This window comes from Maribacter aurantiacus (assembly GCF_005780245.1).
GTDB lineage: Bacteria > Bacteroidota > Bacteroidia > Flavobacteriales > Flavobacteriaceae > Maribacter > Maribacter flavus.
This window is the reverse complement of record NZ_VBUK01000002.1, coordinates 1-57,671: the sequence shown is the minus strand read 5'-3', so window position 1 is coordinate 57,671 and position 57,671 is coordinate 1. Positions and strand designations below refer to the sequence as shown.

49 protein-coding genes (1 of these 49 running past the window's edge) are annotated in these 57,671 nt (G+C 43.2%); 21 read left to right on the top strand and 28 right to left on the bottom strand.

Annotation, left to right across the window (positions count from 1 at the left end):
* Together FEK29_RS05420 and FEK29_RS05415 are read left to right on the top strand one after the other, a co-directional pair.
* A protein-coding gene (locus tag FEK29_RS05420) for a DUF2309 domain-containing protein (protein WP_138257410.1) crosses the window boundary here: on the top strand, nucleotides 1-1,284 show its 3' portion. 1,092 nt of this gene lie to the left of the window's left edge; 1,284 of the gene's 2,376 nt are visible here — the last part of the coding sequence; the start codon falls outside the window, past its left edge; it ends in the stop codon at nucleotides 1,282-1,284.
* Between the two features lie 185 nt (nucleotides 1,285-1,469).
* Nucleotides 1,470-1,763: a DUF2188 domain-containing protein gene (locus FEK29_RS05415; RefSeq protein ID WP_138257409.1), complete on the top strand. Its 294-nt coding sequence runs from the start codon at nucleotides 1,470-1,472 to the stop codon at nucleotides 1,761-1,763.
* Nucleotides 1,764-2,121: 358 nt separating this feature from the next.
* Here the strand turns inward: FEK29_RS05415 and FEK29_RS05410 are convergent, their stop codons facing one another.
* Genes FEK29_RS05410 through FEK29_RS05395 form a run of 4 tightly spaced genes read right to left on the bottom strand, consistent with a single transcriptional unit; the run spans nucleotide 2,122 to nucleotide 12,053 of the window.
* Complete coding sequence (locus FEK29_RS05410; protein ID WP_138257408.1) at nucleotides 2,122-2,832, bottom strand: fibronectin type III domain-containing protein; 711 nt, start codon at nucleotides 2,830-2,832, stop codon at nucleotides 2,122-2,124.
* Nucleotides 2,829-7,886 carry an ELWxxDGT repeat protein gene (locus tag FEK29_RS05405; protein WP_138257407.1) on the bottom strand — a complete coding sequence of 1,686 codons (5,058 nt, stop codon included), beginning with the start codon at nucleotides 7,884-7,886 and terminating at the stop codon, nucleotides 2,829-2,831. Before FEK29_RS05405 ends, FEK29_RS05410 begins: the two co-directional genes overlap by 4 nt.
* 1 nt (nucleotide 7,887) lies before the next feature.
* Nucleotides 7,888-9,765 carry a hypothetical protein gene (locus FEK29_RS05400; RefSeq protein WP_138257406.1) on the bottom strand — a complete coding sequence of 626 codons (1,878 nt, stop codon included), beginning with the start codon at nucleotides 9,763-9,765 and terminating at the stop codon, nucleotides 7,888-7,890.
* The gene (locus tag FEK29_RS05395) at nucleotides 9,762-12,053 is read right to left on the bottom strand and encodes a T9SS type A sorting domain-containing protein (RefSeq protein ID WP_161595319.1); all 2,292 of its coding nucleotides are present in this window, start codon (nucleotides 12,051-12,053) and stop codon (nucleotides 9,762-9,764) included. Before FEK29_RS05395 ends, FEK29_RS05400 begins: the two co-directional genes overlap by 4 nt.
* Nucleotides 12,054-12,368: 315 nt before the next feature.
* Between FEK29_RS05395 and FEK29_RS05390 the strand changes: the two genes are divergently transcribed.
* The 5 genes from FEK29_RS05390 (at nucleotide 12,369) to FEK29_RS05370 (ending at nucleotide 19,127) form a co-directional block, all read left to right on the top strand.
* Nucleotides 12,369-12,662, top strand: coding sequence for a DUF2188 domain-containing protein (locus FEK29_RS05390; protein WP_138257404.1), 294 nt, complete (start codon nucleotides 12,369-12,371; stop codon nucleotides 12,660-12,662).
* Nucleotides 12,663-12,955: 293 nt separating this feature from the next.
* Nucleotides 12,956-14,368, top strand: coding sequence for an efflux transporter outer membrane subunit (locus FEK29_RS05385; protein ID WP_240042672.1), 1,413 nt, complete (start codon nucleotides 12,956-12,958; stop codon nucleotides 14,366-14,368).
* Nucleotides 14,280-15,485 carry an efflux RND transporter periplasmic adaptor subunit gene (locus FEK29_RS05380; RefSeq protein ID WP_138257402.1) on the top strand — a complete coding sequence of 402 codons (1,206 nt, stop codon included), beginning with the start codon at nucleotides 14,280-14,282 and terminating at the stop codon, nucleotides 15,483-15,485. The genes FEK29_RS05385 and FEK29_RS05380 overlap by 89 nt, the downstream gene beginning before the upstream one ends.
* A gap of 6 nt (nucleotides 15,486-15,491) precedes the next feature.
* Entirely contained in the window at nucleotides 15,492-18,632 is a 3,141-nt protein-coding gene (locus FEK29_RS05375; RefSeq protein ID WP_138257401.1) for an efflux RND transporter permease subunit, read from the top strand.
* A 102-nt stretch (nucleotides 18,633-18,734) separates the two neighbouring features.
* Complete coding sequence (locus FEK29_RS05370; protein ID WP_138257400.1) at nucleotides 18,735-19,127, top strand: hypothetical protein; 393 nt, start codon at nucleotides 18,735-18,737, stop codon at nucleotides 19,125-19,127.
* 12 nt (nucleotides 19,128-19,139) lie between these two features.
* Here FEK29_RS05370 and FEK29_RS05365 read toward each other — a convergent pair whose 3' ends face one another.
* From FEK29_RS05365 to FEK29_RS05355, 3 genes are all read right to left on the bottom strand, one after another.
* On the bottom strand, nucleotides 19,140-20,171 hold the full coding sequence (locus FEK29_RS05365) for a LacI family DNA-binding transcriptional regulator (RefSeq protein ID WP_138257399.1): 1,032 nt from the start codon (nucleotides 20,169-20,171) through the stop codon (nucleotides 19,140-19,142).
* Nucleotides 20,172-20,242: 71 nt separating this feature from the next.
* Nucleotides 20,243-21,601, bottom strand: a complete 1,359-nt coding sequence (locus FEK29_RS05360) for a Gfo/Idh/MocA family protein (RefSeq protein ID WP_138257398.1) — start codon at nucleotides 21,599-21,601, stop codon at nucleotides 20,243-20,245.
* A gap of 12 nt (nucleotides 21,602-21,613) precedes the next feature.
* Complete coding sequence (locus FEK29_RS05355) at nucleotides 21,614-22,714, bottom strand: mevalonate kinase family protein (protein WP_138257397.1); 1,101 nt, start codon at nucleotides 22,712-22,714, stop codon at nucleotides 21,614-21,616.
* 298 nt (nucleotides 22,715-23,012) lie between these two features.
* On the opposite strand from FEK29_RS05355, the gene FEK29_RS05350 reads away from it, so the two are divergent.
* Nucleotides 23,013-23,243 carry a hypothetical protein gene (locus FEK29_RS05350; protein WP_138257396.1) on the top strand — a complete coding sequence of 77 codons (231 nt, stop codon included), beginning with the start codon at nucleotides 23,013-23,015 and terminating at the stop codon, nucleotides 23,241-23,243.
* A gap of 66 nt (nucleotides 23,244-23,309) precedes the next feature.
* Here FEK29_RS05350 and FEK29_RS05345 read toward each other — a convergent pair whose 3' ends face one another.
* The gene (locus FEK29_RS05345) at nucleotides 23,310-24,395 is read right to left on the bottom strand and encodes a sulfatase-like hydrolase/transferase (protein ID WP_138257395.1); all 1,086 of its coding nucleotides are present in this window, start codon (nucleotides 24,393-24,395) and stop codon (nucleotides 23,310-23,312) included.
* Between the two features lie 211 nt (nucleotides 24,396-24,606).
* On the opposite strand from FEK29_RS05345, the gene FEK29_RS05340 reads away from it, so the two are divergent.
* The 3 genes from FEK29_RS05340 (at nucleotide 24,607) to FEK29_RS05330 (ending at nucleotide 28,637) form a co-directional block, all read left to right on the top strand.
* The gene (locus tag FEK29_RS05340; RefSeq protein ID WP_138257394.1) at nucleotides 24,607-24,795 is read left to right on the top strand and encodes a hypothetical protein; all 189 of its coding nucleotides are present in this window, start codon (nucleotides 24,607-24,609) and stop codon (nucleotides 24,793-24,795) included.
* Nucleotides 24,796-24,881: 86 nt separating this feature from the next.
* On the top strand, nucleotides 24,882-27,179 hold the full coding sequence (locus FEK29_RS05335) for an FdhF/YdeP family oxidoreductase (protein WP_138257393.1): 2,298 nt from the start codon (nucleotides 24,882-24,884) through the stop codon (nucleotides 27,177-27,179).
* Between the two features lie 75 nt (nucleotides 27,180-27,254).
* Nucleotides 27,255-28,637 carry an exonuclease domain-containing protein gene (locus FEK29_RS05330; RefSeq protein ID WP_193554879.1) on the top strand — a complete coding sequence of 461 codons (1,383 nt, stop codon included), beginning with the start codon at nucleotides 27,255-27,257 and terminating at the stop codon, nucleotides 28,635-28,637.
* Nucleotides 28,638-28,738: 101 nt separating this feature from the next.
* On the opposite strand, the gene FEK29_RS05325 is transcribed toward FEK29_RS05330, so the two are convergent.
* From FEK29_RS05325 to FEK29_RS05295, 8 genes are all read right to left on the bottom strand, one after another.
* Complete coding sequence (locus tag FEK29_RS05325) at nucleotides 28,739-28,921, bottom strand: hypothetical protein (protein WP_138257391.1); 183 nt, start codon at nucleotides 28,919-28,921, stop codon at nucleotides 28,739-28,741.
* Between the two features lie 101 nt (nucleotides 28,922-29,022).
* A complete protein-coding gene (locus tag FEK29_RS18160; protein ID WP_262710129.1) occupies nucleotides 29,023-29,154 on the bottom strand; it encodes a hypothetical protein in 132 nt (43 codons plus the stop codon).
* A 147-nt stretch (nucleotides 29,155-29,301) separates the two neighbouring features.
* The gene (locus FEK29_RS05320; protein ID WP_138257390.1) at nucleotides 29,302-31,029 is read right to left on the bottom strand and encodes a SulP family inorganic anion transporter; all 1,728 of its coding nucleotides are present in this window, start codon (nucleotides 31,027-31,029) and stop codon (nucleotides 29,302-29,304) included.
* Nucleotides 31,030-31,273: 244 nt separating this feature from the next.
* Nucleotides 31,274-31,639, bottom strand: coding sequence for a hypothetical protein (locus FEK29_RS05315; RefSeq protein WP_138257389.1), 366 nt, complete (start codon nucleotides 31,637-31,639; stop codon nucleotides 31,274-31,276).
* Between the two features lie 57 nt (nucleotides 31,640-31,696).
* The gene (locus FEK29_RS05310) at nucleotides 31,697-31,969 is read right to left on the bottom strand and encodes a hypothetical protein (protein WP_138257388.1); all 273 of its coding nucleotides are present in this window, start codon (nucleotides 31,967-31,969) and stop codon (nucleotides 31,697-31,699) included.
* A gap of 15 nt (nucleotides 31,970-31,984) precedes the next feature.
* Nucleotides 31,985-32,764: an aldose epimerase family protein gene (locus FEK29_RS05305; RefSeq protein ID WP_138257387.1), complete on the bottom strand. Its 780-nt coding sequence runs from the start codon at nucleotides 32,762-32,764 to the stop codon at nucleotides 31,985-31,987.
* A gap of 1 nt (nucleotide 32,765) precedes the next feature.
* The gene (locus FEK29_RS05300; RefSeq protein ID WP_138257386.1) at nucleotides 32,766-34,061 is read right to left on the bottom strand and encodes a M20/M25/M40 family metallo-hydrolase; all 1,296 of its coding nucleotides are present in this window, start codon (nucleotides 34,059-34,061) and stop codon (nucleotides 32,766-32,768) included.
* A 226-nt stretch (nucleotides 34,062-34,287) separates the two neighbouring features.
* A complete protein-coding gene (locus tag FEK29_RS05295) occupies nucleotides 34,288-35,529 on the bottom strand; it encodes an ABC transporter permease (protein WP_138257385.1) in 1,242 nt (413 codons plus the stop codon).
* Between the two features lie 3 nt (nucleotides 35,530-35,532).
* Here FEK29_RS05295 and FEK29_RS05290 point away from each other — a divergent pair, with 3 nt between their 5' ends.
* Nucleotides 35,533-36,771: an exo-beta-N-acetylmuramidase NamZ family protein gene (locus tag FEK29_RS05290; protein ID WP_138257384.1), complete on the top strand. Its 1,239-nt coding sequence runs from the start codon at nucleotides 35,533-35,535 to the stop codon at nucleotides 36,769-36,771.
* A gap of 180 nt (nucleotides 36,772-36,951) precedes the next feature.
* Here the strand turns inward: FEK29_RS05290 and FEK29_RS05285 are convergent, their stop codons facing one another.
* Both FEK29_RS05285 and FEK29_RS05280 read right to left on the bottom strand, forming a co-directional pair.
* Complete coding sequence (locus FEK29_RS05285) at nucleotides 36,952-37,800, bottom strand: sterol desaturase family protein (RefSeq protein ID WP_138257383.1); 849 nt, start codon at nucleotides 37,798-37,800, stop codon at nucleotides 36,952-36,954.
* 41 nt (nucleotides 37,801-37,841) lie between these two features.
* Entirely contained in the window at nucleotides 37,842-38,336 is a 495-nt protein-coding gene (locus FEK29_RS05280; protein ID WP_138257382.1) for a YkgJ family cysteine cluster protein, read from the bottom strand.
* Between the two features lie 73 nt (nucleotides 38,337-38,409).
* On the opposite strand from FEK29_RS05280, the gene FEK29_RS05275 reads away from it, so the two are divergent.
* Nucleotides 38,410-39,123: a class I SAM-dependent methyltransferase gene (locus FEK29_RS05275; protein WP_138257381.1), complete on the top strand. Its 714-nt coding sequence runs from the start codon at nucleotides 38,410-38,412 to the stop codon at nucleotides 39,121-39,123.
* A 45-nt stretch (nucleotides 39,124-39,168) separates the two neighbouring features.
* Complete coding sequence (locus tag FEK29_RS05270) at nucleotides 39,169-40,038, top strand: hypothetical protein (protein WP_138257380.1); 870 nt, start codon at nucleotides 39,169-39,171, stop codon at nucleotides 40,036-40,038.
* A 9-nt stretch (nucleotides 40,039-40,047) separates the two neighbouring features.
* On the opposite strand, the gene FEK29_RS05265 is transcribed toward FEK29_RS05270, so the two are convergent.
* Together FEK29_RS05265 and FEK29_RS05260 are read right to left on the bottom strand one after the other, a co-directional pair.
* Nucleotides 40,048-40,662, bottom strand: a complete 615-nt coding sequence (locus FEK29_RS05265; RefSeq protein WP_138257709.1) for a 7-carboxy-7-deazaguanine synthase QueE — start codon at nucleotides 40,660-40,662, stop codon at nucleotides 40,048-40,050.
* A gap of 165 nt (nucleotides 40,663-40,827) precedes the next feature.
* On the bottom strand, nucleotides 40,828-42,588 hold the full coding sequence (locus tag FEK29_RS05260; RefSeq protein WP_138257379.1) for a PQQ-dependent sugar dehydrogenase: 1,761 nt from the start codon (nucleotides 42,586-42,588) through the stop codon (nucleotides 40,828-40,830).
* 238 nt (nucleotides 42,589-42,826) lie between these two features.
* On the opposite strand from FEK29_RS05260, the gene FEK29_RS05255 reads away from it, so the two are divergent.
* The 5 genes from FEK29_RS05255 to FEK29_RS05235 all read left to right on the top strand — a co-directional run bounded on the left by FEK29_RS05255 (nucleotide 42,827) and on the right by FEK29_RS05235 (nucleotide 46,623).
* Nucleotides 42,827-44,338 carry a helicase HerA-like domain-containing protein gene (locus FEK29_RS05255; RefSeq protein ID WP_138257378.1) on the top strand — a complete coding sequence of 504 codons (1,512 nt, stop codon included), beginning with the start codon at nucleotides 42,827-42,829 and terminating at the stop codon, nucleotides 44,336-44,338.
* Between the two features lie 100 nt (nucleotides 44,339-44,438).
* Nucleotides 44,439-44,993, top strand: a complete 555-nt coding sequence (locus FEK29_RS05250; protein ID WP_138257377.1) for a hypothetical protein — start codon at nucleotides 44,439-44,441, stop codon at nucleotides 44,991-44,993.
* Nucleotides 44,994-45,041: 48 nt separating this feature from the next.
* Nucleotides 45,042-45,881: an alpha/beta fold hydrolase gene (locus tag FEK29_RS05245; protein ID WP_138257376.1), complete on the top strand. Its 840-nt coding sequence runs from the start codon at nucleotides 45,042-45,044 to the stop codon at nucleotides 45,879-45,881.
* 61 nt (nucleotides 45,882-45,942) lie between these two features.
* Nucleotides 45,943-46,194 (top strand): DUF7218 family protein, encoded by a 252-nt coding sequence (locus FEK29_RS05240; protein ID WP_138257375.1) that lies wholly within the window; start codon nucleotides 45,943-45,945, stop codon nucleotides 46,192-46,194.
* Nucleotides 46,195-46,197: 3 nt separating this feature from the next.
* On the top strand, nucleotides 46,198-46,623 hold the full coding sequence (locus FEK29_RS05235) for a VOC family protein (RefSeq protein WP_138257374.1): 426 nt from the start codon (nucleotides 46,198-46,200) through the stop codon (nucleotides 46,621-46,623).
* Between the two features lies 1 nt (nucleotide 46,624).
* Here the strand turns inward: FEK29_RS05235 and FEK29_RS05230 are convergent, their stop codons facing one another.
* From FEK29_RS05230 to FEK29_RS05215, 4 genes are all read right to left on the bottom strand, one after another.
* Complete coding sequence (locus tag FEK29_RS05230; RefSeq protein WP_138257373.1) at nucleotides 46,625-47,596, bottom strand: aldo/keto reductase; 972 nt, start codon at nucleotides 47,594-47,596, stop codon at nucleotides 46,625-46,627.
* Between the two features lie 12 nt (nucleotides 47,597-47,608).
* The gene (locus FEK29_RS05225) at nucleotides 47,609-48,667 is read right to left on the bottom strand and encodes a glycoside hydrolase family 43 protein (RefSeq protein ID WP_240042671.1); all 1,059 of its coding nucleotides are present in this window, start codon (nucleotides 48,665-48,667) and stop codon (nucleotides 47,609-47,611) included.
* 171 nt (nucleotides 48,668-48,838) lie between these two features.
* Nucleotides 48,839-49,459 carry a DUF2306 domain-containing protein gene (locus FEK29_RS05220; RefSeq protein ID WP_138257372.1) on the bottom strand — a complete coding sequence of 207 codons (621 nt, stop codon included), beginning with the start codon at nucleotides 49,457-49,459 and terminating at the stop codon, nucleotides 48,839-48,841.
* Nucleotides 49,452-51,182, bottom strand: coding sequence for an alpha/beta hydrolase-fold protein (locus FEK29_RS05215; RefSeq protein ID WP_138257371.1), 1,731 nt, complete (start codon nucleotides 51,180-51,182; stop codon nucleotides 49,452-49,454). Before FEK29_RS05215 ends, FEK29_RS05220 begins: the two co-directional genes overlap by 8 nt.
* 474 nt (nucleotides 51,183-51,656) lie before the next feature.
* Between FEK29_RS05215 and FEK29_RS17905 the strand changes: the two genes are divergently transcribed.
* Nucleotides 51,657-51,794 carry a hypothetical protein gene (locus FEK29_RS17905; protein ID WP_161595318.1) on the top strand — a complete coding sequence of 46 codons (138 nt, stop codon included), beginning with the start codon at nucleotides 51,657-51,659 and terminating at the stop codon, nucleotides 51,792-51,794.
* Between the two features lie 96 nt (nucleotides 51,795-51,890).
* On the opposite strand, the gene FEK29_RS05210 is transcribed toward FEK29_RS17905, so the two are convergent.
* The 4 genes from FEK29_RS05210 to FEK29_RS05195 form a co-directional block, all read right to left on the bottom strand.
* Nucleotides 51,891-52,775: a bifunctional 5,10-methylenetetrahydrofolate dehydrogenase/5,10-methenyltetrahydrofolate cyclohydrolase gene (locus FEK29_RS05210; RefSeq protein ID WP_138257370.1), complete on the bottom strand. Its 885-nt coding sequence runs from the start codon at nucleotides 52,773-52,775 to the stop codon at nucleotides 51,891-51,893.
* 125 nt (nucleotides 52,776-52,900) lie between these two features.
* Nucleotides 52,901-54,232, bottom strand: coding sequence for a signal recognition particle protein (gene ffh / locus FEK29_RS05205; protein WP_138257369.1), 1,332 nt, complete (start codon nucleotides 54,230-54,232; stop codon nucleotides 52,901-52,903).
* Between the two features lie 286 nt (nucleotides 54,233-54,518).
* Entirely contained in the window at nucleotides 54,519-54,995 is a 477-nt protein-coding gene (locus tag FEK29_RS05200; RefSeq protein ID WP_240042670.1) for a hypothetical protein, read from the bottom strand.
* 63 nt (nucleotides 54,996-55,058) lie between these two features.
* Nucleotides 55,059-56,816, bottom strand: coding sequence for a hypothetical protein (locus tag FEK29_RS05195; RefSeq protein ID WP_138257368.1), 1,758 nt, complete (start codon nucleotides 56,814-56,816; stop codon nucleotides 55,059-55,061).
* A gap of 104 nt (nucleotides 56,817-56,920) precedes the next feature.
* Here FEK29_RS05195 and FEK29_RS05190 point away from each other — a divergent pair, with 104 nt between their 5' ends.
* A complete protein-coding gene (locus FEK29_RS05190; protein WP_138257367.1) occupies nucleotides 56,921-57,433 on the top strand; it encodes an RNA polymerase sigma factor in 513 nt (170 codons plus the stop codon).
* Nucleotides 57,434-57,671: the final 238 nt, after the last annotated feature.

Sequence of the window (57,671 nt, the reverse complement as noted above, 5' to 3'; positions counted from 1 at the left end):
AACAAAAACGAGATACGTTCCTTTTGGAACTATTTTCTAAAGCGGATGAAGAATATGTTGCCCTCCACCTTTGGTTTTGTGGAAGGTTCTGGATTTCTTTACGGACTTAACCTTACGGCACGCACCCTTTTTTCTAATTCCATATACCAATGGAAAAACAAAACTGGAAATACGTATGAAACGGTGTGTACCCCGGACATTAAAAATACCAACAAAAAGGATTCCCATACCATTTCCATTGACTTGACGGAAAAAGTAGCCATTGTGAAATCCGCCTTTGATTTAATGGGTTGGAAAAACTTTGCGCCCTTGGTAGTTTTCGCGGGCCATGGAAGCCATTCTGCCAATAATCCCTTTGGTTCCAGTTTGGACTGTGGTGCCTGCGCGGCAACGCCGGGAAGGCACAATGCACGGATGTTGGCAAAACTCGCCAATGAAAAAGAGGTTAGGGAAGTACTTTTGAATCATCATGGGCTGAAAGTTCCTGAATCTACCTATTTTATGGGTGCGGAACACAATACTACCACCGATGAGATCGTACTTTTTGATGCCGATGCACCTCAATCGCACCAAGAAGCCTTGGAAAGTCTCAAGATAAACCTGAAAAAAGCCCAGATTTCTGCGACGCAGGAAAGATTGGGACGAACCAAAAACAGTGTCTCCCAAGCACAATTGAATGCAAGCAATTGGGGGGAAACAAGGCCGGAATGGGGACTTGCCAAAAACGCCAGTTTCGTGATTGGACCAAGAAAATTGACGCAAAACCACAATCTGGACGGGCGGTGCTTTCTCCACTCCTACGATTGGCAAACCGATCCTGAAGGAAAGGCCCTAGAAGCTATAATGCAAGGACCCATGGTCGTCACCCAATGGATCAACAACCACTATTACTTTTCCACCGTGGATAACGAAGCCTTTGGCGCTGGTACCAAAACCACTCATAATGTTACGGGAAAATTCGGTGTGGTGCAGGGCAATGGTGGCGATCTTAAACGTGGGTTGCCCTGGGAATCCCTTTATGATGAAAAGGATACCCCGTATCACCCTCCATTAAGGCTAACCGTAGTGATCAATGCCCCACTTAAAAGAGTGAACAAAATATTGGATAATAACGAATCGTTAAAATCCTTGATTGCCAATGAATGGCTCCACCTCATCATTATGGATCCTGGAAAAAATGATGAGATACTCTGGAAACCAGATCAATTGATATGGGTCAAGAAAAAGAAAAATGGGGCAAATACATCCTTACAGGATAAAAAGTATGAAGAATTAAGTGTTTAACCAATGGACCAGAATCTTTTGTTTTTGTATTAGCATAAAAAACTAAAAATCTGACTTCCATACATTGAAAGCCACCTTATGGGTGGCTTTCTGCTATACTGCATTTTAGGAACGCTTAAAGTAACTAGGAAAAAATGGTAACAATAGGTATTAATGCTATCTTCGATATAAACAAAAAAATCAGAATGCCCTCGGAAAAATCCATTCTACGTACTATAATCGAACTTCTGGAAGTCTTTTTTAATAGCTCCCGAAGCCTAAATAGAACAAGGACCTGGCACCAACATGTGGTTCCTTACGAAGATGGTTGGGCCGTTCGCCGCGAAGGAAATAAGCGTATTACCAGCAAGCACCGAAAACAGAGTACGGCCTTGGAAAAAGCCAAAAGATTGGCACGAAAATATAATGCGGATGTCATTATCCACAGGGAAAACGGGGAGATCCGGGATAGGATACAATATAGAGATTCCAAGTCATAAACAGTCTTTATGCCCTTACAAATCCGTTACCTGATTACGCTTAGTGCTTTTTCCGTAGAATCTTTAACTCATATAACCCAATATGGGTATTTGGCGGATTTTTAAGTTTTTGTTAGTACACAAATTCCAGTAAAAAAGGTACTTTATGGAATATGGTAAAGATACCGCGACCAACTACCCGCAAATTCTTAATAAATATACCCTCAAAACTGACAAGAACAACTGGGTTCCTGTTCGTAAATATTTTAGTTCTCACAATTGTAATCATAGGCTGTTCGCCAGTGTATATTTGACACCTCTGCCTAAAAAAAATCAAACAATTAAAGGACTTCTCTTTTTAAAATGAAAAAACTAAATTCTATTTCGTAGTAAAACTCCATATTCCTCCAATACTTTTAGAGGACCCATCGGAAACATGTACTTGCCAGTAGTAGATTTGATTTGGTTCCAAACTTACCTCCAAAGTATTTGTAGTGAGACCCGATTCAAAAAGTCCGGGGCTTTGAGTCGTTCCCAAGTAGACATCATACCTTAGGAAATCGTTGTCCAAGTCAGAACTCTCCCATTGAAGATTAATGTTTTCATAAGCTACTTCCTTACCCTGTTCAGGACTTGTTATGCTAGGGTTAAATGGAATGTAGTTGCTAGTGGCTTCACCTTGAACGTAAAAGGCAGAGGAAGGGCTAAAATCACTCATATCACCATTCGAATCTATTGCCAATACGCGCCAGTAATAATCCTGCCCCCTTTCCATCACCAAGGATAGGCTGGTTCCTTGTATAACCTGATCTTCAACTATACCTGTGAATGCTCGGTTAGTTGAAATCTGTATCTGATAGTTCAGTGAACCTCCCTCTGGATTTATGGCATCTGACCAATTAAAAGTGATTTCCGAATCTAGGCACAGTTGATCTTTTTCCGGAAATATCAACTCCGGAACTGTAAGCTCCCCGTTTTCAGCCTCTTGTTTATTTTCCAGTTCTTGATCGGGGGGCAAAGGATTATCATTTCCTCCTTTGGAACACCCCAAAACTAAAAGGCAAAATGTCAAATGGATTATTCTTTTCATTTTTTAATAATCTTAAAAGAAGTCGTTTCATCATCACCAACTTGTATGAAATAGATTCCCGAAGGCAATGTAGATACATCGCAACGAATTGTATGATTCGACAACCTTGTATTAAATTGTGATACTAGTTGCCCACCTGAAGAGAAAATCCTTACAGAAATTTCCAGTTTATCAACTGGAAAATCATCGCCTAAAAAGACCGTAAAGGAATTCTCCACCGGGTTAGGACTCACCTCAACCTCACCTGAAAAATGTATCTCTTCAATATGAGAAAGTGAACAAGTACCGGATGATAACACTTCAACAGTATCTCCCCTTTCAGCTTTAAAACTTAATGTTGATTGGCTTGTTTTGGCTATTTGGTGCCCATTTAAGAAAACCGTGTATGGTGGCAAACCTCCATTAAATTTTAAATTGACTTCCTTCGAAGAAATGGACCCTGTTTTAGAAGAAACTTCAAAAGGTTCTGGTTCGGCAATCGTAAACTGATAACAATGTTCTTTTCCGCTTTCTATATCTTCAATGCATAGGTCATAAATACCTGCTCCCAAGTTGTCAAAAAGTATTTCATCGGTAAATTCGATACTTGATTCATTTCCGTTAGCTAACAATGTAGCCCTATAAGAAATTGATGGCATTCGTGAAGTTATCTGAAGACTTCCATTGGCCGTTTCACGGCAACTGGCATTCGTCTGTAATATAGTAAATGGATCTAGCGGTAAAACATCAACTTTAATGTTATTATAAGTTCGAATTCCAGAGAGCAAGTCGGTCTTTATCAGTCCAATTTCTTGCTGTCCGATAGCTCCCCAATCCACTATTAAAGTATTTCCCTCGACCTGAAAAGATTGCTGGCCGGTAACCGACCAAATGTAACTAACTTGATCTTCTTGGGACGTGGTATATTCTATTTCTTTGCTGTTTTCAAGTACCTCTAAAGGGCCATTGATATCAGGAGGGGCCATCTGTCCGTATACATTGACCGTTATTTGAGCCGCAGTACCGGTCTCACATGTTGCATACGGTGTGACCTCTAACACGTATTCTCCGGGGGTTTGCCATGTAACTCTGGCAAAGTGGCCCTCAGAAACCAGCTTATTACCACCCGATACAGACCAAGTATATTTGTTATCTGCATGCTTTACAACGCTGTATATTTCCTGATCTCCAACCCGTACGGATAAGTCACCGTTAATATAGCCAGCATTTAAAGGTTGAGGGTCTTGCATTATTCGGCTAACACCACCGTTGTTATCTGAGAAATATAGAGACCCTTCAAAATAATACAAACCAGTAATACCGTATTGGGCATTAAAATAAACTTCCCAAGTTTCACCACCGTCATTCGTTCGATAAATGTTAGATTGACTTTTAATAAACCATTCTAATTCATTTACCGGAATAATAGTACCTGTATAGGGGACATTCAGTGGGATTTCAAACCAAGTATCACCTCCATTTTCGGTTTTGTAAAATCCTTCGTTCGTCGATATAATTCCAACCTGATCACTCCCAAAGGCCATACCATAAACATATAAATTCAATTCTGGATTTATAGTAAGTTCTTCCCAACTTAATCCCCCGTCCTTAGTACGTGATATTCCAGGAATACCACCAACAAATCCCAGGTTTTCATCAAAAAAATCAAGTACATTGCGTTGCCCTGGTGTAGAATCTAATGGATTCCAAGTAAGGCCTCCATCGTTTGTTTTATAAATATTGAAAGCACCTCCATTAATAGAACCAAAAGCAAAAATAATGTCTTCGTCCATAATATCGAATTTGGATAGAGATTCATTGCTACCTAATTTATTCCAGTTAAGTCCATCATCCGTGCTTTTATAAAAAGAACCATTGGCTCCTTTTATATAAATAACATCCCCAATCTTATCCGCATAATAAAGATCTCTCCCTAGGGGAGTGTTAAATTCCTTCCATGTAATTCCGCCATCAAAAGATTTGCGTGATTGGCTTGAAGAGAACAAATAGACCTCTTGCCCATCGATAATTACTTCCCGTATCTCTCTAGTACCGTTTAATGCACTTACCTCGTTCCAAGAACTACTAGATGATGCCGTATAAATTGAACGGCCGTTTTCTGTATAACACCCGGTACCTACGGCTATATTATCTCCCAAATTATTAAAGGAAACCGATTTAATATCAACGCAGTTTCCCATTGTTGCCTTGTTCCAATTCAATCCTCCATCAGTAGTTTCATAAAGCGAACCATCAACCAAATATCCATTGTCTTCATCTATAAAATGAATTTGGCTGATTGAATTTCTATAATCCGAATTGATCAATGACCAACTCAGCCCACCATCTTCAGTTTTTAAGACCTTTCCGTTTTGAGTAGAAGCATATCCCACTTTTACATCAATAAATGAAAAGCCGGTAATATCTTCGTTATAACTCAATTCATCTACTTCCGGTTCATAACGAGTCCAGGATTGGCCGCCATCATTGGTTATATAATAACCTTCCGAGCTATCGCTTATCAATCCAAATGTATCATCGTAAAAATATAGCGAGACCATATCTCGAAAACCTGTAAAGCTAGAATTGTCCCATGTCCTTCCACCATCATTACTTATGTACAGGGTATTACCCGATCGATAATTATTTACAAACAGGAAAAGAACATTAGAACTAATCGCCCAAAGCTTTGCGTTTCGGTAGGAATTTAAATTCTCAATTTTTAGTGGTTTCCAACTAACACCAGCATCATCGGTACGCAATAAGGTATTTGAGCCGAGAACGAAGCCAACGTTTCCATCAACAAATTGTACATCATGTAAGTCCGCATTTAAGAGATTCTGACTCGTTCTTTCAATTATATGCAGTTGCTCCCACGTACTACCTTTATCCGTCGTTTTGAGGATAATACCCTGTGCGCCAACAGCGATTGCATCCGTATCGTTCAGAAAATCAATATCATATAAATCACTAGTCATCGAAACTGCTATTTGCTCACAAACTTCAAGTTGAACCTCTATGCTTTCTTCCTCTACTTCGATAACAATTGATTCTTCATATTCGCCACCATCGCTATCAGTAGCCTTTACCCGAATTGTATAGGATTTTTTATTGTTTGCCTGAAATTCACCTCCAACTAAAAGCTGGTCGTTATTTATTTCAAAAACCGGATTATCACTACTTCCAGAGCCCTGAACTATTTGATAATTAAAATTCCCCGGCTCGGATACTGACATAAATTTGCCGATTACCGTACCAGAAGTGGCATTTTCTGAAACAAGATTATTGTCAAGATTAAATTGTGCTTCCAAATTCTCCCATTTGATTTCCTTTTCGGTCGGGAAAGTTGCATTTACTGATTCAGGTGGCGCTTCCGAAGCATAACCTTCAAGCTTTACCCGAAATTCAGGTTGAGAGGTGTCGTTACTTCTTATAATTAGGTAACCTGAATACACGCCTTCCATACCTGGCAAAAAGCCAATTTCAAAAATTCCTCTTTCAGTTGAACCAATTTGCCGAGGAAAAGAAGTTTGAGACTCTTGTTGGTACCAATCAACTTCTACATCGCCATTGATATAAAAACCCTCACCGCTAACAAACACCTGAGAAAAGGCCAATGGGGCATTACCAAAATTTTGTATATTGATTTCTTTCTTGACCAGACTATCAATTTTTGTATCGAACCTTAGGGATTGCCCATTAAATATATCCCAAGGGGCCTTAACCTTTATTATAGGATTAGGACCTGTATGAAACAAGTCCATGTTATACGTATCTTTTTGTCTTTCATTTTTAACCGCTGCATAAACGAATTTTCCATCAGATTTAATAAAAAACTTATCTCCGGTAGATTTTCTATAAAGTTGGAATGGCCATATTGAACTATTTTCAATCTTTTGAAAGTCGAACTCGAAGAGTGAATTTGCACCCATATAGTACAACATATCATCTAGAATAATCATTGGAGCTTCATCCCTAATATAGGCATTTGCAATGATTTGGGTCGTTCCTTGTATAGTCCCATTTGTTTTCCAAAGTGCTCCATTAGTTTTTGGTCCAGCGTTAAAATAAACCTCACCATTATACTCAACAAATCCACTAAAATGTGGCTCAAACCAGAGGTCATCGTCACCACCTTGGGTCATTAATTCAATGGTACCCTCAGGGGTGCCATCGGTAGTCCATAAAGCATCTTGAACATTTGTATACGTCTCCCCAGAGACCAAAGAAAAAATAACCTTATCACCTACTTCCGTAAGACCATAAAGTTCTAAGCCATAATGGGATTCTGTTGAAAATTCCTTAAGCATAGTATAATTGTCTAGATCGGTCAACCGATAAAGTCGCACGTACGTTTTATTGTGGTTATCGGTTGTAAAATAAATACCATCCGCAAAGGCATGAAAAGAACTGACGTTATAACTCAATCCGTCTACGACTGTGCTTTTAGTACCCTCCTGTGTACCATTGGTCTCGTATAAAACTCCGGACCTAACGAAATATAATTTTCCGTTAGCGACTGTCAAACTTGAAACTTGTTCATAGGCATCAGCATCAAATATTTCCATGGCCAAACCGGTACCCTCTACAGTTCCATCTGTACGAAATAGCTTTTTACGCCCACTCGTATATTGGTCCGATGCCGTAAAATAAAGCTTGCCATCATAAATAGTAAAATTGGAAGGCCATGAACTCGAATTTCCCGTGTTTATGTCCATCAATAAATTGGTTCCTGCTGGGGTGCCGTCTGATTTCCAAAGTTCTAATCCAGCTTCTTGATCCCTTGCGGCAAAATAAAGGGCATTATTATAAACGGTAATTTGGCCAACATTATATTCATCAACTGAAAATGAGCTTACCAGATAGGTACCCTTTTGTGTGCCATCGGTACGCCAAAGTCCTTGCTTTCCAGAAGTTGAGGAGGCAAAAAAAAAGGAGTTCCCATTTAGGGTTACAAATTCATTTCTTATTTCATAAAAATTTTCAAGATACGTTTGGGATTGAGCTGATTGTCCAATCAAAATAACAATAATCAAACATAAATTTATATGTATTTTTTTTACCGTTTTTAACATCCTAATTTACATTGAAATAAATAACATTTGAATTGAGCTTATAATCGTACCCTTCTATTGACCTTTGAATTGCCAAGGGCTTTTCATTGGTTCCACCCCAAGATTTTAAACGATTATAAGTATTATTACTAATGGGCAAACGAAGCTCTGTACTATCTTGGTTTAATTCGAGATCATACACGTATTCATTGAATGTATGAAATTCCCCATCAGTTTTAACCATAAACTCTTTTCTTAAATTTACTCCTGTCATAACGAGCGTATCTCCTCGGACAAAATCTGTCTTGTTAATACTATTAATTCGTATTACACGGTCATCATTTATCACTTCCATCTGTTGAGGATAAGTTTTAATTCGAGAACCTTCGATTATCATTAAAGTATAGATTCCAGCCGGAAGGTCAGTCGGTATTACCGTATTAAAGGAATTAGTGGATGAAGAAGTTTCCAAACTATGTTGATGAAAGTAAGAGCTTCTAAAATTATTTAATGGAAATGTATTCCCGGAACTATTTACGAGTTCGATAGTTACTTGACCTCGGTCCTGTACATTTGTGGCGTATATGTATTGTGTTGAACCAGCGAAAACTTTGTATCCTATATCCTCCCAACCAGCGTCAGAAAATTCAAAACCTGGATTTCTGAAATAGGATATCAACCTTGACATACCTATTGGTGCTCGAACCGTAAACTCCTTAGAAGTGCCGATTTCCGAAACAACGGTAAATGTTGCTGGTGTTGTCAAATCCATGGGGGCAACTTCAGAAACTTCAACAGTTGCCCTATTTGATAATTCAATAATAGGAGTAACATTGGTGTAATCGAAATTACCCATTTCAATAGTAATTGTAGCCGTTTCTGAATTTATTATACCGTGATATATTTCGTTACCCTGTTGAACCTTAAAAGACTCCACCTCATGCTGCCCGCTTTCAATTATTACATCATATCTTGTTTCATTACCTTTTGGGTCGGTCACTATATAAAACAAATCATCATGAAAATTGAACATTTCGCCACTTGCAGGGTTGACCGAATATCCCTCTTTCATTACAATTTGAGGGGCCAGTTTTTCGTATTGAAAATTGCCGAGCTGTATTCTTATTTCTTTGCTCTCAGGTTCAAAAACGGCGCTATAAGTAGTCCCATTCTCTTGAATTTCAAAGGAAATAAATCCTGTTTCATCACCTATTCCAAAAGCACCTACTTTCGAATATGAACTGTTACCACTTGCATCTCTCGTAACAATTTGCCAGTACTTTTGACCTATTAGCTGAGTCGAAAATTCAAAAGTCGGTTCGACCAAATCAGAAGCTACCATTTCAACGGGTGGGTTCTCGGAACCGACAAATACATCATATGAGATTGATTCGTCATCGATATCTGAACTTTGCCATTCAAGAATTAGCTGTTGAACGTCTTCACTGTAATTCGCTCCTTCTTCAGGGCTAATCAAATCAGCAGGAAAAGGAGCATAATTTGATATTCCTTGGCCAGCTACATAAAATTTCCAACGTTCACTTTCAATTTTAGAATTCGACGTCGACACACTTGAAACAACATACCATTGGTAGGGCGTGTTCTTTTCAAGTTGAACCTCTGCCGAGTTATTGGAGGTGTTGGTCCTAGAAATTTGATTTGTTGAAAGGTTTTCTACTACTAACTCGTATAAATCGTTTTCTGCAATTGCCCATTGAAACCCTACAAGGATTCTATCTGCCCCTTGATCAACGCCTGTAGTACACTCAGAATTATTGAGCGGAAACTGCAGTTTAACGGCAACAGCCTCATTGCTTTCCTCTGGTAACGATGAATTATCGTTCTTGGAACAGGACAAAGCAATCAATAGCATTAAGATAATAGACCGGATCAATTTCATCTCTTAATAATTTTTTGAGAATAGTACGTATCGTTGCCCAAGAATTCCAAAAGATACACCCCTGTTTTCAAATGTGATAAATCTTTTAGTATTATGGGCTCCCATGGGCCGAACCATTTTTGATAAACTTGCTGACCGGTTTGATTATATATATTTACAGTAACAACATTCGAATTACTCAAATATGAAAGGTCAATCTCATCTGAAAATGGATTTGGCGCCACACGTAAAGCTGACCCCAAATCAACTTTATAGGTTGCGTTTCCTTGACATAAAAGATCAGTAGTAACGTTAACTTGATTTAACCCTTCTTTTAAATCTAGTTCCAAATAGGATTGGGTAGTTTGCAAGAGTTTACCATTGAAGTTGATTTTATAAACGGTACCTCCCGATAATTCTAAATTTAGAGTCCGGGCACCGAGATTGACTATCCCAACCAGTGAAATTTCTGTCCCAGCCGCTATGGTCAAGGTGTAACACAGCATATCTGAATCTAAACCGTCAGCAAGAATACAGAGATCATATTGCCCCGCTTTGAGGTTTTCAATTAGGGTTTCTCCTGTAAATGATATTTCTTGGGAACCATTCAATATAACCCGATAAGCTCTTGATGAATCCTGTGTTTGTATAAAAATACTTCCATTATTAGCATCTTCACAAGCTTCGCCAACAGTCTCGATTTGAAATAAATTGGAATCAAGGGTAACAATTTCACATCCATCCTCATTCACCAACACCCCTGCTTCCGTTTCGCTGCAATTGTCCCTGAAATCTGGAACACCATCACCGTCGGTATCAATTTGCTCCTGGGAACAACCTTCGGAATTGACCTCAGCACCTGGAATGGTATCGGGACAAGTATCCAAATCGTCGGTCACTCCGTCCAGGTCTGAATCTTTCTGAACAAGACTACAACCCTGTTCGTCTACCTCTTCACCTAGAGCCGTACTCGGGCACAGGTCCATGGCATTGGATACGCCGTCGCCATCATCGTCTATCTCCGTAGTGGAAAAATCAAGACCGGCAAAGCTATATTTCGTTAGGAAGTAATCCTGGTCATTGTTACCACTATTGTTGTAGAGATTCACATTCGGCGTCAGATTAAGTGTATCGGAAGAAAAGCTACCTGAATAATATAAATTATCTCCATCGACGACAACAGGTCCGGACCAATCCTTTACGGAAGTGTGATAAGGCTGTGGAATGCCACTAAGGTGCATTACGTGGTCAAAGTTGAAGCTGTTCAAATCCACCTTAAGCAACACCGGTTCTTCCCCGGGATTGACTGTTGTGATGCTTCCATTGTCGAATTCCTGGGTTTCCCGAAAACTGGTAGCAATTAATAAATGATCCTTATAATAGGCCATATGGCCCCTCTGGCTATATACTGAAAAGCCTTCAAAAAAGCGATAGTTCAGAAAGGAGCCATCCCTTGCATTGAATTCGACCAATGCGGCCGCGGAACCGTAGTTGGCCAAGTTTGCTATTCGTATCGTGTCGGTGAAAACCTTACCCGAAACATAACACCAGTAATAAAGCTTACCATTGGGCCCGACGTAGAGATCTGTGGGATTGAGAAGACCCGTTCCGTTACCTTGTTCATACTCCTTGACTATGGTTTTGGACCAAAGGGTCTCAAGATCGGGACTTATTTTATAAATCCGGTTCTCATTAGGGGTACAATAGGATTCACCATAATTTACGGCAAGAAACATATTTCCTTTCTGATCTAGGGTAACAGCCTTTAACCGGTCGTATGCAGCCTCACCCAAACGTACACCATGCTGTATTTGACCAATGGTATTCCATTTAGCTATAAATATGTCCTCCGCATAAAGATCTTCATATGAATTCCCACACTCCGTGTTTTCAATATTATCAAATAAATAGGTGTCGTCGATGTTTAAGGTATCGCTGAAGAGTCCGATAGCATATATACTACCTTTATGGTATTCCACCCTGACGCTCTTAGACCCAGTAATTTTTCGGGCCCATAACAATTTGCCCTCCGAATTAATCTTGATTATTGAGTTGCCATGCGGTATGTCTATATTGGAAACAGTGGAGATACTCGTATCATTGGAATTATTGGAAGGAAAAGTCAGCCGTGCATAAATATTTCCTGATTCGTCTACGGCAATTGCCCCGAGACTAGGTTTTGAAGAATACCTGTACTCATCTAAACCAAAAAAATCGAATCGCCACAACTGTTGGCCAGTTTCGTTTCTCTTTTCCAAACCGTTACTTGAAAGAAAAACTACTCCACCGGGAACTTTCTCAACGTTCAACGCCCTTTCAGTTAGATGCCCCCCGTCTGAAAACGCCCATTCCAATTCCTGTGATTGTAGGCTATAAGTTAGGAGAAATAGAAAAAAAACAACTATATGTTTGGTTGAATAATTAGGTTGGTTTTTCAAAAATTAAATTGATTTATGTTGGAAGGAATGATTGGATTACGGGCTAATATAGGAAAAAACACTTCGAAATTTCTCACAAATCGATTAATGACTTTTAAATAAGACTGAATGCTATTATTTTCAAAAAACATCCCTCACTATTTTTGAAACTTCAAATTTTAATTCATTTAAATGTGTATAAAAATAATGACCTCAGGCAAATCCATAATCCGCTCCCCTTTAGAACTCCTTGAAGTCTTTTTCAACAGCTCCCGAAGCCTAAATAGAACAAGAACCTGGCACCAACATGTGGTTCCTTACGAAGATGGCTGGGCCGTTCGCCGCGAAGGAAATAAGCGAATTACCAGCAAGCACCGAAAACAGAGTACGGCCTTGGAAAAAGCCAAAAGATTGGCACGAAAATATAATGCGGATGTCATTATCCACAGGGAAAACGGGGAGATCCGGGATAGGATACAATATAGAGATTCCAAGTCATAAACAGTCTTTATGCCCTTACAAATCCGTTACCTGATTACGCTTAGTGCTTTTTCCGTAGAATCTTTAACTCATATAACCCAATATGGGTATTTGGCGGATTTTTAAGTTTTTGTTAGTACACAAATTCCAGTAAAAAAGGTACTTTATGGGATATGGTAAAGATACCGCGACCAACTTGCCACATATTTCAAAAAAAAACACCTTTTAAAAAAATAAGCATAAAAGGGAATCCCCTTGCATATGTACTAATTTCTGTACTTATTTTCATTGGCTGTTCACCCAAATTCACCAATGTGTCACTCCCTATTGAAAATGTTCAGGAGTTTTCAACTTCAGGCTCCATGGTATTGAAAGACAAGTGGTGGACCGCTTTTGAAGATGAACAATTGAACGTCCTCATGGATAGCGCCTTGCAATCCAACATGGACTTGGCGGCCATTTGGCAACAGTTTATGGCAACCAAAGCAGTGGTGCGTAGACAGGCGTCTAATAAATGGCCACAGATAGATGCCTCCGCACAAACGGCACGAAATTTTCCGGAACCGGATTTCGTGGGTGGTGAGAATACCCAATTGGGACTTTCCACTTCATACGAAGTAGATTTATGGGGAAGGATCCGTACAGCGGTACAGGCGGAAAAACTTCGGGCAGACGCAAGTCTTTACGACTACAGAACAGCGGCAATTACGCTCTCCGCCCAAATAGCTTCCACGTGGTATCAGTTGCTCGTCGCTAAAAAACAACTGGAAATAACGGAAGAGCAGATTGCGGTCAACGAGGACATCATCAAACTGATTCGTTCCAGGTTCGTTGGCGGCCAAATCAGGGCCGTTGATATTTTGCGACAAGCGCAATTATTGGAAAGCACCAAGGAACAGCGAATTATCTTCATGACCAATGTGGAGCTTCTGGAAAACCAGCTCGCCGTACTGCTCGGAAAACAGCCACAGTCACCTTTGGACCTGGAGTCCCCATCATTGCCCCAATTACATGAATTACCGGAAACGGGACTGCCTCTGGAACTGGTTAGAAGACGGCCAGATTTACAAAGATCCTATTCCTTGTTGTTGGCGGCCGATCGCGATATGGCATCCGCAGTAAAAAGTAAATATCCTAGGCTTTCATTGAGCGCCAGAGGACAACTGCGTTCCAATAATTTTGACAATCTCTTTAAAAATTGGGCCTACTCCATCGCCGGAAATCTATTGGCGCCTTTATTTTATGGTGGCCAACTCAGTGCCGAAGTGAATCGAACAGAGGCCATCAAACGTCAAAGATTATATGAATACGGACAGGCTACCCTAACGGCCTTTCAAGAAGTGGAAAACGGAGTCACTAGGGACATCATGCAAAAAGAGCGCCTTGAGAACATCGAAAGGCAATTGGACCTAGCGGAGAAAAGCAACAAGCAACTACGGGTCGAGTTCCTGAACGGTTTTAGCCCGTACCTGGACGTACTCATTGGACTGGATGCAGAGCAACAGTTGCGAAGGGACTACTTGGCCGCACAATTGCAGCAGATTCAGATTCGAATAGACCTGTACCGCGCATTGGCCGGAGGGTTTGAAACGGACCGTGAATTGGACATTGAAATGGAAATGAAAAAACAAAACAATTATGACCAACAAAAAAATACTGTGGATTTGTTTGGGGATTTTACTGGCAGGTGTTGCTATCACCACGCTTATTTTCTCAACGGAACCTGAGGCCCAAACTGAAGGTGCCACCGTGGAAACCGCCATGTTGGTCGATATTACGGAAGTGGAACAGGGCACTTTTGAGCCTGTTATCGTGGCCACGGGTACCGTGCAGCCCGTAGAGGACGTTCAGTTGAGTCCGCTGGTGCCCGGTCAAATAATTAGAAGAGATCCTGCCTTCACACCTGGTGGCTTCGTAAAAAAGAACCAAGTATTGTTGCAGATAGATCCATCGGACTATGAAAACACACTTGAGCTTAGAAGAAGTGAGCTGATGCAATCCCAAACATCCTTGGATACCGAAATGGGTCGGCAACAAATTGCATCCCAAGATCTCCAGCTTATTGTGGACGATTCCTTGTTCGGAAGTAATCCCTTATCTGAAGAAGAACGCCAACTGGTACTTAGAAAACCGCAGCTAAATGCTGTAAAGGCGACCATTGAGGCTTCCAAGGCTTCGGTAAAACAGGCCCAACTTAATTTGGAAAGGACCACCATACGAGCACCTTTTGATGCCCATATCCTTACCCAAAATGTTTCTACGGGTTCGCAAGTTTCCCAAGGGGATAATCTAGGTAGAATCGTTGGCACCGATTATTATTGGGTGAACGCCACGGTTCCCGTTTCCAAACTACAATGGTTGAAATTTCCACAGAATAGTGCTGAAAAAGGGTCCCTAGTTCGGATAGAAAATTCAACAACCTGGCCCAGCGGTTCCTATAGAGAGGGCTATTTGGACGGACAAATTGGGGCCTTGGATGGTCAGACACGCTTGGCTCGGGTTTTGGTCCGTGTGGAAGACCCCCTGGGTCAAAAGTCCACTTCTGAAGACATGCCCATGCTTATCATAGGTTCCTTTGTAGAAGTGTATATCAATGCAACTCCCATTGAGAATGTCGTCCGTTTAGATAAAGGTCTTGTCCGTACGGGGGAGACCGTTTGGGTGATGAAAGACCGTAAATTGGAAATACGGGAGGTGGATGTTGTCCTCACGGATGATCGGTATGCCTATATATCAAACGGATTACAAACGGGTGACAAGGTGGTCACCACCGATCTAAGTACCGTAAGCAATGGCATCGGCCTTCGTACGGAAGGGCAGGAAACCGAGGAAACATCAGAATAAAATCTCATGGAAGAAAAAGAAAAAACGAAAAAGAAGCGTCCCAGAAAAGAAGGTGCCATAGCCTATATGGCCCGTAACTCCATTGCTACCAACTTATTGATGTTACTATTGTTGGGCGGTGGGATTTTCACCATGTACACCATCCAAAAAGAGGTTTTCCCGGAGTTTCAATTGGATTTTGTGGAAGTATCGGTAGCCTACCCGGGTTCTTCCCCTGCGGAAGTGGAACAGGGAATTCTACAGCCTGTGGAAGAGGCGGTCCGTGGAGTCAACGGCATCAAGGAAATCGTATCGGAGGCCCGGGAGGGGTCCGGACAGGTAACCATAGAGTTGGTGGCCGGGACCGAAAGAATGAAGGCCTTTCAGGATATCGATCAGGCCATTAACCGTATCCGCACCTTTCCTGATGATATCGAAGAACCCGAAGTAACCTTACAAAACAGACAACGCGATGTTATACAAATCGGCTTATATGGCAATGCCGATATCTGGACCTTACGGCAATTGGCAGAGCGGCTCAGGACCATTCTACTGAACAATCCGGAGATTACCCAAGTGGAATTGGGCAATGTGCCCGAATATGAAACGCGTATCGAAGTACCCCGACGCAATCTTCAAAAGTACAACCTTACCCTTGGCCAAATTGCGAATATCATCCGGCAAAGTAGCAACGACGTTCCCGCAGGGGCCGTACAAACGCAAAGTGGAGAGATTTTACTGCGTATGCAGGAACGAAAGCAATGGGCCGAGGAATATGGGAACATCACCATAGTTTCCTCTGCAGACGGTGCCAACCTCCTTCTCAAGGACATCGCAACGATTACAGATGGTTTTGAGGAAGTAGGTTTTCACGGTCAGTTCAACCAAGAAAATTATGTGGAGTTACGTATTTTTAGGATTGGGGACCAATCCCCATTAAAGATAGCAGAGGAAGTCCAAGGTATTCTAGACCACTTTCAATTACCTCCGGGTATAAAATATAGAACGGATAGCAACCGCGCCGCCGACTATGAAGAGCGACTTTCCCTTTTGACCGAAAACGGCGTGTTGGCCATCCTTATCGTCCTTGTCATACTGACCTTGTTCCTGGAATACCGATTGGCCTTTTGGGTCATGATGGGAATGACCGTTTCCTTTATTGGTGGAATGATTTTACTACCATTGATCGGCATAAGCGTAAATATGATATCCATGTTCGGTTTTTTGGTCGTTTTGGGTATTGTGGTAGACGACGCCATCGTGGTGGGCGAAAATGTTTATGAGTATAGACAAAAAGGTCTCAGCCCCATGAAAGCGGCAATCGCGGGAACCAAGGATGTATCGCTACCTGTAACTTTCAGTATTGTAACTACGATTATTGCCTTTGTGCCCTTGCTTTTTATGCCAGGGGAAACGGGCAAATTTTGGCAACCCTTGCCTGCGGTTGTAATCGTTATTCTTGGGGTTTCCTTGATCGAGGCACTTTTCATCCTTCCCTCCCATTTGGCACATCTAAAAAAGGAACAGAACAAAAATAAATGGGTTCGTAAACTGGAAGGTTGGCAACGGACCTTTGCTACCGGATTTGACAATTTTATCGAAAATAAGTACCGACCCGTTTTGGACAAATGCCTCCAGTATCGCTACATTACCCTATGCGCGGCCGTGACCTTATTATTGATCGTTGGTGGATACGGTTACAGTGGTCATATGGGAATGATCATGATGCCGGAAGTCGCTGCCGATGAAATTGAGTGCGGGGTACGGTTACCTGTTGGAACTACACCAGATCAAGCGGCCAAGGTCGCGAAGGAAATCTCCGATGCTACACAGCGAATGTTCGAGGAGCATAATCTATACGAAGTAGCCGAGGGAATAAAAACCAACGTTAGGGGACAGAACTTTATCGATGTGGAAATTGTAATGCTGCCCCCGGACCAGCGCGATATTACCGCTGGGGAAATGATCGCCCTTTGGCGGGATAATATTGGTGACATTCAAGGCGTGGACCAAATTACCTTTGAGGCGGAACGTGGACCGGGCGGGGCCCGGCAGGCAATCAGTGTGGACCTTAGTCATTCGGATATCGATGTGCTGGAAAGGGCAAGTGCCAGTTTTGTAAAACGGATGAAAGAATTTTCCAATACGCGTGATGTTACGGACAATTATAACAAAGGAAAGCTGCAGTATGATTTTAAGCTCCTTCCACAAGGGCGAAATCTAGGCCTAACTTCCGATGAGATTGGGAGACAAGTGAGGGATGGATTCTTTGGTGCATTGGCCATGCGACAGCTTCGGGGCATGAACGAAATCGAGGTTCGGGTAAAACTTCCATTGGAGGAGCGCAAGGACATCAAGAATCTACAGGATTTTCTTATCCGTACTTCGGACGGAATTGAAGTACCCCTCATGGACGTCGTGGAAGTTGAGGAGCGCGAAGCCTTCACCAGCATCAATCGACGGGACGGTAGAAGGGTCGTGAACGTTGGGATGGATGTAGAACCGGCCAATTCCGTGAGTCGGGTATTGGCATCCATGCAAGAGGAAGTCCTACCACAACTGCGGAGCGATTTCCCGGGCACCACGTGGACCTTTGAAGGCAGTCAGGCAGATATGCGCGAAAGTACCAACACTTTAAAAGCTGGGTTTTCCATTGCCATGCTCTTGATCTATGCGCTACTGGCCATCGCGTTCAGCAGTTATTCACAGCCTTTGATCGTGATGACCGCCATTCCCTTTGGAATCGTGGGTGCGGTCATAGGACATATTTTGTTGGGCTATGACCTTTCCTTGGTAAGTCTTATGGGGGTTATCGCACTTTCCGGGGTGGTAGTGAACGACTCGCTCATCATGATCGATTTTGCCAACAAACGCCGGTTGGCCGGAGACTCCATTTACGAGTCCATCCATGAAGCGGGACTTCGTAGGTTCCGACCCATTATCCTAACCACGATGACAACTTTTGGTGGTCTCGCACCTATTATTCTGGAAACATCCAGTCAGGCTTTTTACTTGATACCGATGGCCATTTCATTAGGTTTCGGAATTGTTTTTGCCACAGCTATCATATTGGTTATAGTACCCTGTCTCTACTTGATTCTGGAAGACATCAAACTCCTAAGAAAAAGAGGTAGTACGGTAAAACGGGTCGATGTACTAGAGGCCTAGGGACAGTCCAACGAACGGAACGTTCGGGTTATAAAAATTGGCTATTGCACAACATAATGTCGGCGTCTTCCCATACATTGTATTCATAAAAAAGACAATATAATGGACAAAGAAGAATTATTAGGGAAAGAACTGAGTAACCTCTATGCCATTTCAAAACAGGTGAACAATTTTTTCAACGGTAGCAAAATCGGGTTTTTGAACGAACGCCGAAAAACAATGCTGGAAGAGTACCTAAAGCTAAGTTGTAAATATGAAAACGACATTGCCCAAGCACTTAGGCACATCAATGTAAATCCGGGTAATACGACGGATTCCATCGTACAGGAGATTACGGAGAACTTGCAAGAGATCCTTTCAGAATCCGGAATCAAAAAGGATTCCAAGCAACTGAGCTATATGATGTCCTTAAACCGATTGATAAGTTATCACGTGGCAAATATTGAGAACATTGGCTTTTTGCTGAACGAAGTGGAACTCAAAAACGCCTCTTAAAAGTTTGAAAAACTATAGGTACCCAGAAACGTTTTCTTTAGTGAGCACATCTATGGGCAGTAGTCTGTTTTTGGGCATCTCCCGCTGGTACAGCAAATATTCCGTCACTATCGATATGCCGTGATAGCCTTGAAGTTTCGGGTTTTGGTTAAGTAGTATATCGATGGTGCCTTCCCTTAAAAGTTCGATATTTTCGGGAATCATATCATACCCAATAATTTTGACCGATGGGTGTTTTCTTAAGAGATCCTCGGCTACATGGGTCTTTGAATTGGTTATGAACAATCCATCGGCCTTGCTTAATTTATAATCCAATAAGCCCATATCCAATTCGGCTTCAAACCGGATAATCTCAATGGTACTTGAAGCGTCCCTTTCACGGAAATAATCCAAAAAACCAATTTCCTTTTCCTCTACATGGGTGGCATTTTCTGTCTGTACACCTATATGGAGTATCAAAATAGTTCTTTTGGGTGCTACACTCCGGGTCAAAATATCCATAAAATAGGCGGCGTTACGGCCACTCATGAAGTAATCCTGACCTATAAAGCAGCCATAATTCACATCTTTTATTGGGGAGTTCAAAAGAACAAAGGGGATTTTCCTTTCCTCGAGTTCTCGGTATAGATTGAAACAGGTATCCGTAAAAAAAGGGACAATGACCAGGGCATCGGGGCTATTTTGCAGCACGGAGCTAAAATCTTGGTAGTAAGCATCTTCCGTACTTCCCATGCGAACGGACGAAATACGAATCCCAAAAGGCTCCATCTCCGCATACGCATCCATCACGCCTTGATACATTTGCTGCCAGTACCGATCGTTTGTGTAGTCTGGCATGAGCAGCCAAATCGTAAACGGCCGATGGTTCTTTAAGGTCCTGGCAATCAAATTGGGACGGTAATCAATACGTTGCAGTACTTCCTCTACCTTCCTTCTGGCCTTCTCCGAAACCTTGCCGCGATTGTTGAGAACGCGATCTACGGTTCCCCGGGATACATCCGCCATGGATGCAATGTCCTTTATAGTAAAGTTTCTTTTTTCCATAGCTCGATTAACGTAAAATCCGTACCGAAAAAGTTGTTTAATCGGTCTTGTGAAAGATTAAGGAATAAACGTTAATACGTGTCCTTTATCCAATTGTACGGTTTTCTTTTGACCCAATTGCCACGGGTAAAATCAGGAAAATCCTGGGGTTCGCCATTGTTGGCGATGGATAGTTCTGACAATGGGGTTATGGCACTCCAGGCCGCAGCGTCATAGGCGTCCATGGGCGGAGCGATATTGGCCTTGGCGGATTCCACAAAGGCATTAATTACAAAAAAGTCCATACCGCCATGGCCCGCGCCGGTGGCGTATTCCCCATATTTAACCCAAAGTGGATGGTCATACTTTTTGAGCCATTCATCAGCGGCGTCCCATCGGTGAGGTTCGGACTGACCTTCAATATAGATCCGGTTTCCGTCCACTTCCCAGAGGCCGTTCGCCCCTTGTACCCTAAAGCCCAAGGAATAGGGTCTGGGCAGGTTGCAGTCATGGGTAACGATAATGGTCTCCCCGTTCGAGGTATCAATGGTGGTGGTAATCACATCGCCCTGCTTCCATTTCAATTTGGCGTTTGGATGGTCATTTCCGCCCTTGGCCACAATATAATTATGCAAGCCTATTGCCTTTGTGGCATGGGACGTAAGCGACACAAACCTGTTCCCCCTATTGATATCGCACATCGCGGCAATGGGTCCCACGCCATGGGTGGGATATACATCGGCATTTCTCAACAGGGAATGTTGCGTACGCCATCTGGCCTCGGAAATTCCCTTTTCGCCAAATTCGGCCCCTACACCGTAGGGTTCCTTTCCGTCGTTGAACTTAACGCCCCGTAAATCATGCTGATAGCCGCATCTAAAATGTACCAGCTCCCCAAATACATTTTGACGGACCATGTTCAGTACCGCCAAGATATCCCTACGATAGTTTACGTTCTCCAAAATCATCATATGGGTTCCCGTACTCTCATGGGTATTTACCAAATCCCAGCACTCCTCCATGGTGTTCGCTGCGGACACTTCCAATCCTGCATACTTTCCGGCCAGCATGGCATCCTTGGCCATTCGTGTGTGCCATAACCATGGGGTCGCGATGATAACGGCATCCACCTCTTTAAGCTCCAAAAGATTTCTATAATCCAAATCGCCCTTACCGAATACCTGTGGTTTGGTACCCCCTTTTTCAGAAATCATGTCCAGGGCAATCTTTATTCTGGCCTGGTCGATGTCACAAATAGCGGTTACCAAAACATCGTCACGTTGCAATAGGTTACTAAGGTGATTGGTTCCTCGAAGCCCTACGCCGATCATACCCACCCTGAGCTTTTGGGCGGAAAAGTTCATTCCCATTGAAAACTGTGGCCAAAGGGCCGCACCTGTGGCCGCAAGGGACGTGGATTTGATAAAATTTCTTCTGGATTTTGATTTCATTTTGATAGGTTTTTAGATTTTAAAATGGGTCGAATTTGGGATGCGCAATCCGGCATCGACCTGTATGGGATATGCCTCCTTGGTCCCAACGGAGAGGAGGGCTTCAACTATTTTACCTTCTGTACCGGGTTCCGTAAGGACAACGATACTTCCGCCGCCACCGGAGCCCACAATTTTGGCACCGTAGGCACCTTGTTGTAGAGCGGCATCGATCATGGCATCTATTTTAGGCACTGTAATCTTCAATTTATCCTTTAAAATGGTATGATGGGCCGTCATCAACTTGCCTATTTCGGGTAGGTTAAGATTGGGTTTTTGAAATTCCAATAATGCCTTTTGGGTAATATCATGGTTTTCAATGGCCGCTTCAAAATAAGGCACCAATTCCATTGGTAGAATCGAAGTATATTTTTTTAGGTCCGAAATGGTGGCTTTTTGAATAATGAAATCCGGAAATTTATCAGTTACCCGTTGAATGGATTTTAGGGCGTTCCCCTTTACCCTTGCCAAAAGTCCCACCGTTTCTTTTGGAACCCCTGATACGCCCGTTACCATCCCTTGCAGTTGAGAACCGATGGGCTGGCATTCAAAAGGCGGATTTGTTTTGATATGTAACACGCCACCCACGCCAATGCTGAAATGGTCCATCATTCCGCCCGGTTCCTTATGTTCCAAAATTTCCGCCCTATAGCCCAATTCCGCCAAAAATTCCTTGGTTACCGGTCTATCCAGGCCAAAGGCCTCCACCAAAAAATAAATCCACGCCAGCAAGACCGCCGAGGAACTGGAATTTCCGGAATTAATGGGAATATTTCCCGTAATTTCCACATCATACCCTTGGACAGGAACACAGCCTTCCCGTTTTAAAACGCGAAGTGCCGACCCAAAATAATCACGGGGTTCCAATGTTTTGAATTCCTGAGAAATGGGGATAACCCTTTTGGAATCGATATCCTCCATCTGAATTCTAAAAACCCCATACTCATTGGGTGTTGCCTTCAAAAATATATACCGATTTATGGCACAGGCAATTACCGGAAGCCCCAGATAATCCTGATGGTCGCCAAAAAGGCAGGTCCTCCCGGGGGCCACAATATGTATTCTCGTATCCAACAAGGTTCAATTTCTTAACGTTACGCTCATTGCAAAGTCTAAAATCCGAAGCCGTTTTCCACGATATTAAACTTCAATAGAACAATGATACAAAAAATGTGTTCGAGCACAAAATAAAATTTCAAGCAATAAATCACGGTTCGGGGCAAGGTTTGGTCTCCATACGTAGCAATCTTAAAGGTTTTAAATCAGCGGTTTGGAACCAAGGGAAAAACGTACACTGTTAAAAACCTGTTGATTAAAAAGAAGCGTACGGTATCAATATTTATTTATATTTGAAAACCGACCATCTTTACCGATGATAAAAAATATCAAAACCATGTTCAGTAACATGAACGACTCCACCCGCGAGGCAGCCCTTACCTGTCTTTGCAATGAGTTCAAATTGAACGACAAGCGGTTTATCAAAAAAAATTGGATGATCGGTGGTAGGATTCCGGAGGAATATCAGGAGAGAACGGTCGTCATTTTTCAAAACCTGTTGCGGGAACAAGCCATAAAGGTTCGGGAAATAGAGGTGAAACTTTAAAAAAAATCCCTTTTGTCAATTGTCCTTACTTACGTCCAGGGTTAGCATCGTTACCGCGCTTTTCCGCTATTCGAAATTCAAGGCGGCTCCGGGTATTTTGATATCGTCACTTTGTAAACCCAATAGTTGAAGAATTGTTGGCGCTATTTGATTGCTGAACAACTGTTCGTTTGTCGTAACCTCCCCTTTTGCCTTAACTCCCTTTCCAAAAGCGATCAACCAAACACTTCCGGCACCTGCTATTTCCGATCCATGGCTTTTCCACGTATCCAAGGGTTGTGTCCCGCGTCCATGGTCCGTTGTGATTACAAAAAGCGTATTGTTCTTATAAAAACTGTCGGATTGTGTAAAATCCCACAACTCTTTTATAAAGGTATCGGTTGTATGGGCCGATTTCAAATAAGCTCCGTAATCCCCATCATGGGCAAAGTCGTCCGTTTCCCCATAAGCGATATACACCACTTTTGGGTGGTTTTTTTTCATTTCTTCCAATGCGAAATAATGCGTAAAAGCATCCAACCGAACAGAGCCCCACGGACTTGGCACTTTTGGTTGCAATTCGTTCAGGAATTTTTCCCGCTCTGTGATATCGTCACCTTTGGCAACATCAAAACCTGCATTGACCGGAACCCCTGAACGTTCCTCATTGATGATATACGGGAATACGTCCCAACTACCAAAGGCGGCCACTTTGCCGTGGTATCGTGTATCACCGTGGGCAATTTCCAAAAATGTCCTATTGGGATTTGGAATCTTATCATTACTAGTGATATGGTCATCATCGGCCTTTCCGGTCAATATCTCGTTGTACCCCGGGTAGGAAAACCACATCGCATTGGTCAAATCCACCTTGCTCCCATGATTTCGGTTTCCATGAATCTGTCCCATGGAGGCTACGGTGTTCCAAACAAAGGGTAGAAGGGTCTTACGTCGCTCCATTGGGGAACTCCTCCAAAACAGTTTCCGTAGCTCCGTAGTATCATGGACATAGTCGCTATGGGCCACCAAGAGGGAATCCGCACCCGAGAACAGCTCCTGCCAGCGAAAACCATCCAGGGTTATCAGCACTATGTTGGTATGACCCTCTTGTGCCTTGGCCAAGCCACCGGCTAGGACTATAAAAAGAAGAAGCATCGGGATTTTTACGTTCATCGTATTTCAATTTTATTTCTTCTCAAACTTCCGCCTAAAACTAGCCAAAATATGCTTTGGAACTCGGTTAAAAAGTTATTAACAATCTATCTTAATAACTTTATGTGTGCATTTCATCGAAAAAATTGCTCTTTTAATCGTGAAAATAATTTCAAAATCTATTTTTGGCCGACCCAATTGACCAAATGCCCATTTACTGATAGCAATTTAAATGAAAATACGTCTTTCCAAGTTCCCTACCCTAGCACTACTTGCTTTTGTTCTAATTATATTTTCAACCTCCTGCAACAAGGAAACGGACTTGGTTTCTGAATTTGTTATCAAAGACAATTCGACGTCAATCGACCAAAACGATACGGGTAGGCTAGCAGAAATAGACACCGTAGAGGAGTCCAATTAATCAAGAAACTTTTTTGGTGCAGCAATCGTCCTTTTCGCGGACTTCTTTTTCCTTTCTTTGGATTACCTTAGTGGGAAACATTTTCTATGCCTTCCCCATTCAAACGAAACATTTCACTTACCGGTGACACACGATTGACCATTATCTCACTGACAGACTCCAAGGAATTTGCCGCAGGATTTCCAGGGATTAAAGTGGCGATTCAGCATACTTTTAAGGAAATGGGGGCTTTGGAAGCCTTGGGCACGCTTTCCAAAATGAACCAAAAGGACGGATTCGACTGTGCCGGATGTGCGTGGCCCGATCCGGAAAAACCTTCCAAGCTTGGCGAATACTGTGAGAACGGGGCAAAGGCCCTTGCGGAGGAGGCTACGTACGAAAAGGTGGACGCCGATTTTTTCAAAAAACACAGCGTTGAGGAAATTTCCACATGGTCCGACTTCCATATTGGAAAAAGTGGCAGGTTGACCCAGCCGATGATTTTAAGGGAAGGAAGTATTCATTACGAGCCTATTTCCTGGGACGCCGCCTTTGACACGATTGCCGTACATCTAAAATCATTGGCATCCCCGGACGAAGCTATTTTTTACACCTCGGGACGGTCAAGCAACGAGGCGGCCTTCCTATACGGACTCTTTGTCCGGGCCTTTGGCACCAACAACATGCCGGACTGTTCCAATATGTGCCACGAAAGTAGTGGCGTTGCCCTGTCCGAAACCTTGGGCATTGGCAAGGGATCTGTAAAATTGGAGGATTTTGAAGAGGCCGAAGTAATCATCGTTATGGGCCAAAATCCGGGTACAAACCATCCGCGAATGCTGTCCGCACTGGAAAAATGTAAAAAGAACGGCGGAAAGATCATCAGTATCAATCCTTTGGCAGAGGCCGGATTGATTCGGTTTAAGGACCCGCAATCCCTATCCGGGATTACCAAAGGGACTTCCCTCACGGATATCCATCTGCAGGTAAAAATCAATGAGGACGTAGCCCTCCTCAAATTACTACTGAAAAAGTTGGCCCATCTGGAACGAAGTGGCAAATCCGTATTCGACCACAACTTCATTAAAACCTATACCGAGGGATTTGATCAACTCCTAAAGGATTTGGAACGATACTCCGAAAACGAACTTTTGGAACGTTGCGGTATTCCCGAAGAAACGATTGACGAAGCGGTTAGCTTGCTAGCGGAAAAAAATAAAATCATCATCTGTTGGGCCATGGGTCTTACCCAGCATAAAAATGGCGTGGACAACATCAAGGAATGCGTGAACCTCCTTCTCCTAAAAGGAAGTCTGGGAAAACCGGGTACCGGGACCTGTCCGGTAAGGGGTCACAGCAACGTCCAGGGAGACCGTACGGTGGGCATCATGCACCATGTTTCCAAGGAACTGAACCAAAGTATTGAAAAGGTATTTGGTTTTACACCCCCTAACAAAGAAGGCTTGGATACGGTAAAGGCCCTTGAGGCCATGCACGAAGGAAGGGCCAAGGTGTTCATTGGGCTGGGAGGAAATTTTGCATCTGCCGTGGCCGATACCAACTATGCAGCGGAAGCGCTTCAAAACTGCGACTTGACCGTTCAAATCAGTACCAAACTGAACCGAAGTCATTTGATTACCGGTAAGACCGCGTTGATCTTACCGACATTGGGTCGGTCCGAAAAAGACAATGCCAACGGAAAAGAGAGATTCTTGACCGTGGAAAATAGTATGGGCAAAGTGCACAGGACCAAAGGGGTGCTACAACCGAAATCGGAACATTTAAAAAGCGAACCGGAGATTATTGGGGGTATTGCAAATGCGTATTTTAAAAACCAGCATCCCGTAGCGTGGGAAGATTTGGGCAAGGATTATGATACCATCCGTGAAAAAATGTCCGAAATCCTGAAAGGTTTTGAATCGGTTCAAAAAGATTCCAAAGGATCTGGGTATTATTTACCTAACAATGTTAGGGAGCTGGATTTCAGTAAATTGGAACATGGAAAAGCCAAATTCAGTATTTGCAAAATGGCGTCACATGAACGTAAGCCCAATGAATTCCTATTGATGACGATACGTTCTCACGATCAGTTCAACACCACCATTTACGGCCTAAACGACCGGTACAGGGGCATACAGAACGAACGCCGCGTACTTTTTATGAATCCGAAGGACATGGAGCGATTCGGCTATAAGCGCTTGGATATCGTGGATTTGGTAAGCAACTATGATTCGGTAGAGCGACGTGCCCAAAAATTTTTAATCGTCCCTTATAATATCCCGCAAGGGAATTTGGGAGCCTATTTCCCCGAAGCGAATATGGTCGTTCCCCACAACCACTACGCGGATAAAAGCAACACCCCCATCAGTAAATCGATCATCGTGCATTTGGAACGATCGAAATAAGTATTTCTTAATGATGCCCTATTTCCCTTTCCTTAAATTGAACTAACTTTAAGGTGGCCTTTTTCAATCGCTATTTTGTACTGCATCGTAGACATAGAAACCACCGGAAACGGAATCAAGGGTAACAGGATTACCGAAATATCCATCTTTAAATACGATGGGCATGCGGTGGTGGATGAATTTACCTCCTTGGTAAATCCCGAATGTGAGATACCCTTTTTCATTACCGGACTTACGGGGATTGACAACGATATGGTACGAAATGCTCCAAAATTGGCCGAAATAGCTCCAAAAATCCTGGAGATTACTTCCAATGCCATTTTTGTGGCGCACAGCGTCAATTTTGATTACAATGTCATCAAAAACGAGCTGCAGCTCCTTGGAATCGAGTTTTCAAGAAGGAAGCTCTGCACGGTGCGGTTGTCCAGAAAACTGCTTCCCGGGTATCATTCCTACAGTCTTGGGAAATTATGCTCCGCCGTGGGGATACCCCTTTCCAATAGACACCGGGCCCGGGGTGATGCCCATGCCACCATGCTTTTGTTCCACAAGCTGTTGCGGACCCACGATGCCGAAAAAGTATTTAAGTCCTTCCTGAACGCCAAATCACAGGAAGCTACGCTGCCCCCCTCCCTACCCAAAAGCGAATTTGAAAAGTTACCCACCACGCCCGGCATCTATTATTTTAAGGATGGGAAAGGACATATCATATACGTGGGCAAGGCCATCAACATTAAAAAGAGGGTGTTGGGGCATTTCTACGATAAATCCACCAAGGAAATTGCGTTGTGTAATGAAACGGCCTACCTGGACTTTGAGGAAACGGGAAACGAATTGATCGCACTTTTGCTGGAATCGGCGGAAATCAAGAAGCACTATCCAAAATTCAATCGCGCCCAGAAACGAAAAATTCAGCAGTACGCACTATTTAGTTATGAGGACCGCAACGGAATCCTGCATTTGGCCTACAACAAAATCAATATGGCGCCCAATCCCCTGCTGGTGCTATACAGTATTTCTGAATGTAGGACCTTTTTGGAAGCACTGTGCGAAAGCTTTGGGCTCTGTCCAAAATATTGCCACCTCCAGGATAACGTGGACACCTGTTCGCATTTTAGGATAAAAAATTGCATCGGGATTTGTTCCGATATTGATCATTTGGAAGTATACAATCAGCGGGTAAGGAAGGCCATAGCATCGCTGGGAGAAACAAAATCGGACTTCGCCATTAGACTCAAAGGGAGAAACCCTGAAGAGAACGGTTTTGTGCTGGTACAGGAAAACCTATATACGGGATATGGCTTTATACCCAAAGACACGCCACTTAGTACCCAAGATGATTTTGAATCCTATCTAACCAGACAAAAAAACACCTTGGAAACGCAACGTATCGTGGAAGCTTTCGTTAGGAAAAGTCCGAAAGGCATTCTGAGCTTTACGAGAGCTGAGACCTATTGAATACGGTCAGTCCTTTAGTTTGTGATACATCTTGATCACAAAAAACAACCAAAGGACAAAAACAATCCCTACGATGATGGAATAAATCAATACTACCTCCACTATTTCCTGTACTTTAAATAGTTCATAAAGCCCAAGATAGTAGGTGCCCAAAATGCAATGAATATGGCCTCCAGCTTTTGTCCTGTCAGGAACATGACCTCGGATACCACTATAATGGAAAGCACGACTAGGAGCATAATACAATTCATTACCCCTATACGTTTGATAAAACTCTTCAGCATACTTTAAATAATTGGAAAGCAAAGGCGCACATTAATTAACGCTCCCCTGATTCCGGTTTATTTAAATGTACGAAAATATGTGTTCAATCAAAGGGATACCCCTAAGACTGTTTTCCCTTTCCGCTGTTCATAAGGCTAAGGGTGACCACAACAAGGGCAATCACCACAGCGGCAAAAACGCCGATCATGATAATCCCGTTGCTCCAGTTTACTAATGGCAGTATGGTATTCATAAGTCCAAAATTTAAAGTTTTGTTTTCGCACTATTTATTGAAGGGTTCTTTCCCTTCTGGTGGTTTAAACAACGGACTAAAATTATATCGAAGGAACAGGGAATTTTATGATTTCCGTCATATACATCGGCATATAAAAGTAATTTTCTACCGTGCTTTTTTGTTCTGATGGGCCACCCTGGCACCGAGTGTGGACAATTGATTGGCATTATCAAAATAATCGACAGCCTCCTTGGTGGTTACAAAGAGAAATTCCTTTTGAAGTTCATTGATGATATTGGTGGTAAAAATGATGTCGCGCATGGGCCCGATAGCACCTGCAATATAGAATTGCAGCCCCATTTCATGGATTTCATGGATGAGCTTGGAAAGCACGTCCGCACCCGTGGCATCGATGTAGGTCATGGCCTCGGCATTTAAGATAACCGCCTTTAAATCGGACCCCTTTCCCTTGATCTGTTTTAACAGCTTCTTTTTGAAATAGCCCGAATTCCCAAAATAGAGTTGGGAATCGAACCGAACAATCAATAAATCCTTTCGGATTATGACCTCATCGTTAAACCGATTGATGTTCTTATAATAATCGGACCCCTTCAGATTCCCCAACTCCGCAAAGTGGGGTTTGGAGGTTCGATACACCATCAGCAATAATGATAGCAGCGTTCCCACAACGATTCCTTGGGTAATCCCGATAAAAAGCGTAATCAAAAAAGTAAGCAACAACACCCCGAATTCATCCTTCCGGTCTACCCATAAGTACTTGGCATAGTCCAAATCAATTAGCCCAAAAACGGAAACCATAATAATACTTGCCAGTACCGTATTGGGCAGGTATTGGAAAACAGGTGTAAAAAACAACAGCGTAAGCACAACCAAGACCACACTGAAAAAGCCCGCTAAATTGGTTTTGGCACCTGCTTCCTGATTGATGGCCGACCTGGAAAAACTGGCCGTGGAAGCATAGGATTGAAAAAAAGAACCTAGGATATTGGATGCCCCCAAGGCAATCAATTCCTGATTGGCATCTATGGTCTCTTCCCCGCTTTTCTCTTCCATGGCCTTACCTATGGATATGGTCTCCAAGTATCCTACCAAGGCCAATGCGACACCCATGGGCCAAAGGCTTTTTATAGTTTCAATGGTGATTTTGGGCAGGTCAAAGGAGGGCAAGCCTTTGGAAACTTCGCCTACTAACTTCATATCGTATACACCCAAACCAAAATAGTAAACGGCTAGAATGCCCAATACGACCACCAAAAGCACCGCGGGAAAGCTTTTTTTCCATTTTTTAAATCCCAGAATCAGTACAATACCTAGAATGCCCAATCCCAAATCATAGGGGTTGGTGTTCCCCAGCTGCTGCCATGTCAAGGCTACAATTTCATGAAAATGATTGCTATTCGGGACAGGGATTCCCAGCAAGTGCTTTAACTGACTCACCATAATGATAATGGCGGCAGCCGAAGTAAATCCACTGATAACAGGCTTTGACAGAAAATTGACCAAAAAGCCCATCCTGAATATACCTAGCAGCAATTGCACAGCCCCAACGATCAACACCAACACGACCGCCAAAGCAATATAGTCCGCAACATTGCTTATAGCGAACGTTCCCAAAGCCGCGGCTACCAGTAGGGAATCCATGGCCACGGGCCCCATGGCCACTTTGCGTGAGGTGCCTAAAAACACATAGGTCAACACGGGAACCAAGGCGGTGTACAAACCATAGACTGGAGGCAAACCGGCAATCATGGCGTAGGCCATACCTTGCGGGACCAAAACTATGCCCACGGTAAGTCCTGCGATCAGGTCTTTTATAAAATAGGCCTTTTTATAGGTAGTAGCCCATTCCAAAAATGGTAGAAAACGGTTCACGTTTCAAAAGTAAACAAATCCCACGTGGCAAAATTAGGTAAGACCAAAGTTAGAGAAGCAGTCCCACCGAATAACACATATACATAGTAAGCCCTGAAAGGGCGAGGTACGTGGAAAGGCACAAGCACGGATGCTTGCGCCAGCGGAGGGGAGGTAGCCATTCGATAATGTCTTAAGCCTCTAATTTGGATCTGGAAAGGCACAAGCACGGATGCTTGCGCCAGCGTAGGGGGTTTAGGTATCCTTATTTATGATATTCAATTTTAACTTTTGTGTCCTTGTATTCAATACAATTTTGATTTTGGTCGAATTTTAAACAGTTATATTGAGTCGAACCCCATATACTTTCATCAGATAAGCTGATGATGGTTTCTTTAATTATTCTTTTTTCCTGGTATTCAAGAGCAATTTTAAACGAAGTATTCGATTGATAATAGTTTTGTTTACTTAGTTTACCGTTGACCTCGTATAAATACTCAATGATTTCATAAGGAAAGATATTGTAACGCACATTCGTAGTATCGGACAAAGACTTTTCCCATGCCCTATATTCCGTTTGTCTATAAAGTTTCCTTTTATTGTTCAGTTTGTTTTCAAATATTGACCTCATTGTAAGCTTTTTTTCGCCATCATAATACCCTTTTGAGATTAATAAATTGTTTTTGTCCTACGAAAAGAGAATCGTTTGGCTTAATTCATTGGAGCTGTATTCTCTTTGTTCCGCAATCATTCCACTTTTATTGAAAAAGTATTCATTATCAAAAATTGCAACTTCTTCATCTGAATCATCAAATTCATTTTCTTGGTTGGACTGATGGATAAATTTCAAATATTTTACATTTCCTAATAGTCCAATTTTTTCAAGGTCGGTCAAATAATTTTTCTTTGTTGCGCAACTTGAGGAAAAAAATAAAATTAGTATTGGAATTAGATTTCTCATTGGTTTTAATGTTACCTAAATAGGATATATAAAGACCTTAAAATGCTTGGCCGTCCCTCCCTCAAGATACAAAAACCCGGTATCCAAATTAGCTTGCTCCACGGCATAGGGGTAAAAAGTGATGGGTTCTATACAGACCATATTGGGGACTTCCGTCCACAGCATAAAGTGTTCAAAACCTTCGGTCTTGATGGTCAGTTCCAATTGGTCATTGAGTATGATCGAGGATTCCTTGGGTACCTGAAGGGCCCTGCTCCCCACCGCCATAACTTCCGGGATGGAAATTTGTTCTTCCTGGGTCTTGATAATTGATTGCTCCGTTACAAGGTTGAAGGCCGGGTGGTATCCTAACATAAAGGGCATGCCTTCTTCCCCTTTGATTTCAAAACGGATTTCCAGACCATCTTCTTTCAAATAGTAGGACTTTACAAACGAAAAATCATAGGGCCAAAAAAGTTCCGGTGCGGCCGACTTCCCAGGGTATTTGGAATTTTTTATACGTGTATTCGCCTTATAGCGCTTTTCAAAAACAGCTTTTGTTTCGGTGGATTCCAAAAGTTGATATTCCAGTTCCCGGAGCAGTCCATGCTGGTCTTGGACGGCCATCCCTTTTGGGGTTTTCACTTTGAAATCGGCCTCGTTTGTGGGTCCAATGATGGGAAACATCTCCGTATCCGAATTTCGCCAACCCGGACTCCCTTTTTGATGTATCAATTCCTGGCTATATACCCGATAGCCCACCAGTTCCCCTTGGTCAATCCGTACTTGTTGTTTAGGTAAGGTAAGTATCGTCATGTTATTCGTTTATCAATCGGTAAATCAAAATAGCGGTTCTTTTTGTCAACGCTTCAATGGTGTTCAGGTTCACGGTTTCCTGGGGTGTATGGGCACCCGTGCCCATGGTGCCCAATCCGTCCAGGCAATCCACATATTCCGCCACAAAGGAGGTATCCGCAGCACCTCTTCTACCGGGATCATAGGCGACTACTTCGCCCTGATTTAAATCGAGGCTGACTTGATTCAATTTTTGCAAGAGGGCATGGTTACCTTCGGTCGGTGCCATGGCCGGATACATATCGGAAAAGGAAATAGTCGCCGACGTCTTTGGAAGGTTTTTCGCAACGATGGCCCTCATTTTCTCGCGGGTTCGTTCTTTTTGTTCCTCGGAAATAAACCTCAGTCCACCCCGTACCTCGGCCCGTTGGGCGACTACGTTAGTTTTTCCAAAAACGGTGCCTTTGCTTGTCATGTCATCGAAGGTCACAAAAGTACCTCCCAACAACGTCCCGGGATTGAAGGTCAAAAGTTCCTCCCCTTTTACATCGGTATAAAAACCATGAAGGATTCGGGACATTTCAAAAATGGCCCCAGCTCCCGTATTTTCACTAAAGATACCGGAGGAATGGGCCCGTTTCCCTTCCACTTCCACTTTCCAGCCGGATGAGCCACGGCGCGCTACGGTAGCGTAGTTGAACCCGGTCGATGTTTCAAAACCCAAGGCAATATCGCTTCTTTTGGCGGCATCAATCAAGTCCTTCCTACTTATCTCCAAAGGATCCCCGGCACTCTCCTCATCGCCCGTTAAGGCTACAATAATCTGGGCATCGCCCAACAAATTATTCTCTTGCAAGGCTTTTAAGGCATACAGAATGATGACATTGCCACCCTTCATATCATTTCCGCCCGGGGCGTGGGCCGTACTGTCGTTTACCATGGTAAAAGTCTGAAAAGGGCTGTCCTCCTCAAAAACGGTATCCAGATGTCCGATCAACAGCAACTTTTTACCCTTGGAACCATTGGTCTCGGCAAACAAATGACCCGCTCGATTCATTTCCGCAGGCATGGGAATCCAATTCGTTTCAAAACCGATGTCGCCAAAAGCCGAATTGAATTCGGCACCCACCTTCTTCACCCCTTCCAGATTCAAGGTGCCGCTGTTGATGTTCACCACCTTTTCCAAAAAGCCGATGGCATCGGGATTATTGGCTTCGATACTTTTGATGATTTTTTTCTCGGTGCGGGATAATTTTTGTCCCGCTACATTTTGGAAAATCGGGAACAAGAGAAGCACAATTAGGATTTTTCGAATCATAACGTTTGGTTTGAGTCAAATATACCTAAATCAGATATTAAAACTAAGCGCTCTCTAGGCAAGTCTTCGAGGGCATTCGTTGCGATCAAGTTTTTATTTTCGAAGCCTGCCTGACAAGTGTTCAGGAGGGGTATCCCAAGGGTATTAAACCCTTTGGCGGCGAACATAAATGGAATGACGAATTCAGACCTGTCAGGTATCCAAAACCTGACAGGTCTAGCAAAAATTACTCAAAGCGAATGGCCTTCACCGGCGTAATCTTGGTGATGATGTACGAGGGAATCAACAGCATCAACAGGCATAGGAAGAGCACCCCGATATTCAGCAGCAACACCGTAACCCAATTGATGTGCACGGGAATGTACTCAATGTAATATTCCTCCGGATTGGGAAACTTGAACAAACGGTATTGTCCCTGGAGCCAAATAAAGCCCAAGCCGATTAAATTTCCCCAAAACAGTCCGATGCTTATCAGATAGGCCGCATTGTACAAAAACACTTTTCGTATACTCCAATTGGTCGTACCCAAGGCCTTTAGGATTCCGATCATGGGCGTCCGTTCCAAAATGAGCACCAAAAGCGCCGTAATCATATTGATGCCCCCAACAATGATCATGATGCCAATGATCAAGGCGGTATTAAAATCGAACAGGCCGATCCACTCAAATATTTTATAATATTTATCCCGGATTGATTTTGTATCCAAGGTGGAGACGGTCTTTCCAAAAATTTCATTGCTCTTGGCATCGATATCGTCAAAATTGTCCAGCAACACCTCAAAATTGCCCACCTCATCATCGGCCCATTTGTTCATCTGTTGGATGTGCCTAATGTCGATAAAAATATACTTATCATCAATCTCCTCAAAGCCACTGTCATAGATGCCCACAATGTTGAACTTACGTTGGTTGGGCATTTTATTGGTATCGTCGTCCCGCAGAAAAAAGGTAAAAAAGGAATCCCCCACCCCCAACTTCAATCGGCTGGCCGTAATCTTGGAAATAAGGACATCTGAGTTGAGTTCGCCCGTATAATCCGGCAAAGTTCCGGCCACCAAAAAATCGTGGATGGGCGACCAATAGTAATCCGCCCCCACACCCTTAGCAATGATGCCCTCAAAAGTGTCCGCCGTACGGATAATCCCTCCCTTGGTGGCCACGGCCTGTACATGGGCAATTCCTTCCACATTCGTAAACCTGGGGTAGAAATCCTGTTGTTTGGAAACAGGTGAAACCGATACTTCGGACCGATTATTGTCATAGTTGGAAATCTGGATATGGCCGTTAAAAGCGGTAACCTTTTCCCGAATCTTATATTTTAACCCTTCTCCCGTAGCGATGGCAATCAACATCATGACAACACCAATCGCTATGGCGGCTATCGCTATTTTTATTATTGGCGCGGAAATACTAATTTTATGTTCCTTGCCCGTAATAAGCCGTTTGGCAATAAAATATTCTAAGTTCAAATAATGTTGTTTTTATACCGATTCAAAAATACCCTTTTTTTATCTTTTTTGATTTGCATCTCCTGTGGAAACTCGGGCAAAATAAATGCGGATACTTCTCAGGTTTCGGCCGCGGAGACGCTGCTTAAGGAAACCGAACCTATTATAGTAGCGGCCAATAGAACCGAAGAATACCTTCCGCTGTTGGCAGGGAAATCGGTGGGCATTGTGGCAAACCAGACCTCGGTGATATTTAATGAAAACGGATACACCCACTTGGTGGATTCCTTGTTGCAATTAAATATCGATATAAAAAAGGTGTTTTCCCCGGAACACGGTTTTCGTGGCAAGGCCGATGCAGGTGAAAAAGTGGAAAGCGGTACGGATGAGGAGACGGGGCTTCCCATTGTTTCCCTCTATGGAAAAAACAGAAAACCTTCGGCGGAACAACTGGCAGGGTTGGATGTGGTTGTGTTCGACATACAGGATGTGGGCACCCGGTTCTACACCTATATCGCGACGTTGCAATTGATTATGGAAGCCTGTGCCGAAAATAATATCCCTGTTTTGGTTTTGGACCGACCCAATCCCAACGCCCACTATGTGGACGGCCCCACCATGAAAAAGGAACACTCCGGATTCTTGGGCATGAACGAAATTCCCTTGGTGTATGGCATGAGCATTGGCGAATACGCCAACATGATCAATGAAGAAGGTTGGTTGGAAGGAGGCAGGAAATGTGACCTAACCGTTATTCCTTTAGAAAACTGGACACACGAACGAATTTACCAAATTCCGATTCGCCCCTCGCCCAATTTACCCAACGATGTTTCCATAAATCTATATCCTAGTCTCGGTCTTTTTGAAGGTACCAATGTCAATGCAGGTCGCGGGACGGAATTTCAGTTTCAGCGATACGGGGCGTCCTTTATGGATTCCACCGCCTACAGCTTTTCCTATGTTCCGGAACCCAATTTTGGTAGTAAATATCCCAAGGAAGAAGGAAAAAAGTGTTATGGAAAGGACCTCTCCAATACCCCAAGAATAAACGAAGTCTCCTTGCAATGGATTTTGGATGCCTATAAAAACACCCTAGTTAAAAGTAAGTTCTTTTTGACCGATGGATTTACAAAGCACGCCGGCACCCCTGAACTTCAAAAACAAATTGAGTCGGGGCTAACGGAAGCGGAAATAAAGGCTTCTTGGCAGCCGGAATTGGAGAAATTCAAGAAAATACGGGCCAAGTATTTGATGTATGAGTAGTATTGGTTTCTTTGTCATACTGAACGTAGTGAAGTATCTATTGTAGTAACGAATCCTCGAAGATATCGCGGTCTTAGTTGATAGTACCGAACATGCAATAGATTCTCTTCGTTGCGCTTCGCTCCTCTCAGGATGACAAAAACAACAAGGGCTCAACTCAGAATAAAATACAAGGGTTTGTTATACCGCAGACTTGGATTCCCCAACCGTTGTGGGCCTACGGTATTTATGAAAAGGCTGTTTTAGCAATCCGGAAATACTGGAATTCTCTCTTTCATCTGGGAAGGTATCCACACCGTACACGATCGATTCCCTATCCAAATACATATAGGTACCGAACAATCGGTCCCAAATGGCAAAAATGTTTCCGTAATTACTATCCGTATAAGGTAATACATAGTGATGGTGCACCTTGTGCATATCCGGAGAAACAATGATGTAGCTCAGATATTTATCCAATTTTGTAGGTAGTTTGATATTGGCGTGGTTGAATTGCGAGAGTACGACCGACAAGCTTTGATATAACATGATGATGCCAATTGGCGCCCCTACCAAAAGCACTCCAAGCAGCGTAAATAGATAACGTACAAACGATTCCAAGGGATGGTGCCTGTTCGCTGTGGTCGTATCCACGTGATGATCGGAATGGTGCACCAAATGGACCATCCACAAAGGTTTTACCTTATGCTCCACCCAATGGGCCAAATACGCCCCGATCAAATCCAACAGCATCACCCCAAGCAGTACGTATAACCACAAGGGCATGGCCGGAAGCCAATTAAGAATGCCAAAATCATTGCCCACGGCCCAATCGGATGCTTTCAACAATAAAAAAGCCAAGAAAAAATTAATGACGATGGTCGTTAGGGTAAAGAAGAAATTGGGAACGGCATGTTTCCATTTTTTATAGCGTACTGTGAATAATGGAACAATACCTTCCAAAACCCAAAAAAAGGTAATACCTCCTACCAGAATCAGGGAACGATGCGCCGAAGGAATCGTTTCAAAGTATTGAATTAATTGTTCCATAGCATTAAATATAAGAAATCAAGCAGTTTCTTTAAACTAGATTATAGGGAAATCCGCTTCTTCATTTCCTCTACAATATTGAAGGCTGCAGGACAAATGGCTACATTCTTTAAAGTGAGGTGGCTTATTTGTTGGAACTTTTTCCGGTCGGTGTGGGGAAACTCCCTACAGGCCTTGGGTCGAACATCGTAGATGGCGCAATAATTATCGGCATCCAAAAAAGTACAGGGAACTTCTTGCAGTACATAATCGTTCTCCTCATCAAGGCGAAGATAAGCATCGATAAATTGCTGGGGCTTCATTCTAAAATACTTGGAAATTAGTTCAATATCGGAATTGGTGAACAAAGGACCCGTGGTCTTGCAGCAATTGGCGCAGGTAAGACAATCCGTTCGTTCAAATTCGGTTTCGTGCAATTCCTGCATCACATAATCCAAATTCTTGGGCGGTTTCTTCCTTAATTTGGCAAAGAATTTCTTGTTCTCGGCCTTTTTATCGGAAGCCCATTGCGGAAGTTGTTTCAGTAACTTGTCCATCATCCAAATTTTCGCTCCAAAACTAGGTAAGTACTTTTTAAAAGGGGACTTTTGTTGGACAAAATTTAGAAAATTGTCAAAGGATATTTTGGGCAAGGCCCTTTTGGATTACCATAATCTGGAATATACGGAAGATATCATCACTTATTCTTCCTTGGACGAGGAGGACCAATTACCACTTCCTTTCATGTTCAGAAATTTTAAACAAATGCCCCTTTTGGAACAAGTTGCCTTGGAGCATTGCAAAGGTACCGTACTGGATGTGGGCTGTGGGGCCGGTAACCATAGCCTCTATTTGCAGGACAAAGGATTTGAAGTAACCGGTCTGGACGCATCCGTCGGGGCGATATCCGTTTGTAAACAGCGAGGGTTATTGAAAACCATACATACCGATTTTCTACGTTTGGACGGACAAAAATACGATACGCTTCTGCTATTGATGAACGGCATCGGGATTACCGGAAAACTAAAAAACCTAGATCAGTATTTGAACCAGATGAAGCGGTTGCTCCAGCCCAATGGACAGGTTTTATTGGATTCCAGCGATATTTTATATATGTACGAATCAGACGAAGAAGATGGAGGCTACTGGATTCCGCAGCACCTGGACTATTACGGGGAGGTGACTTTTACGATGCGCTATAAAAACGAGGAAAGTGAACCTTTTGATTGGTTGTACGTAGATTTTAATACCTTAAAAAGAGCGGCTACGTTTAACGGTCTGAATTGCGAAATGGTAAAACAAGGCGAGAGCGACGACTATTTGGCCCGTTTGACCTTTTTGTGATACTTCTGTAGTATCTTTAACGTTGTGCTATTGAAAAAGTTGATTATGAAAAAGTTTAAAATAGTGTCCCTTTTGGTGCTTATTATCCTATTGGGTTCCTGTTCAAAGGACACTACCGAACCGGATGTACGTATCGACAAAACCTTAAATTTAAAGGGTACGGGGGATTCCGCCAATGATATACTCTCCAATGACACATACGATAAACTTCAAATAGAGATTGCCTATGTTTCCGGGCTTAGGCCGACGACTACGGCTATTTCGGACTTTACGAAATTTTTAAGGCTACACACCTTCAAAGAGGACATTGAATTTATATACCAAGAATTGGAATCTCCTAATGAGGAAAATCTTACCCTTCAGGAAATCGCAGATTTAGAAAGTGAGAACAGGACCGCTTACAGTAATGGCTCTACTTTGGCTGTCTATATTTATTTTTCCGATGCTCCTGCGGAGGATGACGAGCCGGAGGAGGGTTTGGTTACTTTGGGCGCTGTGTACAGAAATACTTCGATGATCATTCATGAAGCCACCATCCGGCGATTGGCCGCCCAAAGTATCTTGGTTAGCAATGCCGATGTAGAGGCGGCTACCCTGAACCATGAATTCGGACATCTTTTTGGTCTGGTCGATTTGGGCACCCCGGCTTTGTCCGACCATGAAGATACCGCTGCGGAAAACCACTGCAATGTGGATGGATGCCTAATGCGCGCGGAACTGCAATTTACGCTTTCGGGAAAATCTATTTTAGAGCCTAAAAAAAGTACCTATGCTGCGAATCTCAATCCGGCATGTGTATTATCGGGTACTACCGTGATGCGCCTTTTGCAGCCCTCAAAAACGGGCAGATCTGTTGAAATTCCGGGTTTGGATGCCGCTTGTATTGAAGATATCCAAGGCAATGGGGCCAGATAGTTTCTTTGTCTAAGGAATATTCAAATACTTATGGGTCTGTAAGGAAACCTTCCATTTGGGGTTTTTCATAACGTACTCAACGATCAGTGGGGTCACCTTCTCCCGTACACTCCACTCTGGCTGAAGATAAAGGATACATTCCTTGTTCGTTTGGGCGGCCTGTTCTTCGGCAAAAATCAGATCGTGCTTGTTGTAAACGATCACTTTGAGTTCATGGGCTTCATCGTAAATCCGCCCCTCAGGTAATTTGTTCTTTTTGGGCGATAAGCAGATCCAATCCCAAGTTCCCGTCAGTGTATATGCCCCCGAAGTTTCGATATGGGTTTTCAGGTTTCGGGCTTTCAACTTTTCCGTCAAAGGTCCCATATCCCACGTCAAGGGCTCACCCCCCGTGACCACAATGGTATCCGAGTATTTTGCCGCATTTTCGACTATGTGATCTATATCTGTAGGCGGATGTGTCTCAGCGTTCCAACTCTCCTTCACATCACACCAATGGCATCCAACATCACATCCACCGACCCTAATGAAATAGGCAGCCGTACCCTTGTGAAATCCCTCTCCCTGAATGGTATAGAACTCCTCCATTAAGGGTAGTAGCAGCCCCTGGTCCACCAATGCCATGGTTTCCTTTGTTCTCACGTGTTTAATTTTTTATTACTATTATGACAATCAATGAATTCTACTATTGGAACTATTTAGATTGCCATAAAAAATCCCTCAGCGAGGGTTGCATCTGGCAAAGATAGGAAAAGACGTGGGCATAGTTTTCAGCCAAGGGGAGCAATTTTAGCTTGAAGGCCCCTCTTTGGCGATACAATTTACTACCTTATAAACCTTGCCGTCATATTTGGTAAAAAGATAGAGTTCGCCCGTACTGTCCATACCCCATCTAAGATCTACACGGGCACCACCCAACAAGGCATCAAAGGTGGTGGTCTCCCCGTTAAATAGGAATTCCATTTTTTGGATGGTTGCCTGATGGCCGTTGGTGACATTATCTACATCTGCAATAAAAAGGGTGCCCCGTGGAATATCGCCAAAAAGGTACTTGCCCTCGAGCTTTTCCAACGTACCGTGATAAACAAAGCCTCCTGAAACCGCATTGCCCTCATCGTGGTCATATTGTATGATGGGACAGTCATAGGCCGCGTCATCTTTGGGCAGCGGATATACGACCTCCGTATTGGCACTGGAATCAAACAAAAAGGTCCCTTCCCTGTTAGGCCAACCATAATGACGTCCTTTTTCCACAAGGTTCACTTCTTCTATACTATGCCTGCCTATATTGGAAACATACATGCGACGCGGATCCTTGCCATCCCACGAAATCCGATGGGGGTTTCTGAAACCATAGGCCCATATTTCCGGAATACCTTCCCCATTCCCAACAAAGGGATTATCCGAAGGAATTCCGTATTGACCATTATCGCTGTTACTTCCCAAAGGGTCAATTCGGATTACCGATCCCCATATCTGATCCTTTTGGCCTACTAATTGAGGTTGATCGGCATAAATAGCACCACCATCACCAACACCTAGGTATAGGTGTCCATAATCTGCATCCTCCTTTTTTGCCATGGGATTGAAGGAAACCTCTTGAAATCCGTGCGCGCTACCTATCATATCAACCCGTAGCAGTTCCCTTTTTGTTCCCTTGAACTTTGAGGATAAGGGGTCTTCTGCCTTCCATTCGGTAAGTACCCATTGTAATGCAACCTTTAGGCTATCAGGCAGTGGGAAATCTGCCTTTCGCGTATGGGCCGGCTCGGTATGGGTTGTAAACAGCAGTCCGTTTTCATCAAAATTGGGGTGAAAATCAAAACTGCCAAGACCCGTACCAAAACCGGGAACATTGATGAAATTTGGCAGTTCCCCGGCCATATCCAGATAGCTGCTGACCGTAGATTCCTTGGCCTCGAATAATGTACCGTTCAAATCGGCAATAAACTGTCGTTCCCCTTCAGGTGTGGGCAAGGCAAAAAATTTATTGATACGGGCCTTAGGATGATGATCTGCACTGGCGGGTACTTGAAGCACCTCTTCCAAAACCAGCAAGAGATTGGACTGGGTTATTTTTTCAGGAATGGGATCCGTAATGGCACCGGACCTTTTTCTTTTACTCTTTTTTTCCGCCTCGGAATACTTATGTACAAAACCTAATAGGGCTTCAAAATCATCCTGGGAAAAATACTCAAAACCTGGCATATACGTACCATAGGTTTCATAGAGTCGTACACCCCTTACGTCACCGGCCTCTATTTTATGTTTGGGATTTTTGATAAAATCGATAAGCCAGGCCTTATCTACCTCTCCGGTTACACCGGCCAAACTTGGTCCTATGTTATTTGCATTAAAATCATGACAACTGGCACAATGTGTATTGAACAATTGCATGCCTTCCTGTACGGATAGTTCATCCTGACGGTAGATGCTCCCTTGGTCTCCTGTATTGGCAATATCCTTTTCACCATTGCTTTTACACGAAAAAAATGCGAAACTAAGGCCCAAAAGCATTAAAACATGGCCTTTTGGTATAAAAAATGACATTATCCCTATTTAAATGATGTATCGGTAATCCGTGGAAAATCCCCCTTGAACCTCCCCGAAATAGTACTATTGAACAAATCCTGTGGTAAGGAAAGCCATACTTCCCAAGCCCTAAGATACACATTGCGTCCCAAAAACAAGGGACAGAAATGGAGACCGTGGCACCTTTTTGCCTCAAGGCATACATTCCCTTTTTCTTTTGCTCAAAAATCCGCTATTTTTAGCAAAAATTTTGAGTATGGCGTCCAAAGAGGAATTTTTTGAACATATTGAAAACGGATATGCTACCAAAGGCGACTATATAACGATGGGTGCCGCAACGTTGAACGGGGAGGCAATGACCAATGCTTTGGTAAAGGTTCCCTTGAAAACCTTGAACCGACACGGTCTAATCGCGGGGGCTACGGGAACCGGCAAGACCAAAACCTTACAGGTATTGGCCGAGAATTTATCGGACAAGGGTATTCCTGTTCTCCTGATGGACTTGAAGGGCGATTTGAGCGGATTGGCCCAACCAAGTCCCGGTCATCCAAAAATTGACGAGCGCCATGCCAAAATTGGAATTCCGTTCGAATCCAAAAAATTTCCCGTGGAGATTCTATCCCTTTCAGAACAGGACGGGGTAAAGCTAAGGGCCACGGTTTCGGAATTTGGACCGATACTGCTTTCAAGAATTCTGGATCTTTCCGAAACCCAGGAAGGGATTGTTGCGGTAATCTTTAAGTACTGTGACGACAATAAATTACCGCTATTAGATCTCAAGGACTTTAAAAAAGTATTGCAATATGCTACGGGCGAGGGCAAATCGGAATTTACGGAGGAATATGGGCGAATTTCAACCAGCTCCACTGGAACGATCCTAAGAAAAATAATCGAGTTGGAACAACAGGGAGCCGACCTGTTTTTTGGTGAGAAATCCTTCGAAGTGAATGACCTTACCAGAATTGATGATAACGGACGGGGATACATCAACATTATCCGGCTTACGGATATTCAGGATAGGCCCAAACTCTTTTCAACCTTTATGCTCAGTTTGTTGGCCGAAATTTATGACACCTTTCCAGAGCTTGGAGATAGCGAAAGACCAGAATTGATTTTGTTCATTGACGAGGCCCACCTAATTTTTAATGAAGCGTCCAAGGCCCTGTTGGATCAGATAGAAAGTATCGTAAAACTGATACGCTCCAAGGGAATCGGGCTGTATTTTGTGACCCAAAACCCAACGGACGTACCCAACGAAGTGTTGGCACAATTGGGTTTAAAGGTACAACATGCCCTAAGGGCTTTTACGGCCAGGGACCGAAAAGCAATCAAACTTACGGCCGAAAACTATCCTATTTCAGATTATTACGACACTAAGGAAGTACTTACCTCCTTAGGGATTGGGGAAGCCTTAATTTCTGCATTGGATGAAAAAGGAAGGCCCACGCCATTGGCGGCCACCTTATTAAGAGCACCTATGAGCCGGATGGATATATTATCGGATATGGAATTAAAGGAGCTCATTGACAAATCCAAGTTGGTAAAAAAATATAGCGAAGTAATCGATCGCGAGAGTGCCTACGAAATATTAAACGAGAAAATTGAAAAAGCGGAGGAACTTGCCCAAAAGGAAAAAGAAAAAGCCCAGACCCCACGAAGAAGTACCCCTACCAGAAGAAGTACCAGACAGAACCCGGTAATCAAGGTACTCACCAGTGCAACATTTATAAGGGGAGTCTTGGGTGTATTAAAAAAAGTCATGCGCTAATTATACGAAAGGACCATGACACTAACCTGGGACACCCAAAATAATAAGCCTAATAATGAGCAACGTTGAAGTATGACCTATAAACTGTATCTACAAATACATGAAATCAATCAAAACCATCCTGATCCTTTTTTCTATAATCATCATCGCGCAGTGCACTAAAGAAGATGACAAAACATTTAAGATTTCTACAGATGCCGTGGGCAAATTGGATAAAACAAGCTTGGCCAGGGATCTAGATCTTATTTACGAAAACGACTCCGTGGTTAGGGATACCATACAGTCCAACTTTGGTAACGGCTCCAGTAAAATTAAAATTTATGAAAAAGGAGGTGCCTTACTGCTCACGCTTACACCCAATACGGATAGTATTCCTACGATCCAAAATGTTTTAATCAACGATAAACGGTTCAAGACCGATAAAGGTATCAGCATTGAAAGCACCTTCAAGGATATTCAGGAGAAATATGAAATAAAAAAGATAATTACTTCCATCAACAATGTGATCATCCTGCTTAAGGATAGTGACATCTATTTCACGATCGACAAAGCGCAATTGCCGGATAACCTGCGCTATCAAGCGAATACGAACATTGAGGCCGTTCAAATCCCCGATGCGGCAAAAATCAAATACCTTATGGTAGGTTGGGATTAAGTATCGGTTGCCAAAAACCTCCGGCCTCTAACTTTAAAGAAATATTCCATGAAAGCCTTGTATAAAAAGCTCATTCCCAAATTATACGGTGCTTTGTTGAATGTATACGTGTATGTAAGTCCGAAAAACGCCGCCCAAAAAGCCTTCACCATCTTTACAAAGGTCAGAAAAGGCAGGGTTTCGCCCCATCAGAAAGAATATCTGGACCCTGTAAAACATGAACGAATACACCTATTGGGCCATACGATACAGACGTATAATTGGCCCGGCAAAAAGGAAACTGTTCTTTTGATACACGGTTGGGAGAGCAACACATGGAGATGGCACAAATTACTGGAGAAATTGACGAAGGCCGATTATAATGTCATCGCTTTTGATGCCCCCGGACATGGGTATTCATCGGGTGAATATCTATATGTTCCTCTATATGCCGAAGTATTGGAACATATGATACAAACCTATAAACCGGTCCATCTAATTGGGCACTCGGTTGGGGGTATGACCATACTTTTCAACGAATACGAAAATCCCAACGACATAATCGAAAAAATAGTGACCATCGCTTCCCCTTCGGAATTCCATGAAATCATTGGCCATTTTAAGGAACTTTTGGGACTTTCGGATAGAATGCTAAAGGCTCTTGAAGAGTATGTCAAAAATCGGTTCGGATTTACCATACGGGAATTTTCGTCTTCCAAATTCGTATTGACGAACACCAAAAAAGGATTGCTGTTTCACGACCGATGGGATAAGATCACCCCGTACCACGCTTCAGAAAAGGTGCACGCCGTTTGGAAAGAAAGTACTTTTATTTCCACCGAAGGTTTGGGCCACTCCATGCACCAAGAGGAGGTCAACAAGAAAATCATTGCTTTTTTACAAGGTTAATTAACCCAATTGCCCAATAGCCTCTTCTACCTCCACTTCTTTGGTTAATTTTAAAATAAAAATGGCTGAAGAAAAGAATACATCAAGGCTTAAGAACGAGGAGCAGTACGAGGCGCTGGTAGAAAAAGGGTACAGCAAAGAGAAGGCCGCAAGAATTGCGAACACGCCAGATTCTGGACAGAAAGGCGGAAAAGCCCCCAAGTATGAAGAAAGGACCAAAAAGGAACTCTATAAAAAAGCCACCGAAATTGGAATTGAAGGACGTTCCAAAATGAACAAAAAAGAGTTAATTTCGGCCTTAAGAAATAACTGAACAATGAACAACGTTTCACCCTTTCACATTGCCATTCCGGTGCATAACCTGGCGGAATGCAGAAAATTCTATGGAGAAGTCTTGAATTGCGAAGAAGGAAGAAGTAGCGACCATTGGGTCGACTTTAACCTCTTTGGGCACCAATTAGTCATCCACTACAAACCTAAATCCGAAATGGAAGCGCTTCACCACAACCCTGTGGACGGTCATGATGTCCCCGTTCCACATTATGGGGTAGTATTGCCCTGGGGCACCTTTGAAAGCTTTTCCGAAGAACTAAAACAGAAAGGCGTAAAGTTTGTCATTGAGCCTTATATTCGGTTCAAAGGGCTGGTTGGTGAACAAGCTACCATGTTCTTTTTGGACCCTGCCGGTAACGCCTTGGAGTTTAAGGCGTTCAAGGACATGGGGCAATTATTCGCCAAATAGTCTATTGTGACCAAGAAGTAGGGACCCTGTCCCAACGGTGTTTTTTAAGTTCCTTGATTAATTCCTTTGGTAGGGATTTACCATCACTGGTGGCCGTATTGGCCAAAACATTGCGCTGTTTTCGCATACCCGGTATGGTGGTGCCCACATGTTTGTTCTCCAAAATAAAACGAAGGGCCATCTCCGCCATGGTCATACCTTGTGGTATAAGGGGCCTTAGGGCATCTGCATGTTCAACGGAAGAATTTAGATTTTCCGGGACAAAGTAGGTACCCCGCCAATCTCCCTCCGGGAACGTGGTTTCCTTGGTCAAATTACCCGTCAGCGTCCCTTCGTCAAAAGGAACCCTCGCTATGACCCCAATATCCAGTTTCTCGCAAAGCGGGAAAAGTTTGTCCTCCGGTGCCTGATCAAAAATATTGTAGATAACCTGTACGGCATCCAACAATCCCGTTTCGAGTGCCAAAATGCCATTTTCAGGTTCCCAACGGTTCATACTGATTCCTATAGCCGCAACCTTACCGGACTTTTTCAAATCCTCAACAGTCCGCTGCCACTCTTCCCGCTCGCTCCAGGTATCGTCCCACGTGTGAAACTGCATCAAATCTATTTGTTCGAGTCCGAGGTTTTTAAGCGTTTTATGGGTGTATTCCTTGATGTGATCCGTAGGATAGGAGTCCTCAAAAGCATATTCCGGTTTTGCGGGCCATTGGAAATTCTTTGGGGGTATCTTACTTGCCGTGTATAGTTTCTTTGAGGGATGCCTTTTTACCAGGTCACCTAAAAGTTCCTCGCTGTGTCCTTCACCATAACCCCATGCCGTATCAAAAAAATTAACGCCGTTTTCGACGGCCAAATCAAGGGACTTGGCGGATTGTTCATCATCCGAAGCTTTCCAACCTGCCATTCCCCACATACCGTATCCTATTTCACTTACTTGCCAATCCGTCCTTCCAAACCTTCTGTACTCCATTCTTACTAATTTTTATTTACTTCCGATTGTTCTTTTTTCAATGCCTTCAAAAGTAATTTTGACAGGCTTAATGGCTCCATCTTCGTTGAACTCCATTTTATCCAAGCAGGTCACCCGATGGTCCCTATCCTCATTGGGAATGGGTCTTCGATGGTACACCATAATCCATTCATCCGTTCCGGGCACATTGATTACGGAATGATGGCCGGCTCCTGTAGCAACGGATTCATCGGATTCTAATACCGTTCCGATTCGTTTATAGGGCCCCGTAGCCTTATCAGCCATCGCATACACCACGCGATAGCTACCATCCGTCCAGTTACCTTCGGACCACATAAAATAGTAGATGCCCTTACGTAAAAACATAAAAGGACCTTCCACATAACCTTCCGGCGTAATCTCCTTAAAGATACTACCATCTTCCCAAGGCACAAAACCTGTAAAATCATCATTTAATCTACCAAGGTTGCAATGGCTCCAGCCTCCATAGAAAAAATAATGGGTACCGTCCAGATCCTTAAAAACAAACTGATCAATAGGTTGGGCATCATTGTAAAAATCGGATATCAAGGGTTCCCCTAAATAATCTTCGAAGGGACCTCCTGGCGTATCGGCCACAGCTACGCCGATGCCACCATAATGGTTGATATCATTATTGGGGTCATAAGATGACCTGCCAGGTCTTTGTATATCATTGGCACCAAAGAACAGGTAATATTTTTTATCCTTTTCAATAATGGAAGGGGCCCATAGGGCCTGCCGCAACCATTTAATCTTTGTAGTATCCAATATATTTTCATGCTTTTTCCATTCGATAAGATCTTGGGAGGAAAAGGCATCAAAATGCAATTGTTTGTCATAATCGTCCGAAAAAGTAGGATAGATCCAATATTCATCCCCAAAAACGGCACCTTCTGGGTCGGCGTACCATCCCTCAAAAATGGGGTTGCCGGACATTTGACCTGATTTTTCGTTTTGACCGTTGACCAAGGTTCCCCCTAACAACAAGAGAACTGAAACAAACCGAGGGAACAATTTACAGATCATCATCAGGAATTTTATTTTGGCCATAGCTTCATACTTTTAAAATTAGGTCAATAGCTTGATTCTTAAACATTTCCTTTGGTAGCGATATTTAACGTACCATAACAAATCCCTCGATGAGGGTTTCATTTAGATTTTGCGGTAAGATATTCAATTACCAATCAAGCCCGGAACACCGTTCATAAAATTCAAGAATTTTTAGCCTATTGAAAGCCCTTTGCGACGCACCCAGTAATAGGCAAAAACAAGGTTAGGCACCCATGCCAACCATGCCACAATGCGATAAGCGGGCTCAAAGGAACCTATAAGCATTGTTAATAAAGGAAGCCAAATGCGCAGCGTGACCGCCCCAAAACAGGCCGCATAACTGTAAATCATAAAGACCTTATGCTTTTCAAAATCCCGTTCCCGAGCCGCCCTGTAGGCCGTAATCGTAAAATACAGCCAAAAAACTGCAAGCAGAAAGAAGCCTGTCATTGCTACAGGACCGCCCGTTGCATAAAAAGCTATAAAGCCACCACAAACACCGCTGATCAGTACGGAAATCACATATATTTTCCCAATTAGCCTATGCCTGGCAAGATTGGCATTCCTGAAGCGTTTGCTAAACTGTACCCAACCTACCATGAGGGCCACACCCCCAAAAAGAATATGACCGAAGAATCCAATATTCCAAATTACGTTGGCCAACAATTCCCGACTTTTGGAAAGCAACAATCCTATTTCCTCTTGGGCAAATACGTACATCAATGGATATAGCCCCACACCTATGGCCAAAAACCCGAATACGAACCATGCTACCTTATTCGTCCTATTCATAGCGCCAGCTTGTCAAATCGGCCCCATTTGGAGCACTTTCAGCAATTCGTTTCATGATCTTTGGCACGTACATGGAGTTGTATCGCAACCTACTTATGGCATTGGGTAGCTCTGGATCACCGTTCCAGCAGTGCTCGGCTCTGTCCCCATACAATACTTCCCCTTCATAATAGGGATCTGTGGTGCTCTCCAAAAAATCCTCCATCAAATACACGGCATTGTTTAGATAATAATTGTCCATATCCCCACAATAAATGTGTATTTTCCCCTTGAGGTTCTCCCCCAATTTATCCCAGTCGCGCTCCATAATATATCGGAGATCGTAATTTTCCTTCCAATACTCGGCCACCTCGTGGTCAATCTCCCCCGTCATTTTATCCCAAATTCTCACGGGATAGCCATCATCGCCTTGGGGAGAGTAGGTGGCTTCCCAAATATCCCATTGTTGGCCTGACCTGGACTTATCACCCAACACCAATTCCAGATGATTGCCCTGCCTTAACGTGGATTGGATATTCCCCAAATAATCCCGATGGGAAGGTACTTCCAGTTTTTTATGGGCGGCGTCATAGTAATAGGCGTTCTCATCCTCATAGATATTGGTAAGGCAATAGGCCCTAAAATCGATGGGATCCGGGCAAGCCGCAAAACATCCGTTGTATTCCTCCGGATATTTCACCTGAACGGCCAAGGCCTCCCATCCACCCGTGGAACCTCCATACAAAAAGCGGGACCATCCCTCGCCCATACCCCTGAATTCCTTTTCTATGTAGGGTATCAGTTCATAGGTAATGGCATCGCCATAGGGTCCCTGACTGGCCGAGTTCACGGCATAGGAATCATCGTAATAAGGGGTTGGATGCTGAATTTCGATAATCAAAAACCTAGGGAAATCGGGCTCGTTCCATCTCTTATAAAAGTCGTACGCCTCCTGCTGCTGGATGATGTTGTAACCCTTCATATCGAACCTAGCGGAATAATCGGGTTCGAGATTCGGGTCCGGAGGTGTGGTCCTAAAGCCACTAAAATCCGAAGGAAAATGTCCGTGAAAGACCATCAGGGGATACTTTGCTTCGGGATGTTCGTCAAAACCCTTCGGTAACAAAACATGAGCGCCTAGATAGATATCCCGACCATAGAATTCCGATAGTTTTTCGGACTTCATCTTAATGTGCTTTATCCATTCCGTATCCTCAGGTTCTTCAATCGGTGGTATTACCTGATCCATCTCCACGCTCACATTTGCGATACCATTGCTGCCCACCCGAATCTTAAAGGGCTTACTATACAAATTACCGGGAGAACTGTTCCATTGCTGCCCTTCGCCATTGTCCATGGGCAATTTTACGGTATGGCCGGTAGCTAGGTTAAACGTTTCATAAACATGTAGCAAGGCCTGCACATTGTATTCGCCTGGCGGAATATCTGCCATGCTTGGATACGGATATCCAAAAACAGTTTCGTCAAAGGTAATGGGCTTACCTGGATCCATGCTATCCACGTTCATTCCAAAGATCAATTGCGTGTTAAGGCCATCGTTGATTTGAAAACGGGGTTCCTTACTGTCATCGGAAGAAAACATCAGCAAAAGCCTACCATCCTTTGCTTCTGGGCTGGCGGCTTCGGAAAAACGTACGTTGACGCTATAGGTAGTTTCCTTGACTTTTTGGCAAGAACCCAATAGTAAAAGGGCAATACAGGCGAGACAAAAACTTCTAATCATTTTAGGTCGGTTTTTGATAAAAAGGTACTTCATTTCCACAAGATTGCAAAAGTCTGCATTGCTTTTGTAAAGGACCACCAAAAATGATGTCAAAAAAGCTGTTTCCAAGTATATACGAACATACCATTTATCAAAACCATTCGTTTTATACTAGCATAGGATTTTAGCAATGGAATCCTATTAAAAAGCACACCCAAATCCTGAACGTTATGAAACCCTAATCGAGGGATTTATTAAGATAAGTTAACCCGGAATATGCATTAGGAGAGCGTCGTGAAGGTAAAAAGCGCAATAAAATAAAGTGGTTTGGAAATTTTGGCATAGCACCGCTATGGTGAAATTGAAAATACAGCCTAGCGTTTTATTTTGAAGCGATTTTTTGCTGTAACAGCTTTTTTAAAACATAATCCGGGGTTAAATATCCCTATAAAAGTAAATGTTTAAAAAACAAGCTGTTAACCTAAATTTAGACGAATGAAAAAACTATCTGCCATTGTTATTATTTTTTTGGGAATCCTTACCGTTAGTAGTTGCGAATATGACGACAGCAACGACTTGGATATCTTAAGACCGAATGACACCACACAAACTGGGCAGGTCAATAGCGTTTAGCGTTTAGCGTTTAGCGTTTAGCGTTTAGCGAAGGTTTACAAAACGAAAAACCCCACAATTTTAATTGTAGGGTTCTTGTATTTAAAGTGGTTTTTTCTATTCCCTGCTCCTATGCCTTTCTCGAGCCAATAGGGTGTTTTTAAGCAACATGGCAATAGTCATGGGGCCAACACCTCCCGGAACGGGGGTTATGAACGAGGCCTTTTTGCTCACATTTTCAAAGTCTACGTCACCGGTAATGTAATAGCCCTTTTCCTTGGTATCGTCCGGAACCCTGGTGATTCCCACATCGATGACCACCGCATCGTCCTTGACCATCTCTGCCTTTAGGAAATTTGGCACACCAAGGGCCGAAATGACAATGTCTGCCTGGGAAATTATCTGGGTAATATTTTTTGTGTGGCTATGGGTCAAGGTTACGGTGGAGTTTCCCGGCCACCCTTTTCGCCCCATTAAAATGCTCATGGGCCTTCCTACGATGTGGCTTCGGCCTATTACGACCGTATGCTTGCCTTTTGTATCTACCTGATAGCGTTCCAACAGTTCCAAAATCCCGAATGGGGTTGCCGGAATGAACGTACTCATATCCAAGGCCATTTTACCAAAGTTCATGGGGTGGAAACCATCCACATCCTTATCTGGATGCACGGCCATAATGACCTTTTGTGTGTCGATTTGTTCCGGCAAAGGTAACTGGACAATGAATCCGTCTATATTTTTATCCTCGTTCAGTTCATGGATCTTCTTCAATAATTCCTGTTCAGATGTGGTGCTGGGCATTCGTACCATGGTAGATTCAAAACCTACACGTTCGCAAGCCCTTACCTTGCTACCCACATACGTTAGACTGGCACCATCGCTCCCTACAATGACCGCGGCCAAGTGCGGGACCTTTTCCCCTCTTTCACGCATCTTTGCCACTTCAGCGGCTATTTCATCCTTTATCTGATTTGAAATTTTTTTACCGTCAAGAATTTCCATGTAGTACGTATTCAATAGGCAATTTAAGTAGGCAGTACATTACACTACAAATTTACCCGGGTTCTTCGTTTTAAATTGCGTCGGTTTACGGCCAATGCGCTGTTTTTATTATTGGTTATCCGATGTTAACGTCCAAGACCGCTCATCATCTGCATCATCTTTTTACCGCCACCCCCTTGCATCATCTTCATCATCTTGCTCATTTGGTCAAATTGTTTCAGCAATTGGTTTACTTCCTGCACCTCCCTGCCGCTACCCTTGGCGATTCTCCTTTTTCTGCTGGCATCCAGTTTGGAAGGATTTGAACGTTCATCCGGGGTCATGGAGTATATGATGGCCTCGATATGCTTAAAGGCGTCATCGTCAATATCCAAACCTTTAAGGGCCTTACCGGCGCCGGGAATCATCCCCATAAGGTCCTTCATGTTCCCCATTTTTTTGATTTGTTGGATCTGGCCTAGGAAATCGTCAAAACCGAATTTGTTCTTGGCGATTTTCTTCTGAATCTTCCGGGCCTCCTCCTCATCAAACTGCTCCTGGGCCCTTTCCACCAAGGAAACCACATCACCCATGCCCAAAATACGATCGGCCATACGGGAAGGATAGAAAATGTCGATAGCCTCCATTTTTTCACCTGTACCGATAAACTTGATGGGCTTGTTTACGACCGATTTTATGGAAATGGCAGCACCGCCACGGGTATCACCGTCCAACTTGGTAAGGATAACACCGTCAAAATTCAATACATCGTTAAAGGCCTTGGCCGTGTTGACGGCATCCTGTCCGGTCATGGAATCCACTACGAACAAGGTTTCTTGCGGATTGATGGCCTTATGGATATCCGATATCTCGTTCATCATCTTCTCGTCCACCGCCAAACGACCGGCGGTATCTATGATGACCACATTATGACCTTCCGCCTTTGCCTTGGCAATACCGGCCTTGGCAATCGCCACGGGGTCGTTATTGTCCCTATCCGAATACACAGGCACACCGATCTGTTCCCCAACTACGTGCAATTGGTCAATGGCCGCGGGTCTATACACGTCACATGCCACCAACAAAGGGTTTTTGGATTTTTTCTTCTTTAGAAAATTCGCCAATTTCCCCGAAAAGGTCGTCTTACCGGAACCTTGTAAACCGGACATTAATATAACCGATGGATTACCGGATAGGTTGATACCTTCAGAATCGCCGCCCATTAATGCCGTAAGCTCGTCCTTTACAATCTTCACCATCAACTGCCCTGGCTGCAACGAAGACAAAACGTTTTGGCCCAGCGCCTTTTCCTTCACCCGATTGGTAAATTCCTTCGCGATCTTAAAATTGACATCCGCATCCAAAAGGGCCCTACGTACCTCTTTGGTCGTCTCCGCAACGTTGATTTCCGTTATTTGCCCATGTCCTTTAAGAACATGCAGGGCTTTATCCAACTTTTCGCTTAAATTATCAAACATCCTTTTCCGTTTTAAGGGGAATGCAAATTTAAGAATATCATTGCTAAACGGGCATAAACGCTACCAAAATCTGTAAACAAAAAGAGCATCCGTTTTGGGATGCTCTTAACGCTGGGATGTGGGGCAAAAAAGGTATTACATTTTCAATAGTAACATAGCGGGAAGTATATCAACTTGAGTTAAGTTCCCATTTAATCGTTTTCCCAGAAAACCTCCATCAACACCACCAACGAGGCCCAACTCTTTACTGCTGGTGGTGTATTTTTGGATGTTTTATTTTTATGGACTATATTTTTTCAAAAACCAAGCGGTCGATACTTCCATCACCACTATCGTCCTTCAGTTCGATTCGCGCACTGGAAAAGGAAACGATGTCCCAATCTTCTGAAATCTCCGCGAAATTGGCCGGTGAGGCAAAAAATATGTTAAAATCTACATCGTCATCAGAACTACTGTCGTCGTCACTGCTACTGGAATCCGAAGTTATGGACCATGCCCCGGAAACGGAGGTTTCACCGTTATCGGCAATTAAACGACCGTCCGACTCAAAGACAAATGTATGATCCGAAAAATAATTAGTCTCATCGACCCCTTCCTCTTCGTAAAGTGTTACTCGCCAAGTACCTGAAGTTACAGTAGACTTAACCTGCTCCACGTTTACCATACCATTTACACCGTCTGAATCATCCGAAGATTCACAGGATAGGAAAAGGAAGCCCGTAACGGCCATCAAAAGCAAGCTTATTTTTTTTAGTTTGTTCATTTTTACAATTGATTATTGATTAAAAAGGCCTACGAAGCGCAAGGCTCCGTAGACCCTACTTATTTATTTTTCCAAAACAAGTGTGGTAATGGTACCATCATCATTAATATCCTTCAACTCCAATCTACCTTGGGCAACGGAAACAAAGTCCCAGTCATCCGTTAATTCGCTCATAGGCATATTGTCTCCATAATTTAGGTAGACCTTAAGTTTACCATCCCTGTTTCTCAAAACTCTCCAAAGTCCTGTGGCATATACCTCCCCTCCTTCTTTCAGTTCCATTTGTAGATTTGGCATAAAGGCTGTACTATACCCTCCAAAATCAATGGTCTCATCAATTTCACCATCTATATAGGAAGCCACTATCCAGTCGCCACCCATCATGAAGTTTCTAATTTCCAAGACATCGGCATCATCGGAATTATCATTACAAACTCTTTGGAGTATCAATTCGTAGTCAATTTCCTCCACTTCAAACTTCAACCTACTTTGGGTCAATTCACGCACGGGCCATTCAAAACTTACACCGGGCTCATCCCCCATTGTAATGGCAATGATCAATTTTTGTTGTAGGTTGAATCCGATCTCCCAAGTACCTTCTGAGGTATTTACCCCATTGCTCAAGGTGACAACGCCTTCAGCCATAAACTTGAACTCGTACCCTAATAGACGGTCGATCTCCTCACCCTGATTCTCCACTTTTTTTATGACCCACTCGCATTCCCTTAGAATGTTCCTTAAATTCTCTGGATCAAATCCAATACCGTCTCCTTCACAATCCCTACGCATCCAGATTCGGTTTCTTTCCCCATTATAGAACTTGATGACACCTTCCTCAGTTTTATAGATGGTCCACTCCATATTGAAGCCCGATAAGGTTTCTATATTCAAGGTCACTTTGGGACCATTATCTCCCATGATGGAAGACCAAGTACCGTTGGCTTCAAAACCTAATCGGTTACTAACGTTTACGGTTCCATCTGCCTTGAAGTCGAAATAGTAATTTACATATTGTGCGATCTCACTAACGTCGTCCCTTATCACTTCAAGTACGTACCAAGGACAGGAAACCAAAAACTCCTCCAAATCTTCGTCATCAAAATCATCGTCGTTGTAGTCATTATCATCGTCCTCGTCACATGCATCCTTGGCGTTTCTAATCTGCATGACCAATTCCTCATTGCTGTTCACCTCGATCTTTGAACTATCGTACAACTCCAAAGTAACGGGGAAATCGAAACTTACGAGCTCGTTATCCTCCAGCCCTTTGAAGAAAAGCCTCAATTGCCTGTCACTCTCCACGGTCACCTCCCCAGTCTGCTCTAGGTTGATATCAAAGGTGTACAGGGTCATGGGATATACAAAATCTATACATTCGATATCGTCATCTTCACCGCCCTCCTTACACTGCTGGGCCAACTCCCGTAAATCCTCAAAACCATTTATGGTTAGCTCGGTATAATCACCCGAAGTAACGGTGATAGGGAAAAGAATCTCCAAAAAGTCCTCATCGTCATCCACTTCATCAAAAATCTCCTCTATCAATTTTAGATCTTCCCTAGAATTGATGGTCAATTCCAGGCCATTTACCTCAACCGTATAGGGAAACTTTACATCGTAACAGCTAGTGCCGTCTACAATGTTATCAAAAGAACCGTCCCTAGCGGTAGTATTCTGTATCAATATACCGGCGGCAGAACTTGCCGTAATGGCTTCCGCTTCCTCGCCCGTATTGATTTCTTCAAACTCATCCTGGCATGAGGTAAAACTCAGTGCCACCGCTAAAATGCTCAGGTAAGCAAAACTTAAAAACTTTTTCATAACGATTTGGTATTGTTTATTATTTACCACTGAAACAACGCATTGAAAAAAAACCCTACCCGCTTTTTTAATTTTTTTTAAAATATCTTTGAAAAAAAAGGACCTTGAAAGCAGAAGACCCTCAAAATGTGTGTAATGAAAGTACGTACAGTACTTTGTTCAATGCTAGCTCCAAAACGATATTCAACTATATATATTATAAGTTTGGAAATGAGGAGAAGGCACACGATGCCGTGCAGGAAGCTTTTGTAAAATTATGGGAGAACTGTGCCAAGGTCGCCCCAGAGAAAGCAAAGTCGTTTTTATATACGGTAGCCAACAATCTTTACTTAAATGTTCTCAAGGCGGAAAAGGTGCGTCTTAAATATGCCGATAAATCTCTTAAGACCACCCATGAGTCCCCAGAGTTTCTAATGGAGGAGAATGAATTCAAGACGAAATTGGAGCGGGCCCTTAACGACCTTCCCGATAATCAGCGATCCACTTTCCTGTTAAATCGCATTGATGGAAAAAAATATGCGGAAATCGCGGAAATGGAGGGCGTAAGCGTCAAGGCCATTGAAAAAAGAATGCACTTGGCCCTGAAAACGCTTCGGGAAAAGATTGAGGGGATTTAGAATTTGGGGCTACGAGTTAGTGTGATAGTGTGATAGTGTGATAGTGTGATAGTGTGATAGTGTGATAGTGTGATAGTGTGATAGTGTGATAGTGTGATAGTGTGATAGTGTGATAGTGTGATAGTGTGATAGTGTGATAGTGTGATAGTGTGATAGTGTGATAGTGTGATAGTGTGATAGTGTGATAGTGTGATAGTGTGATAGTGTGATAGTGTGATAGTGTGATAGTGTGATAGTG

Excerpts from the sequence above, each read along its gene's own strand:
- FEK29_RS05210 (WP_138257370.1), bottom strand. The coding sequence starts at position 52,775 with ATGGAAATTCTTGACGGTAAAAAAATTTCAAATCAGATAAAGGATGAA.
- FEK29_RS05345 (WP_138257395.1), bottom strand. The coding sequence starts at position 24,395 with ATGAACGTAAAAATCCCGATGCTTCTTCTTTTTATAGTCCTAGCCGGT.
- FEK29_RS05410 (WP_138257408.1), bottom strand. The coding sequence starts at position 2,832 with ATGAAAAGAATAATCCATTTGACATTTTGCCTTTTAGTTTTGGGGTGT.
- FEK29_RS05230 (WP_138257373.1), bottom strand. The coding sequence starts at position 47,596 with ATGGAGTACAGAAGGTTTGGAAGGACGGATTGGCAAGTAAGTGAAATA.
- FEK29_RS05280 (WP_138257382.1), bottom strand. The coding sequence starts at position 38,336 with ATGGACAAGTTACTGAAACAACTTCCGCAATGGGCTTCCGATAAAAAG.
- FEK29_RS05340 (WP_138257394.1), top strand. The coding sequence starts at position 24,607 with ATGAAAATACGTCTTTCCAAGTTCCCTACCCTAGCACTACTTGCTTTT.
- FEK29_RS05315 (WP_138257389.1), bottom strand. The coding sequence starts at position 31,639 with ATGAGGTCAATATTTGAAAACAAACTGAACAATAAAAGGAAACTTTAT.
- FEK29_RS05400 (WP_138257406.1), bottom strand. The coding sequence starts at position 9,765 with ATGAAATTGATCCGGTCTATTATCTTAATGCTATTGATTGCTTTGTCC.
- FEK29_RS05300 (WP_138257386.1), bottom strand. The coding sequence starts at position 34,061 with ATGATTCGAAAAATCCTAATTGTGCTTCTCTTGTTCCCGATTTTCCAA.
- FEK29_RS05335 (WP_138257393.1), top strand. The coding sequence starts at position 24,882 with ATGCCTTCCCCATTCAAACGAAACATTTCACTTACCGGTGACACACGA.
- FEK29_RS05225 (WP_240042671.1), bottom strand. The coding sequence starts at position 48,667 with ATGGCCAAAATAAAATTCCTGATGATGATCTGTAAATTGTTCCCTCGG.
- FEK29_RS05325 (WP_138257391.1), bottom strand. The coding sequence starts at position 28,921 with ATGCTGAAGAGTTTTATCAAACGTATAGGGGTAATGAATTGTATTATG.
- FEK29_RS05220 (WP_138257372.1), bottom strand. The coding sequence starts at position 49,459 with ATGAATAGGACGAATAAGGTAGCATGGTTCGTATTCGGGTTTTTGGCC.
- FEK29_RS05200 (WP_240042670.1), bottom strand. The coding sequence starts at position 54,995 with ATGAACAAACTAAAAAAAATAAGCTTGCTTTTGATGGCCGTTACGGGC.
- FEK29_RS05195 (WP_138257368.1), bottom strand. The coding sequence starts at position 56,816 with ATGAAAAAGTTTTTAAGTTTTGCTTACCTGAGCATTTTAGCGGTGGCA.
- FEK29_RS05290 (WP_138257384.1), top strand. The coding sequence starts at position 35,533 with ATGTTGTTTTTATACCGATTCAAAAATACCCTTTTTTTATCTTTTTTG.
- FEK29_RS05270 (WP_138257380.1), top strand. The coding sequence starts at position 39,169 with ATGAAAAAGTTTAAAATAGTGTCCCTTTTGGTGCTTATTATCCTATTG.
- FEK29_RS05380 (WP_138257402.1), top strand. The coding sequence starts at position 14,280 with ATGACCAACAAAAAAATACTGTGGATTTGTTTGGGGATTTTACTGGCA.
- FEK29_RS18160 (WP_262710129.1), bottom strand. The coding sequence starts at position 29,154 with ATGAATACCATACTGCCATTAGTAAACTGGAGCAACGGGATTATCATG.
- FEK29_RS17905 (WP_161595318.1), top strand. The coding sequence starts at position 51,657 with ATGAAAAAACTATCTGCCATTGTTATTATTTTTTTGGGAATCCTTACC.
- FEK29_RS05240 (WP_138257375.1), top strand. The coding sequence starts at position 45,943 with ATGGCTGAAGAAAAGAATACATCAAGGCTTAAGAACGAGGAGCAGTAC.
- FEK29_RS05375 (WP_138257401.1), top strand. The coding sequence starts at position 15,492 with ATGGAAGAAAAAGAAAAAACGAAAAAGAAGCGTCCCAGAAAAGAAGGT.
- FEK29_RS05260 (WP_138257379.1), bottom strand. The coding sequence starts at position 42,588 with ATGTCATTTTTTATACCAAAAGGCCATGTTTTAATGCTTTTGGGCCTT.
- FEK29_RS05370 (WP_138257400.1), top strand. The coding sequence starts at position 18,735 with ATGGACAAAGAAGAATTATTAGGGAAAGAACTGAGTAACCTCTATGCC.
- FEK29_RS05305 (WP_138257387.1), bottom strand. The coding sequence starts at position 32,764 with ATGACGATACTTACCTTACCTAAACAACAAGTACGGATTGACCAAGGG.
- FEK29_RS05390 (WP_138257404.1), top strand. The coding sequence starts at position 12,369 with ATGACCTCAGGCAAATCCATAATCCGCTCCCCTTTAGAACTCCTTGAA.
- FEK29_RS05310 (WP_138257388.1), bottom strand. The coding sequence starts at position 31,969 with ATGAGAAATCTAATTCCAATACTAATTTTATTTTTTTCCTCAAGTTGC.
- FEK29_RS05250 (WP_138257377.1), top strand. The coding sequence starts at position 44,439 with ATGAAATCAATCAAAACCATCCTGATCCTTTTTTCTATAATCATCATC.
- FEK29_RS05285 (WP_138257383.1), bottom strand. The coding sequence starts at position 37,800 with ATGGAACAATTAATTCAATACTTTGAAACGATTCCTTCGGCGCATCGT.
- FEK29_RS05415 (WP_138257409.1), top strand. The coding sequence starts at position 1,470 with ATGCCCTCGGAAAAATCCATTCTACGTACTATAATCGAACTTCTGGAA.
- FEK29_RS05235 (WP_138257374.1), top strand. The coding sequence starts at position 46,198 with ATGAACAACGTTTCACCCTTTCACATTGCCATTCCGGTGCATAACCTG.
- ffh (WP_138257369.1), bottom strand. The coding sequence starts at position 54,232 with ATGTTTGATAATTTAAGCGAAAAGTTGGATAAAGCCCTGCATGTTCTT.
- FEK29_RS05350 (WP_138257396.1), top strand. The coding sequence starts at position 23,013 with ATGATAAAAAATATCAAAACCATGTTCAGTAACATGAACGACTCCACC.
- FEK29_RS05365 (WP_138257399.1), bottom strand. The coding sequence starts at position 20,171 with ATGGAAAAAAGAAACTTTACTATAAAGGACATTGCATCCATGGCGGAT.
- FEK29_RS05245 (WP_138257376.1), top strand. The coding sequence starts at position 45,042 with ATGAAAGCCTTGTATAAAAAGCTCATTCCCAAATTATACGGTGCTTTG.
- FEK29_RS05405 (WP_138257407.1), bottom strand. The coding sequence starts at position 7,886 with ATGTTAAAAACGGTAAAAAAAATACATATAAATTTATGTTTGATTATT.
- FEK29_RS05360 (WP_138257398.1), bottom strand. The coding sequence starts at position 21,601 with ATGAAATCAAAATCCAGAAGAAATTTTATCAAATCCACGTCCCTTGCG.
- FEK29_RS05215 (WP_138257371.1), bottom strand. The coding sequence starts at position 51,182 with ATGATTAGAAGTTTTTGTCTCGCCTGTATTGCCCTTTTACTATTGGGT.
- FEK29_RS05255 (WP_138257378.1), top strand. The coding sequence starts at position 42,827 with ATGGCGTCCAAAGAGGAATTTTTTGAACATATTGAAAACGGATATGCT.
- FEK29_RS05265 (WP_138257709.1), bottom strand. The coding sequence starts at position 40,662 with ATGGCATTGGTGGACCAGGGGCTGCTACTACCCTTAATGGAGGAGTTC.